Below are 57,671 nucleotides of genomic sequence, written 5' to 3'. Positions count from 1 at the left end.
AATTTCTAATTTTTTCACCCCTGAATCTACCAATAACTGATTCATGAGCGGAATTAATTTACGTACATGGTCACGCGATGCTAGCTCAGGAACTACCCCACCGTACTCGGCATGCAGTTTAATCTGGCTGTATAGCACCTGACCGCGTAATCCTTGCTCACTGTCATACAATGCCAGTCCAGTCTCATCACACGAAGTTTCTAAGCCTAAAACGATCATTAAACTGCCTATAACCTATATCAAATCAAATGCAAGCGTATTATAGACTTGTGGTATGAGATGTAAATGAGTAAAATATTGTCCTTCACTTGTGATCTTAGGCAATTTCGCCTCTGATCTTATCCATAACTTAATTGAGGATTCTTCATGCCACAAGTTAAATTGAAAGAAGGCGAACCAGTAGACGTAGCTATCCGTCGTTTTAAACGTTCTTGCGAAAAAGCGGGTGTTTTAGCTGACGTTCGTAAACGTGAATTCTACGAGAAACCAACTCAAGAACGTAAGCGCAAAAAAGCTGCTGCTGTTAAACGCTACCAAAAGAAATTGGCGCGTGAATCAGTACGTACAACTCGCCTTTACTAATTAATTTGTGATTACTGCCTGGATATAATAATGACTACTTTAAAAAGCCAAATCTCTGAAGTTTTAAAAGCAACAATGCGTGCTAAAGAAATGAATAAGTTGACGGTGATCCGTGGTCTGCAGGCAGCAATTAAGCAAATCGAAGTCGATGATCGCGTTGAACTTGACGACGCGCAAGTTCTTGCGGTCATTGAAAAGCAAATCAAACAACGTAAAGAGTCGGTGAAAGCCTTTTTAGGCGCGAACCGCGAAGATTTAGCTAGTAAAGAACAAGCCGAAATTGAAGTGTTATCGCAATTTCTACCAGAAGCTATGACTGAGGATGAGCTTGATTCCCTTATTGCGCAAACCATCGAAGCGCAGCAAGCGACTAGCATGAAAGATATGGGTAAGGTGATGAATTCTCTGCGTCCGCTCATAGCCGGACGCGCCGATCCTGCACAAGTATCTGCCAAAATTAAAGCAAAACTTGCTTAAAACTGATTTTTGAGATCGACGTTGCTTGAACTGCCTTATCACTTAAGACAGTTCACGCCAAATATTATTTTAATTGGCATTTCACGCCATATTGCGCCAGCGTCTGCATTTCTCGCTTTGACAGCACTTCATTAATCACATCTGCCTTAGTATAGGCCTTCTGACTTCTAAAAATATCTAAATTTTGCTCTACTGCTGTATATAAATCATCGACATAGTCCTGCACAAGCTGACAGTATTGCTGTTGTTGTTGAATACTAAATGCCTGCTGCTGTGGATCAAGCGCATTAAAGAAACTACGGCTATTTTTTTGAAATTGACTATTGGCCATACCCACCATTTTTACATATTGTTCTACACTGCCCGCCATACTGGCTGTACTAATCCCCAACAGCAATATGCTGCTCAACATGAATTTATTCATAAGTCTCTTAACGTTATACTGATTAAAATACTGCTCAAACATTGTAAATCTTCTGTGTTTACTGTCTAGCTTAGGGTGCTTAAGCTTTCAGCAGTTAAATTTTCATCCGATGTTCCTTTTGCATTTGCTCCAAACGCGTTTTAATCGTCAAAGATAAAACTTGATTATCCTTGGCTAAGCGTTGTGCTTGTAATAAAGATTTTATGCCATTTTCTTCTAAACCCGACCAATATTCTGCTTCAGCGCGATAACGCAATACATTGACACTGCGTATCGGCGAAGCTTTATCAGCATCTGCAATACGTTGTAACAATTGCCACGCATAAACATCACGCGCATTGCTTTTAACAAAATGCTTCAAAATCCGCTCAGCGTCATGAAGTTGTCCAGCACGAATTAAAACTTCAGCATGTTTATAATTTAAAGCTCGATTTTCCGGCATAATTGCAGCGGGTGATTGAATTGTTTTGAGGGCTAAAGTGATCTTGTTTTGCCCTAAGTAAACGTCTGTTTGTAAAAGCAGAGATAAATTATGCAGCCGCTGTTGTGGTTTTAATTGATTTAAGATGTTTTGCGCGTGATTGAACTCGCCTTTTTCTATATAAAAAGCTGCAAGTGCCAACTGCGGGGCTAATCTTTTCGCATCTGCTGCCATGGTTTTTAATTGCTGCTCATTGGCTTGTTTAGACATCACCATGCTATATAAACGCATGATCTCAAAGTCTTCATCATACAAACTGCTGTTCACTTTCGGCATCTGGTTGGCACGTAAGCGGGCTTCACTCATACGTTCTGTGGTTAAAGGATGAGTCAGCCAGAAATCAGGCATAAAGCTTAAACGACTAGTCGCACGGTGCATGGTCTCAAAAAAATCAGCCATACTTTGCGGGTTATAGCCTGCACTGTACATCAATTGCATACCAATACGGTCTGCTTCCCGCTCTTGATTACGGCTATAAGATAACTGACGATCGACCAAAGCTGCTTGGGTACCCATCATTACCGCATTACCCACATCGCCATCGGCTTGACTGGCCACCAATGCCCCGACCACAATCCCGGCTAAAGCCAATAACCCTTGCCCTTTAAAAGCTTCTTGAGAACGACTGTAATGACGCTGAGTCACATGGGCAATTTCATGGGCCATTACGCCTGCCACTTCATCCATATTTTTGGCAGAGTTAAGTAAACCTGTATTTAAGGCAAATAATCCCCCAGGTACTGCAAAGGCATTAATTTGTGGATCATTGACAATTACTAAAGCGATGGGTTTAGACAATTGGGTCTGGCTTAAAATATGGGAAAATGTGCTAAATAATTGATCTTCAAGCCATGGATTATTCAATATGGGCAATTGGCGTTGTACTTCACGATAGACTTTTTCACCAATCATATGCTCTTTATGCTGATCGATGAAGCCAACACCACTGCCAATTTCAGGCACATGAAATTGAACATGGGGCTCAAATGCAGTGGTATTGGCAGCGCTTAAACTGAGTAATGTGGCTAAACCTAAGGCTGTACAAGCTTTCAATGCAATCCCCCCAACTTGATGCAATTTGGCCTGACTATAGCATCTTAAGGTTACAGGGTTTGCAATAAAGTGTTACTTAAGGCTGGACCACATAGCGTGGTGTGCGCCCCTCTAAAGCATCGACGAGATTTTGATAGGCCAATTCAGCCATTTTTTTGCGTGTACTTAAAGTGGCTGAGCCAATATGTGGCAAGGTCACCACATTGGCTAAACTAAATAATTCAGAACTTTGTAACGGTTCTTGCTGATAAACATCTAAACCAGCAGCAAAAATTTGTCCAGCTTTCAAGGCCTGAATTAAAGCCTGTTCATCAATTACCGCACCACGCGCAATATTGACCAATACCGCATGTTTTTGCATTAACGCCAATTCATCAGCTCCAATTAAGGTCTTAGACGCTGCATTAAGATCAACTGCCAGCACCACAAAATCTGCACGCTGTAGCAAATCATTAAGTTCACAATAATCTGCATTTAGGCTTTCAGCAATTTCAGGTTTTGGACGACGGTTATGATATAAAATATTCATATTAAAGCCGTGAAAACCACGACGTGCAATGGCAGCACCAATATGCCCCAAACCAATAATGCCTAAAGTTTTTCCAAAGACATCTTGACCAAATTGTGCTGCAGAAACTGTACGTTGCCATTGTCCGCTTTTGGTCCAAGCATCTAAATGTGCTACTTGACGCGCAGCGCTCATTAATAAAGTAAAGGCTAAATCGGCGGTCGTTTCAGTCAATACCTGTGGGGTATGACACAAATAGATCCCCTGTTGGCTTAAATAATCTAAATCATAGTTGTCATAGCCGACACTGACACTCGAAATGACCTTTAAGCGTGTCGCACCCTGTAGATTTTTAGCATTTAAAACACGACCTGCGCCAATCATACCGTCAGCATCTTGTACATGTTGCAAAATTTGTGCATTTACATCCCCAAGCTTGGGGTTGATATGTACTACATGATAAGTTTTTTCTAGACGTGCCAAAATTTCAGCATCAAGCTGACTAAATACCACTACCTTTTGCATGTTTTACCCTTGTTTGTTGTTTTGTATCAACTGCCATAATTGTTTTTTTAACATTGGCTTGGCGAGCATGTTGTCTAAGCTCGGCAATCGCAGTGCTTTTGGATGTAAATATGGTAAGTCACCCAAGCTAATCAGTGGTCTATCTACACTATGTGCATCTAAAAAACCTTCCACATAGCTGTGTGCGCCATTGCTATCTTGTAGATTGAGTAAAGGAAATGGCCAATTGAGTTGTTGGTATTGTGCTTGTAGCGCTTGATTAATATTGGCCCATAGTTGTTGTGCCGCTGTAGAGAGTTGGCTGGCATCAATCACAATGGCACATTGGGCTAATTCTAAAAGTTGTAGTTCAAAACTGCCTAAATCGTGTGCTGTGTTGTTCTGTTCAGGAATGCTTTGAACGGCTTCGTGTGTGAGCTTTGTTGTGTGTGGTTCAAGCAGTTTGACATCAGCTTCAGGCTCAGGTTTGCTCTGAGGTACAGGTTTAGGCTGCTCAATGGGGCTAGAAGGAATTTCCACCTGCGGCTCGCTGTCAATTACAGCCCATTGGTGTAGGGGTTCTACTGCTTGATCTCGCCAAATTGAGGGCGCAGTCAAATTTTGGCATGCAACATCCCGAGGAATCCATAAATCAATTCCTAAATCGGTTAAAATTTGACGTTGCTGGCCAATCATGATTATTACTCTCACGCTAAGCGAGTATTCTAACGAGAATACGCAGCTTTTGCTGTAGTTTCTGCGGGCTTTCTGCTTATTCAGCGCACATCTATGTTATACAATCATTAAGCTATTTTTCTTTTGCATTTGCTCGGTAATTTCACGGGTATCAAAGCCCAAACGCCAATACAATAATTCCAAAACATCCAACTCATCTTGGGTGATAATTCGATCATGCCACAGACAAATTTCAGCAATACCTAAAATGCTTAAGCGCTCACGTAGCAGTAAGCCTGCAATATCATTTAATATTTCTGCTAAGTCCAACGGTTCATCGGAAACTTCTTCAAACTGACTCAGTTCTTGGGCAGTTAAAATACGCGCTAGAATTTGCTCACGCACATCCATCTGATTGTCGCTATTAATTTGTTGTACATGCAACAGCGCATCAATCAAACGTACAATTTGTGGTTTGACTTCGATTAAGGCTGTTGGCCGCTGTTCAGGTAATAAATCCAGTTGATGCTTAACCCGCTCTAACAATAAGGCATCTAATAAGCCAATTTCGCCATCTTCTTGAATAATTTTAGCCAGTTTAGTTAAAAATTGCCGTGCAATGGTTTTTGGCATGTGCCCCATATGCCTACAGGCTTGCAAGAAAATCGCAATATGTACCCGGCCATCTAAATGTAATAAAGATTCAACAATGGCTCGACTGACTTCAGCATCTGATGGAATAAACTCACGATACTGACGAATCATTAAAATAGCCACCATCACCTCACGCGAACCTGTTGCCGTTTGCATGGCACGTTGAATCAGCTCAGGACGCTCCATATTGGCACGCAATTCAGGATTCAGTGGTTTAATCGCATCTTTAATGGCAAAGCTAATCGGTGATAAACGCAGTAAAGGTAATGGCTCAGGTGAGGTCCACGGCGCATCAAACTGACCATCGGTTTCTTCCAAAGAACGAAATAGACTATATAAAGGTTGGCTACGTAGCTTCTTTAAATTATCCAATTGCAGCTCTTGAATCAGACTCGGATTGAGCTCAAAAATCCGCTGCTGAATGCTAGGATGAATATTTAGCCAGCTTTGTGGGCTTAAAGAATTAGCAAAGCATAAATGCGAAATACTTTCCGAGTATTCACTATGAATTTGTGACCCAGCGTGATGGACATAAATACGTGATAGGGTTTGGATATTGGCTGTACTCTGTACAAGACGCTGTGTTGCTACATCATTTTTAAAAGTATTGCTGCTTAAGGTGATGTATTTGAACAAACGGGTAATCAATACCCCTAAGCTGCCAATTAACCATATTAACCCACCAATCGCCACATATACCGTGGCAAAATGACGTAAGCGATTGGCACGATGACGTTGGAAGCCCTTTTTTGCCACCTTACTGCCAATTTGGCTAAAGGTAATTAAGCTACTATATAAAATCTTTAATTGGGTATTATAACGTGTCTCACCTAGCAAAATTTGATTAAAGGCATGCGCCAATAAACCATATAGTTCTTGTTCATCTAAGTTTTGTAAAGCACCCCAAGTTAAAATAATCACCGTATTTTGTGAGTTAAAGCCTGCAGTCAGCAAATTTACTCCCACTTCATCGGGTAAGACGTATAAGGTTGGTGCTGAATTTAAAAATTCCTCAGCCAATTGCTGATTCATCTTGAGTGCCAAATATTCCTCAGGTGTGCTATTGATCATACTCAGACGACGTGCGCCCAACTGCCCCGCTAAACTGTGTCCACCACGGCGCAAAATATAACATTCATACCACAAAGAGCCAGCCATAATCGCCAGTAATATACCAACACAATAAGGACTCAAACTGTGCCAATAGATCGATTCAAGCGGACTAAAATAATAGACAAATAAACCTAGCACGGTATTTAAAATAAATAGCGTCAGCGCCACAGCCAGTAGGCTCATTAACACTGACCAAAAGATATTTTTATTTTCGATTTTAAAGGCGCCAATATCTCGCAATTGCCGATCCCTAAGCTAATATGCTGAGCCACATCATAAAGCAAAAAAGCGGGAAATTCCCGCTTTTTGACTGAAATTTAACTGAATTTAAGCTTCTTTCACGCCAGTTAAATCCACTGATGCTGCATCAATATTGACATCAATGTAACCATCTTTTTTCTTCTTGGCACTGTCGTTACGGCTCTTTTGTAAGGTATCTAAATACGCCTCATCAATATCGCCAGTCACATACACGCCATCAAACACTGAGCAGTCAAATTCTTGTAACTCAGGTACTTTGGTGGTACGCACTGCACCTTTTAGATCGTCTAAGTCTTGGAAGATTAAACGGTCAGCACCAATAATCTCACGAATTTCTTCAACGCTACGATTAGACGCAATCAATTCAGATTTGGCTGGCATATCAATACCATACACGTTTGGATATTTTACCATCGGCGCTGCTGAAGCAAAGAAAACTTTTTTCGCGCCAGAATCACGTGCCATTTGAATGATTTCATTACACGTGGTGCCACGTACAATGGAGTCATCCACCAACAATACATTTTTACCACGGAATTCAAGTTCGACTGGGTTTAGCTTTTGACGTACTGATTTTTCACGCAATTGCTGACCCGGCATAATGAAGGTACGACCGATATAACGGTTTTTCATAAAGCCTTCACGGAACTTCACCCCTAAAGTATTGGCAAGTTCTAGCGCTGAAGTACGTGAGGTATCTGGAATTGGAATGACCACATCGATGTCATGCTCATCACCCCACTCGCGCAGGATTTTCTGTGCCAGTTTTTCACCCATTTTGAGGCGTGCTTTGTACACAGAAATACCATCAATAGTCGCATCTGGGCGGGCAAAATACACATATTCAAAGATACATGGACGATATCTCGGCGCTGTAGCACATTGATGTGTAGATAAATTACCTTGCATATCAATAAAGATGGCTTCGCCTGGTTCGATGTCACGCTCAACTTTAAAGCCAAGTGCGGTAATCGCCACCGATTCAGAAGCAATGATATATTCCATCCCTTGCTCTGTCTCACGTGAACCATAGATTAATGGACGGATGCCGTTTGGATCACGAAAGCCCACTAAACCTTGATCGGTGATCATACTTACCACCGCATAACCACCACGGCAACGCTCATGTACACGGCTAATGACTTGGAAGATGTCATCTGCAGTTGGCTCTAATTTGCCACGCTTTTGCAGCTCATGTGCCATGACATTAAGTAACACTTCAGAATCTGAATTAGTATTCATGTGACGTAGGTCAGTTTTGAACAGGTCATCATGAATTTCTTCAGCATTGGTCAGGTTACCATTGTGTGCAAGGGTAATCCCGTATGGAGAGTTTACATAAAATGGCTGTGCTTCAGCACTGCTTGATGAACCTGCAGTCGGGTAGCGCACATGACCAATCCCGTAGTTACCTTGTAAAGCACGCATATGACGCGTATGAAATACATCACGCACCATACCGGTATCTTTACGCAGGAACAAACGGCCTTCATGACAAGTGACGATTCCTGCGGCATCTTGTCCACGATGTTGTAACATCGTTAATGCATCAAACAACATTTGGTTAACCGCTGTTTTACCAGCAATACCAACAACTCCACACATAGCAACCTCGCAGACAAGCTAGGATTAATTAAAAGGATTTTTTGTTGCAGTCTCTGAATCTTCCCGTTCAGAGGATAAAGAAGAGCGATCTTCTTTAAAATGTTGTTTAGCCTCAGCGACGACTTTTTTCGACTGCTCAGTCGCCCATGGGGCATAAGGCAACAGGGCCTGTACCCAGCTTGACTGCTGCCATTTTGGCGAACTAGACACCCAAGGAGAGAGCGTTTGTAGCAGGATCAAAATCACCAGCAACGCCTTTAACGTGCCAAAGACAGCGCCTGCTAAACGATTGAGTGGACCTAGTTTTAAAAGATGCAGTACTCGCTGGAGAAAACCAGTAAATAACCAAGTAGCAATGACTATTAGCAACACAATCAGGGCAAAAGCTGCCACTTTTTGTACCACAGGATCGCTGGCCATCACCATAAAAGGGGCTAAGCTGGTGGCATATTTAGCAGCAATAAACAAAGCCAAAAACCAACCTACCAGATTGGCAAAGGCCTGAATAAAGCCCTGACGCAGGCCATTGAGTCCACCAATCACAACAATGATCAGCAGAAATAGGTCTAAACCATTCATATTAAATTACAGTGCATTCACACAGTCTTGAATTAGCGTCGGTCCAGTATAGATGAGGCCACTATAAACTTGTACAAGGCTAGCACCCGCATCTTTTTTAGCTTTGGCATGTTCACCTGCCAAAATACCACCCACACCAATTAAAGGAATTTGTCCCTGTAAGGCTTGAGCAAATGCCGCCAAACATGCAGTACTTTTTTCAAATACGGGCTGACCAGATAAACCACCTGCTTCATCACCGTGTGCCAAGCCTTCAACGCCGTCACGCGACAAAGTGGTATTGGTCACGATCAAACCATCAAATTTAAATTCAATTAACTGTTTGGCAATAAATTCGATGTCTTCTGGCTCTAAATCTGGTGCCACTTTTAATACAATCGGCACGTAATGTTGATGTTCTTCAGCCAGCTCCAATTGACGCTGTTTCAGTGTATCCAGTAGTTCACTTAAGGCATCACCACTTTGTAAGCTACGTAAATTTTTGGTGTTTGGCGAAGAAATATTGACTGTCACATAAGACGCGTAGTTATATACCTTTTCTAAACAAATCAGATAGTCATCTACCGCTTTTTCAACTGGTGTATCGGCATTTTTACCAATATTGATCCCCAGTACGCCTTTGAATTTAGCCGCTTTGACATTTTCAACTAATTTGTCTACCCCATCATTATTAAACCCCATACGGTTAATAATGGCTTTGGCTTCAGGTAAACGGAATAAACGTGGATGCGGATTGCCCGCTTGTGGACGTGGGGTGATGGTACCAATTTCAATAAAGCCAAAACCTAAACCGGCTAAAGCATCAATATAAGCACCATTTTTGTCTAAACCTGCGGCTAAACCGACTGGGTTTGGGAACTCAATTCCCATACACATCACTGGTTTTGCAGCAACGTTTTGGCGCATCATCCCTAGCTTATGAGCTGATTTTAATAAGGATAATGTGAGCTCATGTGCACGCTCCGGTGCGAAAGAAAACAACAGAGGGCGGGCAAGAGAATACAACATATCTACAAAAGTCTACAGCTTTTAAGTCGGCTTATTATAGGCATGGATTTTGGAAAAAACCATGCTTTGCAGATGTTTATTTTTACCAACTACTCGACTACTGCTGTTAATTTGAGCTGACCACCTTCTTCAAGCATTTGGATTTTTTTAAGATTTAACCCAATATTTGCCATCTGTGACAGCAGATTGGCCAGTACGGCATATTCGGCATGAACTGCAACAATTTGAATCTGCTCACCTTGTTGCATAGAACTTAAGGTTAAGCCTTGCTGCTGCGCCACCCGCTGAATTTTATCCTGTGTGGATAACTGTCCATCTGTATCGGCTTTCATGCTCACAGCGTTGCTTTGCATCCACACCATTAAATCTTTTAAATCGTTCACGCGTTGTTGTTCACGCGTGGCTGCTTGATGCACTGACCATAACAAGCTCCCCATAAGGGCTAAGCTCACAAAAATGGCCGTACCAATCACCAAACCTCGTTCACGTGCCGATAAACGCTCTAAGGCTGTATGAAGTTGCTGTTGAAATTGTGTCCATACTTGCATTATTGAATACTCAACTGGCCTATGGCCTCACTGCCTTGCGCACTAATATTTCCTAGCTGCACTTTGAAACCTTGCTTGGCAAGCTGAGCGTTTAAATCTTGTAATTTTTGACTCGATGCCGCGCTTAATTGCAGATTCAAACCTTGCTCGTCATAATTGACTTGTTGGGCTAAAACTTGGTGCTGCATTAAAATTGGTGCTACACGGGAAATTAAATTTAAGGCTTGGGTATCTACGCTTTGATTGAGACGTAACTGACTTTCAAACTGGCTTTTCAGATTTTGCTCACTGACACGACTATTGGCACCAAACCACGCTTTATATTGTTCTAACGCTTGTGCAGCTGTTTGCTCTGCTACATTTTTAGCCTGATACCAACGTAACGCATCTACGGCCACTTGTGCCACAATCACTGCCCCAAGCACAGCAGCACAAAGCCCCCAATATTTAGAACGTGTATGCTCAGGCACTTGACGCGCCATAAGATTCCAACTATGTCGCTCTGGACGTTTAGGCACTGCTAAGCAGTAATCGAATGCTTGATATTGATCTTGTGTTTTGACCGCCACCAAAGCGGACAGCTGAGCTTCAGTTAACCCATGATGAGCATAATGTCGCTCAGGATCTTGATAATCTAAATAGAGATTTAAGTCATCAATGGATGTGCCGCTATATACACTATCGCGTGCCAACAAACGTCCAGCCATATGCAACAAATACGTCTGATTTGGTGCAGGTTCAGGAAGCAACAAAAAGTCAGGCAATAATGCCATGACTTTAATCGGCAACAAGGTCAAAGCGCCTTGCAACATCTCTAAGGTGCTCTTGGCAATAGCCAACATATACAGCTGATCAGGCTGCACAAAGTGCTGTTTGATCAGCATAGCATCTAGTGGCAACACCACATACTCTTCTAGCATATAACTTGCCCCAAGCGCACCAAGCTGCTTGTACTGGCTTTTGCTTAAAGTGTGTTGCAATAATTGCACATGTCGACTCGGAAAATACACTGCAGTATCTTGACCTTGATAGACACTCAATTCGCGAATCAATTGCTCTAGCGTTAATGCTTGCGACCACGTTTGATCGATTGAGTAATGCCATAAACCATCTACTTCTGGCATCCATATTTGCAACATCAATCTTTCGCCTTATGCCTGTGGAATAAATTGCTGACGACGGGTAGATAAGCCTGCTGCAATCACGGCTTGCTCATAGATACGTGCCTCTGCCAGTTGAAATGGGTGAAATGGCGCTTGCAATAAAATTTGCTCAATATAACCCACCACATTCATATGACATACCACCGCAATAGATTCATAAGGCAATTGTGACAGCCACTCTACTGCTAGTTTGGCATCATCATCAGGTTTAATGGTATTACACACCACCACAGGCACTTCAGGAAAATGCGTTTGTAAATAGCTTAAGGTTTGCTGCGCGCGCAGCAATGGACTAACCACAAATACATCAGGCTGAATCCACTGTTGCAATGCAGTAGCAGTCTCTTTGGCTTGTGCTTGACCACGTGGCGTGAGTGGACGCTTATCATCATTACCATCAATTGCAGGGTGTGCTTCACCATGACGCACTAAAGTCAGCTGCATAAAAATTCCTTTTCGTTTTGATTATGTTGAGAATATCAAGTCAATATGACAATGTCATGGCTTAAACTGCATAATGTGGCAAGACAAACTCTACATCACTGCGCTGCCCTGTTTTCATCATTGACACTGCAACACTCAATGGCGGCGCACCTTCAAAAATTACCGCATACAGTGCTGTGGTAATCGGCATATATACCTCTAATTCTTGAGCACGTTTACGCACTTGAATAATGGTGTTGATCCCTTCTGCGGTTTGACCCAGTTCAGTGGTGGCTTGTTCTAAGCTTTTTCCTTTACCCAAAGCAAAGCCCACTTGGTAGTTTCGACTTAAAGGGCTATTACACGTCGCAAATAAATCGCCAACACCCGATAAACCTAAGAACGTGAGTGGGTTAGCACCGAGCTTCACGGCAAAACGGCTCATTTCTGCAAGAGCACGGGTCAGCAACATACTTTTGGTGTTTTCGCCCACGTTATACGCTGCTGCAATTCCCATCGCCACCGCATAAATATTTTTGAGTGCGCCGCCCAGTTCTACACCATGTACATCATCACTGGCAAAGACTCTAAATAGCGCACTATGCAAGGCCTGCTGTACTGCATAACGCACCAGTTCTGATTGACTGGCAATCACGGTACCAGCTGGCTGCCCTGCAACAATTTCTTTGGCTAAGTTTGGCCCTGATAACACCCCATAAGGCACTTCTGGTAATTCTGAGCGAATAATGTCACTCATAAAACTAAACGTTTCTGCTTCAATGCCTTTGGTTAAAGAAATCACGGCCTGAGAGCTAATAAATGGTTTAATTTGTTGTAAAACGCTACGGAAAGAATGACTTGGAATTGCGACCAAAATAATATCGCGATCACGCACTGCCGCCTCTAAATTCGATTCAGCACGTAAGTTCTGTTCGAGTAAAAAATCGGGTAAATAATGCTGATTAAGGTGGGTTTGGTTAATCGCCTCTGCTACTTCAGGATTACGAATCCAAATCATGGTATCGCAGCCATTACGCGCTGCAGTGTTGGCCATGGCCGTACCAAAACTACCACCACCGAGTACTGTCACACGTAGTGCAGTCTTTTGATTCATGACCACAGGCTCAAGCAAGTCGGTAAATTTTAATTCTGTCATCAGTCACTCCTATCGCGCCTGCCAGCTGCTCACATAATCAGCAACTTGTATTGGCTGACGTGCTGCAATCGTTTTAGCTGCGGTACCAATATAAATAATGCCTGAAATAAGGTCTGTGTCTTTTAACCCTAAAGCCTGTTTAAAATGCTTGGACTCAATGACTGCACCACTACGCCACATACTGGCAAAACCTTGTGCCTGTAAGGACAATAAAAAGTTTTGAATAGCAGCCCCTGAACTTAAAGTTTGTTCAAAATACGGCACTTTAGGATGGTCTTTAAATTCAGTGAGTGCCAACACCAACAGTGGCGCCCGAAAAGGATGATTTTTTACCCGTTCAATTTGAGCTGCTTCAGTTTCACCTAAATCGCTTAATGCTTGTGACAATAATTCACCAAAGGCGGCGCGCTGCTCAGGCTCAATTACCACAAAACGCGTCGGTTTTAAACGATGATGATCAGGTGCAGTTAAAGCTGCTTCAAAAGCATATTGTAATTGTTGTGCATTGGGCGCAGGTTCAATCAACTGACCAATCGACTGACGTTGGTGCATATTTTGATGAATCAAATCTTGGGTTAAGTCCGTCATTGCAGCTTAAATTCTATGTTCCTAACTAATCATTCAAGATTAGCATAAACTAAGAAAGTTACTCTATCTTTCACTGTACTGTTTTTGCTTGATCTTTATATACAACATCACCGCATGATCCATCTGATGCTTTAAGCGGCCTTAACATTGCAATTTTTATACAAGCCCTTGCACTTTTATCTATTGGAATATGCTGCAATAGCCAAAAATTGCATTGTAAAGGAAAATCCACCATGAAAATGCTTCATCTTGCTGCTATTGCATGTAGTGCAGCTCTCTTGACGGCTTGTGCTTCACAGCCCACCACCTCTTTAGCAATTCAAAATGCCAATAATCAGTATGAAGTCACTGGGTTAGGTAAAAGCCAAATCATTGCTAAAAATAATGCCATTACTGCAGCGAGCAAAACTTGCGGCTCTAAAGCCAGTCCAATTTTGGTCAATGAGCAAAGTAGCTATAACGGTGCCTTAAAAGGTGTCGTCAATGAAAAAACCGGACAAGTGATTCAGGCAGCAGCTGATGTGATTGGCGGGCTAGCCGGTAAAGCCACAGGTTTATCACGAGACGATGATTACCAAACAGTGCTAACCTTTACCTGTCGTAGCCAATAAGTAAAAGCAAAAAAAACCGCTCAATCGAGCGGTTTTTTAAAAGCTTTAGCAATAACCCTCTAAACGGGTTAACGGTAATTTTTGCCCAATGGCTTTTTCAATTTCCGGTAAATAAAATGCATCATCTTCAGATAAGAAGCTAATACTTACACCGCGCGTTCCCGCACGCCCTGTACGACCAATACGGTGTACATAATCATCAGATTGCTCAGGCAAAGTAAAATTCACCACATGTGATACACCATCAACATGAATCCCACGACCCGCCACATCCGTGGCAATCATGATGTTATGTTGACCATTTTTAAATTGATCCAACATTTTTAAGCGTTTGTCTTGGGCAATTTCACCCGACAACATTACCACTTTATAACCATCTCGCTTTAAATGATCATAGAGCTTACGGACTTGATCACGACGATTGGCAAAGATCATGACTTTTTCAATCGGCTCATCACGTAAAATTTCTTGCAACAGTTTATATTTGTCTGACTTAGCCACCATATACACCCGTTGTTCAACATCGGCATTGGTTTTCTTCTCAGGTTCAATTTCAACCGTTATGGGTTCAAACAACCATTGCTGCGCCAGATTGAGTACATCATAACTAAAGGTTGCTGAGAACATTAAGGTTTGACGCTGCTCTTTACGTGGTGAATAACGCACGATTCGTTTTACCGATGGAATAAAGCCCATATCAAGTAAACGGTCAGCTTCATCAATCACTAAAAATTCAATTTGATCCAGCCAAACTTCTTTTTGTTCTACTAAATCAATTAAACGACCCGGTGTTGCCACCATAATGTCAACAAAATTGGCGTCCAACTGGGCTTTTTGTTTATCAAAGTCCACTCCGCCCAATAAAGTCACCAAATTTAAATTGGTAAATTGAGTTAACTCTTTGGCATCGCTTTCAATTTGCAGAGCGAGCTCACGCGTAGGTGCCAAGATTAAGGCACGCGGTTCACCGCGATAACGTTGTGTCGTAATGGGGTTATTTAATAAGTCGTTGAGGACACTGACTAAAAACGCGGCAGTTTTGCCTGTGCCGGTTTGTGCACGACCAATGGCGTCATGACCTGCCAAAGTAAATTTTAAAACCTTTTCTTGAATTGGGGTCATAGATTGGAAGCCAAGGGCATCAATCGCCTGTTTCAATTGTGGATGGAGATTTAAGGTTTCAAAACCAGCTGACATAGAGTTGCTCTAATTGAAAATGGACACACGAGGGCATTATAAACAAAAAACGCCCCAATAGATATTGGAGCGTTTCGGCGTCAAGCGAAATCGCTTAGTCTAAAGGTTGTACTTCTTCCGCTTGGAAGCCTTTTTGACCTTTTACTACGCTGAATTCTACGCGTTGACCGTCACGAAGTGAACGGTGGCCATCGCCTTGAATTGCACGGAAATGAACGAATACATCGTCACCGCCATTGCGTTGAATAAAGCCAAAGCCTTTAGTATCGTTAAACCACTTCACAACGCCTTGTTCACGAGCTGTCATAAGTTAATCCTCAATTTAGTTCTTTCAAAAGAAGGACCACCCGGTGTTGCAAACAGCAGAGCAAACAAGTTAAAAACATTTTTTATTTCTAAGCTTGTAATCATTCTGTAAAACTATCAACAAAATCCCGGTACATCCACTTGTAGAGCGGTGTTTAAAACAATTTTTATTTGTTGTAATACATCCTCAACGCCATCGAGCTTACCATGGCTTGTTACTGATTGGTAGATTTTTTTTGATTTATATGATTTTAATCAGGCGCTTTTAACGCCCAAATCTTACAAAGCATGCGCCATAAAAGTTCTGCTTTTTAGGTTGGGCTTTGGCATTAAATTTGCTAATATTTAGCCCTTGTTTTTATAGATTTGAAGATGTGTATGTCTGACACCGTTAACGTGATCGATGCCATGGGTCAACCCTGCCCTATGCCACTTTTGATGTTAAAACGTGCCTTAAAAAAACAAGCGCATGGCCAATGGTTATTAAAGTCTTCAGACCCACACTCCAACACCGATGTCAGTCGCTATTGTCATGTGCATCAGTTGCAGTGTGAAATGATCAAAATTTCTGAACAAGAATTCCATTACCACATTGAATCTTAATTGTTTTCAATTAAAATTAAGCGCTTAAATGTGCAGACGAGGTTACATATCTCTACCCAATTGTCCTTAATGATGAAGACAATTGGCTTTAAGATAAAACCATTGCAAAGACTGATTGTCTTATAAGGAGTACCCATGAGTGACAGCCGCAATCAATTGATGCCCCTGTCATTATCAGCGCCCGGCGTTAATCTTGGTGCTTATATTAGTACTGTTAATCAAATTCCAATTCTGAGCGCCGAACAAGAAAAAGAGTTAGCAGAACGCTACTATTACGACCAAGATTTAGACGCAGCAAAAATGCTGGTCATGTCGCATCTACGCTTTGTCGTACATATTGCCCGCAGTTATGCTGGCTATGGTTTACCACAAGGTGACTTAATCCAAGAAGGCAACTTAGGCCTCATGAAAGCAGTCAAACGTTTTGACCCCAATATGGGCGTACGTTTGGTGTCATTTGCCGTGCATTGGATTAAAGCCGAAATTCATGAATACGTGATTCGTAACTGGCGAATTGTAAAAATTGCCACCACTAAAGCTCAGCGTAAACTGTTCTTTAACTTACGCAGTTTAAAAAAATCCAGTAAAAAACTGACTTTAGATGAAGCGCGGTCAATTGCCAATGACTTAAATGTCACACCTGAACAAGTCTTGGAAATGGAAGGACGCTTAACGGCTTATGACGCCGCTTTTGAAGCACAAGGCGATGACGATGATGAGGGCTCAACCCATGTCGCACCAGCATTGTATTTAGAAGATAATCGTTATGACCCAGCACGTTTAGCTGAAGATGAAGATTATGAAGAGCAAAGTACTTCAGCTTTGCATGAAGCAATGGAACAGCTCGATGATCGTTCACGCAACATCTTACAACGTCGTTGGTTAGATGATGATAAGTCTACCTTACATGAGCTGGCAGCCGAATATAACGTTTCAGCAGAACGTATTCGTCAGCTTGAAAAAAATGCCATGGAAAAAATTAAAGTGGCCATGTCATCGAATTAAAAGAAGGGCGAAATCGCCCTTTTTTTAATGTCCTAATGGTATGCTAGCGTCAGGCTTTTGGTAACGTGATAAACAATATGTGGATGACAATTTCTGCGCTGAATTTAGCGCTGGCCGTCATGTTAGGTGCTTTTGGGGCGCATGGCTTAAAAACGCGTGCTAGTGAAGCACAGTTAACATGGTGGCACACTGCAACTGATTACTTTTTTTATCATGCTTTAGCTTTATTGCTCATTGCTGTGATCATGCGTGTTTTACCCCAGCTCAATATCAAACGTAGTTTTGTGCTGATTCAAATGGGGATTATACTGTTTTGTGGGTCACTGTATTTAATGGCATTGGGATTACCTCGTGGTTTTGGTGCCATTACACCCATCGGTGGTGCTTTAATAATTGCGGGATGGCTAAATTTGGCTTGGAAAGCACGTAAATTTTAAAATCAAAAGGACGCTTAAAGCGTCCTTTTCAAAGCAAAACTGAATTATTTAATTAAGCCTTCGTCACGTAAGGCGATTTCCACTGATTGACGTTGACGGACTTTTTTTCGTAACGCCAATACATTTGGATATGGACTCAAGTCATGCCCAATGGTTTTTGACCAATTGGTCAGTACAAAGAAATAGGCATCCGCTGGACCAAAATTATCATCTACTAAATATTCATGTTCTTCTTTCGCAATTTGTTTTTCCACATAGGTCAACAAACGATCAATTTCTGCATAGCCCTTTTTCTTGGCAGCGTCATCAATTTCACCTTGGAAAAATACCGCATAGGCATCATGCAGTTCTGAGTTTAAATACCCCAGCCATTCTAGCACTTTGGCGCGCCCAAAGCCTGAAGGTGGAATTAAATCTTGTTTTGGATCATGTTGGGCTAAAAACGGTAAAATTGCCACAATTTCCGTTAAAATCAGACCGGGGTTAATTTCTAAAGCGGGTACATAACCCTTTGGATTAATTTGATAATAATCCACACCTTTTTCGGTCTGATGGGTCTTTAAATCCACACGTACTAAATCAAAGTCAACATTAATTTCATTTAAAATAATATGTGCTGCTAAAGAACATGCACCAGGTGCATAATAAAGTTTCATCTTTGATCTAATCCTTGTACTTTTTTTTAATTTAAGCATTTATCAGGCCCAATCGTGCAGCTTGATACATGACACTCCCTGACTATCAGGGAAATTGACAGATTTTTCAAGTCATTCATGGGTGCTTTTTGCAATAAAGCTGTTTTACCATAGCATCTTTAAAGTTTGATGAAAGATGCTGTGATTAGCCTAAAAAGAGAGCAATGGTTTTCAAATATTCGTCGTGATGTTTTGGCAGGCGTGGTGGTGGGTTTAGCTCTAATTCCTGAATCCATAGCCTTCTCCGCAATTGCTGGCGTAGACCCACAAGTGGGTTTATATGCTTCATTTTGTATTGCAGTCAGTATTGCTTTTTTAGGTGGCCGTCCTGCTATGGTCTCTGCTGCCACGGGCGCAATGGCCTTACTGATGATTACCTTAGTTAAAGAACATGGTTTGCAGTATTTATTGGCAGCCACCATCTTAACTGGTGTGATCCAAGTGATTGCAGGCTATTTTAAAGTAGCAAAACTCATGCGTTTTGTTTCACAAGCTGTGGTGTATGGCTTTTTAAATGCCTTAGCAATTTTAATCTTTGTGGCACAAGTGCCAGAAATACAACACATGGATAGCTTAGCCTTGAGCCTAATGGGTTTGGGCTTAGTACTGATTTATCTGTTTCCTCGTATTCCTAAAATTGGTCAACTGATTCCTTCACCACTGATTTGTATTATCGTGCTCAGTGTGCTTGCACTACTCTTGGGCGGAAATATCCGTATGGTGAGTGATTTAGGCCAATTTCCCGATACGCTACCGATTTTTTTAGTGCCTGATCTTCCGCTTAATTTAGACACCCTTCAAATTATTTTCCCATATGCCCTGACACTGGCCACGGTGGGTTTATTAGAAACCATGATGACCACCACTGTGGTTGACGAAATGACCCAGACCGAAAGTGATCGTCATCAGGAGTGCCGTGGACAAGGCTATGCCAATATTGTAAGTGGCTTTATGGGTGGTATGGCTGGCTGCGCGATGATTGGTCAATCGATTATTAATGTCTCCTCAGGCGCACGCACGCGCTTATCAACGCTGGTGGCTGGGATCTTTTTACTGTGTCTGGTGGTGTTTTTTAAAGACTGGCTCTCTTATATTCCAATGGCTGCATTGGTGGCCATCATGGTGATGGTGGCTCTGACCACCTTCCAATGGGGTGCAGTAAAGCAATTTTCTAAGCATCCTCGCCAGTTTAATATCATCATGCTGGCTGTGGTGTTGGTCGTGCTCTTGACCCATAATTTAGCCCTTGGGGTATTTGTGGGGGTATTAATTTCTGCACTGTTTTTTATTCAGCAATTGGAGAATAGCCTGCAAGTGACTCAAACCTTAACTCATGGCGTACGCCGCTATACGATTCAAGGTCAAGTGTTCTTTAGCAGTGCTGAACGTTTCTTTCACATTTTTGATTTTCATGACAGCGTTAAACAGGTTGAAATTGACTTAACTCAAGCACATATTTGGGATGTGACTTCGGTGGGGATGCTCAATAAAGTCTTAGCCAAATTTGAGCAACGCAATATTGAGGTGAAAGTGATTGGCTTAAATGAAGCCTCTAGTCGTTTGATCGATCGTTTTAATGCAATTTAAAAAGCCATAAAAGCAAACGCCCAATCATGGGCGTTTTTTTTGGGGTATGAAAATATTTGACTTGTAGACACGAGGACTTAAAATACCGCATTCGATTTATTTTAGATTTGCCAAAATTATGTCAAACGATCAATTAGAGCAGCCAGTCGTTGAGCTCGAAAACTTAAATGAGCACCGTGAAATTGTGACATTTATGCGTCGTTCAACGCCGCTGAATACTTCGCAACGTACTGCGCTTGAACAATATGGTCATTTAATTTTGGAATATCCTGCAGGTGATTTGCGTCAGCACTTTGAACATCCAGACCGTCCTTTAACGGTAGAAATTGGTTTTGGTATGGGTCGTTCATTGGTATTAATGGCCAAAGCCAATCCAGAACGTAACTACGTGGGGATTGAAGTGCACGTACCAGGTATTGCACAGTGCGTCTATGAAGCAGGTATGGCAGGTTTAACCAATTTACGTTTGCTTGATGCCGATGCGATTCAGGTGTTACGTGAAATGCCAGACAATAGCATTAACGCGGTACAATTGTACTTCCCAGATCCATGGCAGAAAAAGCGTCACTTTAAACGTCGTTTTGTTTCACATGACCGTATGCCATTGGTTGAGCAAAAATTGGAATTGGGCGGCACCTTCCACTCAGCCACTGACTGGGAACCGTATGCAGAATGGATGTTGGATGTCCTAGACAACCGTCCACGTTTAGAAAATATGGCGGGTAAAGGCAACAGCTACCCACGTCCAGATTGGCGTCCACAAACCAAATTTGAACGTCGTGGCTTAGAAGAAGGTCATAAAATTAACGATTTCTTATTTAAGAAAATTAACTAATTTTACTGCAATAAAAAAGCCTCCCAAGGGAGGCTTTTTTATTTAAACATTAAGCAGTTGCAGCTTCTTTTTGTAGCATATGTCCGTTTTGAACCAAACGTGCATGCCAGCTTAACGCTTCAGTTAAAATATGTGGTGTATGACCACCTTGTTGTGCCGCACGATCATAATAATCGTTTAATGCATCGCGATAATCTGGATGCGCACAGTGATCAATAATGGCGCGCGCACGTTCACGAGGTGATAAACCACGTAAATCTGCTAAACCTTGCTCAGTGACTAAAATATCTACATCATGTTCGGTGTGATCATGATGGCTGACCATTGGCACCACCGATGAAATTGCACCCGCTTTAGCAATCGATTTGGTCACAAAAATAGACAAGAGCGCATTACGGGCAAAGTCGCCTGAACCGCCAATACCGTTCATCATTTTTGTGCCCGTGACATGGGTTGAATTGACGTTACCGTAAATATCAAACTCAAGTGCGGTGTTAATCGCAATAATCCCTAAACGACGGATAATTTCTGGGTTGTTTGAAATATCCTGCGGACGCATTACAATCTTGTCTTTGTATTTTCCAAAGTTTGCCATCACATAATCATTGGTACTTTGTGACAAGGTCATAGAACAACCTGAAGCAAAGATCATTTTGCCTGAATCAATCAATTTAAAAGTACAGTCTTGTAGCACTTCTGAGTACATGACTAAATCTTTAAAGTTAGAATGTTCAAAGCCGGCAAACACGGCGTTGGCAATTGAACCCACACCTGATTGTAGTGGACCTAAATTCTCAGGCAAACGACCTTCGGCCACTTCGTTTTCAAAGAAGTTTACCAAATGCTTGGCAATGGCTAATGTTTCTTCATCCGCATCCGCCATATCAAATGTGGTATCAGGCACATCATTCATCACAATGGCAGAAATTTTAGCAGGATCTACTTGAATACCAATGGTACCAATACGATCTTGTGCATTGATTAAAGGCACAGGACCACGTGCTGGACGGCTTGGCGGCACGTAAATATCGTGTGAACCTTCTAAAATTGGATTTGAGGTCAAATCAATTTCCACAATGACATGATCAGCCAGCTCAACAAATTGTGCTGAGTTACCGCAGGAATTGGTCGGAATAATCAGGCCATCTTCGGTAATAGCAATAGCAGAGACCACAGCCACTTGTGGCGCTGGCAGCATTTTATGACGCATTTTATCGGCAAGACCCGATAAATGCATGTCTGTATATGCAACTTCGCCATTGTTAATTTGTTTACGTAAGCTTGGATCGGCTTGATACGGTAAACGACGTGAAATGACTTTCGCGGCCCCTAATTTGCCGTCAATTTGGTTACCTAAACTGGCACCTGTGGCAAAAGTAATATTTTTAACTTTGGCTTGCTGCGCTAATGCTAAAGGAATCGCTTTGGCATCGCCGGCACCACCAAAACCACTTGCACCCACTACGGCGCCATCTTGAATCAAATCTAAAGCTTGCTCTACTGAAACAATTTTGTCATGTAACGCGGTGCAACGAACGCGATCTAAACCTTGGGTCATGTTAGCTCTTCTCAAAATCAAACTTGTTGTTATCCATCGTTGCGGCATCGCGCAACGATTATGTCCATGGGTTTTACAGTAATTCCACCGCAATAGCTGTTGCTTCACCACCACCAATACATAAGGCAGCAACACCTTTTTTGCCGCCCGTGCGTTTTAAGGCATGGATCAGCGTCACAATAATACGTGAACCTGAAGAACCCAGTGGATGACCGAGCGCACATGCACCGCCACTAATATTTACTTTTGCTGGGTCTAAGTTAAATCCATCAATCGCAGCCATCGCCACCATCGCAAAAGCTTCATTCACTTCCCACAGATCAACCTCTTCTGCACTCCAACCCGCTTGTTTAAGTACTTTTTCAATGGCACCGACTGGGGCAATGGTAAATTCTGTTGGATGCTGCGAATTGGTTGCGTAGGCCACCACTTGCGCTAGTGGTGTTAAACCTTTTTCTTTAGCCACTACATCAGAAGTTACCACAAGTGCAGATGCACCGTCTGAAATTGAGCTTGAGTTGGCTGCGGTAATTGTGCCATCTTTTTTAAATGCCGGACGTAGCGTCGGGATTTTATCAATTTTGGCATTAAATGGTTGTTCGTCTTGCTCAACCACCACATCGCCTTTACGGCTAGATACCGTCACGGCAGCAATTTCATTTTTAAAGTAGCCGTTATTAACTGCATCAACTGCTTTGTTTAATGAACCAATCGCATAAGCGTCTTGCTGTTCACGGGTATAACCTTTTTTGTCCGCCATTTCTTGCGCTAGTACACCCATCGACAGACCTGTTTCAGCATCCTCTAGGCCATCTTGGAACATATGGTCAATCACTTTACCGTGACCCATACGTAATCCGCCACGTGCTTTATCAAGTAAATACGGCGCGTTACTCATCGATTCCATACCACCTGCAATGATGATATTGGCACTGCCCGCTTTAATCGCATCTGCGGCTTGCATGACAGCCTTCATGCCTGAACCACAGACTTTATTAATCGTGGTGGCACCCACTTTGTCAGGTACACCCGCTAAACGCATGGCTTGACGTGCAGGTGCTTGTTTTAAGCCTGCAGGTAACACACAACCAAAAATCACTTCATCAACGTCTGTGGCAGCAATACCGGCACGTTGAATAGTTTCTTTAATCACTACACTCCCTAATTCTGGTGCGCTTAGCGATGAAAGTGAACCTTGGAAGCCACCCATAGCAGTACGAACTGCATCTACAATTACGATCATTGTTTTTATATCCTATCTGATTTCAGAAGGTATGCCGTCCTTCCTGACATACCTTCATATGGCGCTAAAATTAAGACTGAGCAGTAAAGTATTCTGCTGAGAAGTCCATCATGACATCTGTCCCACTCTTGACACGTTGTACACGCGCAGCAAAGTCAGCTAAGACTTTATTGCTGTAGTACTGTGCCAATGCCAATTTGTTTTGGTAAAAGCTGTCTGTTTGACCTTGTGCTGCTGCACCAATACGTGCATACATGTACACAAAGCTCATCATGCCCACTGCATGTAAGTAATCAACCGCAACTGCACTTGATAAATCTGGATTTTGTTTCGATTGCTCAACAATAAATTGGGTTAATTCTTCAGTTTGTGCAGCAATATCTAAGGTTACCGCTTTAATGCTCAAGCTGTCGTCTAGACCATTGGCGAATGCGCGGATTTCCTCTAGGTATTCAGCCAAGAAAGCGCCACTGGTTTTAATGGTTTTACGACCAATTAAATCTAGTGCTTGAATACCGTTGGTGCCTTCGTAAATTTGTGAAATACGTAAGTCACGAATACACTGTTCCATACCCCATTCACGGATATAACCATGACCACCAAAGCACATTTGCGCCTCTAAAGTTGACTCTAAGGCTTTATCCGTTAAGAACGCTTTTGCAATTGGCGTTAATAGCGCAACACGGTTATTGGCTTTTTTCACTGCTTCTGCATCAGTTGAGAATTTAGTGATATCCAGTTGCTGACCTACATAGGCGGCAAATGCACGAGATGCTTCGTTATTCGAGCGTACGTTTAATAACATACGGCGTACATCCGCATGCACTAAAATAGAATCAGCTGGTTTTTCAGGAGATTGCGCACCCGTTGCAGCACGACCTTGTAGACGATCCGTTGCGTATTGCGCGGCATTTTGATAAGCATATTCAGCCGCACCAATACCTTGGATCCCCATAGATAAACGTTCATAGTTCATCATAATGAACATCGCTGCTAGGCCTTCGTTTTCTTTACCAATCATGTAGCCTTTAGCAGCATCAAAGTTCATCACACAAGTCGCAGAGCCTTTAATCCCCATTTTGTGCTCGATTGAACCTGCCGCAACCGTGTTACGCTCGCCTAAAGAACCATCTTCATTGACTAAGAATTTAGGCACGATAAACATCGAAATACCACGTGAACCCGCAGGTGCACCCGGTGTTTTGGCCAAGACTAAGTGAATGATGTTTTCACATAGGTCATGCTCACCGCTGGTAATAAAGATTTTAGTACCCGTTACATTGTATGAACCATCTTCATTGGGTTCAGCTTTGGTTTTAATAATGCCTAAATCTGTACCTGAGTGTGGCTCAGTTAAGCACATGGTGCCTGACCATTCGCCGGTATAGAATTTTGGTAAATACGCTTCTTTTTGCGCTTGTGTGCCTGCTTGGTCAATTGCCATACCCGCGCCCACAGTAAGCAGTGGATAGAGCATAAATGACGGGTTGGTGGCCCAAATCATTTCATCGGCAAGTACGGTCAGCATTTTTGGCATGCCCTGACCGCCCCACTCCTCAGATGCACCTAGACCAATCCAGCCACCTTGTGCATATTGTTCAAATGCTTCTTTAAAGCCCTTAGGAGTTGTGACTACACCATTGTTAAATTGTGCACCGCCTTCTTCATCGCTTGAGCGGTTTAAATCTAAAATGACATTTTTGGAAAACTTTGCCATTTCTTCTAAAATTGCATTGGCTGTTGCCTGATCTAAATGCGCGAGCTGTTCAGTACTTTGCCAGAACTGTTCTGCCTGAAATACGTCATTTAAGATAAAATCCATGTCTTTTAGTGGTGCATTATAAATCGGCATCGTTACTTTCCTTAACTAAAATTAAACTGCTTTGCAAGCAAAGCAGGTCTTGCATGATTCGCATTCCCTAAGAGCTTAAGTATCAAATTCATTTTTGACACTCTCATGACATCCCTTTACTAGGTGGCATTCAGCTGGCACATCGTACGCAGGCTGCAACACCGTAACTTTTGCATGGCTTGAATCGGCTTTTTGATCAAGTCCATACTTGAAAGATTTGAATATTCACAAGATTCATCTTGCATTCTTTATCTATTCAATTCTTTTAGTTTCAGATTGTTATACAAATTACAGTATTTTTTTAAAGCCAATTTACTGGTTATTTTTGTATAAACTAATCTTAGAAAACGCAATGACAATAAAATAAAAATGCGGCAATTGGAAACGATTGACCTCATGAGTCTTCCTTGCTTGACATTTAAATAAGGCTATGTCTAAAAATATGATTTATAACAGTTTTCAATTGTTCATTTACTAGGCAAATTCAAGACTTTGGTGTAATGTGCATTGAGGCAGAGGTAGTTTAAGTTGCCTTTGTTGTTTTGATTGTATAGATGGAACGAAGAAGATGAATTCAGAGCGCCAGCAAAACTTTTTGCTTCGAAAAGAAAAAATTCTAAGCATGGCAGAAAAGTTGTTATTAGATAACAATCAAGATATTACCCTCGGGGAATTGGCTTCTGAACTGGATATCGCCAAAGGCACCATTTACAAACACTTTAAAAGTAAAAATCAGCTGTATTTAGAATTGATTATTTTAAATGAGCGCCGTTTACTCGACATTTCTAAAACCCATCAAGCCAACATCAAGACTTATGTGTCGCAGTATATGTTATACAACATGCTCAACTCGAACCGTACGATCTTGCTGCACTCAATTGAAGAACGCTTAACCAATAACGAGCGTCGCTTAAAAAGTCTATTTGAAGAGCTGTATGAGATACGTGAGCAGCGAATTTTATCGATTAAAGATATGACTGGTGAATATTTAAAATCCTTAAATAGCGCCATGTCGATTCGTGATTATTTGTCTTATATTTGGACCGTGACCTATGGGGCATCGCTGCTCTTGAATTCCACTCATTATCAAAAAGCCATTGGCTCGCGGGAACGTCTAATTAAGTTGTATATTAATCAAGCACTGATGATTCCAGATAAAGTGTCTTAAAGCATGCTGCCACGGGGCAGCATTTTTTTGGCTTTTATTTATAGCGCGCACATTTTCTCCATAATTTTATTTTAGACTCTGCGCAATTAAAATATGGGGCACGGACAATGACAAAATCTCTAGGCTTATCTTATAGCGCACTTTGCTTGGCTTTATTTACATGCAGTAGCTTTGTTATGGCAGACACAATAAATACCGCAAGTCTGCCAGTGCAAACCTTGGAGACCTTAACTTTTGGCGCCCAAGCTGAAGCCAAGGCCGACCTAGACATTAGTGCTGTGGCCAAAACTATAATTAGCCGTGAAGAAATGCTGCAATATGGTGATCAATCCGTCAATGATGCGCTGCGCCGTGCGGCAGGTTTTCAAATGCCATCAGGACCAGGGCCGCGTGGTGCAGGTGGCGCAGGCGGCATGCGTTTTCGGGGTGGCGGTGCACCGGTGTTTTTAATCAATGGTGAACCTGTGCAAGGTGGCCCGCGTGGTGGCATGTCAATTGTTGACACTTTAACCCCTGACATGATCGAACGCATTGAAATTGTCAAACAACCGAGTGTGGCGCAAGCTTCCGTCGCAAGTTCTGCGGTGATTAATATTATTCTAAAACAACCTTTAGATACCACCCGTCTTAATGGCAGTGTACGCCTAGGTTATGGTTTTGCCGAATCAGATTCGCGTGAAGAAGAACGTAAAAACTTAAGCCTGCAGGCCGATGGCCGCACCAATCAATGGATTTATAGCGTATCTGCCAACCACAGCATTGATGAGACGCAAACCACCAGCAATACTCAAAATGCCGGTGAAAGCGTGGTACAACAAAAACGTGTTAATGAACGTAAATCTTTGATGCTCACCCCGCGTGCTGAATATGAAATTGATGATCAACAAAAAATTGTGGCGGAAATTTTTTATCGTCAACATCAAAATGACGGCTATAACGGGCGGACTGTGCAATCCGATGACAACGAAAGTATTCGCTTAAACACCCGTTATGAACGTAAAGATGGCGGCAACTCAGATAAAATCCGTCTCAGCCTTGAACAACAAGACGAAACCGAAATTACCCGCTCAAGTCGTGGCACCGAAAATATTCAGGAACAGGTCAATGAATATGGTATTGCCTATGATGGGGTACGCAAATTTAATCCCAAACAACAAATCAAATTTGGTTTTGATGTAAAAAGCAATGAACTGGACAGCAATCAAAACCAAACTTTAGATGAACAGCGTTATGCTGCCTATTTAGAAGGTTCATGGCGCTTTACCGAGCGTCAAACCGTGACCTTAGGTGCGCGCCAGCAATGGTTAGAGCGTTCAGGTTTAGTGGATTATAGCGACTCTCATCTCAGCCCGGTTCTGGCACATCGTTTTGATTTTACTCCAGCATGGTCATTACAAACCAATTTAAGTCAGGCCTTCCGTAGCCCCAATAGCAATAGCCTATTACCAACCATTTCCTATTCAACCGATGCCGATGCTGGTAGCTTAAATAACCCCGACCGTGGTGGTAATCCCTTCTTAAAACCTGAACAGATCAATGCTTTTGAATCGACATTAGGTTTTAACACGGCTGCAGGTGGCATCAACTTAACCGGTTATTACCGTAAAGTGGATGATTACATCGAACGTGTAGTGAATTTAGAAGATGGTCGCTACGTGCAGCGTCCAACCAACCAAAATAGTGCCACCACCTACGGCATGGAGCTGTCTGGTCGTTATGCCATTAAGCAAACTGAAGCCGGCCATTCCTTTATGGTCAATGGTCAAGTCTCAACAGTACGCGCTAAAATTGATTTAGATAATGGTGGTGAGCGTTTAGCCAGTGGCGTGGCACCGTATACTGCCAGTGCCGGTGTCTCATATAATTATCAGCCGTGGCAGTTGGCGACCAGTATGAATGTCAACTACACCCCTGCATTTAGCCGTCCTGTAGATAATCAGCCCTATGTACAAAACACCAATGAGCGCGTCAATGTGGATATTAGTGCCACCAAACGCTTCCAAGATGGTTGGGCAACCACTTTAAGTGCACGTAATATTTTAAGTACCGACTATAAAACCCGTCTTTATAAAGACAATGGTGAATTTTATCAAGCGCGTAGCAATGAAGCCATTCCAAGTGTATTGCTGAGTGTTGAAAAAAAATTCTAAGCCTTTAGCCTTTAAAAAACCGAAGCAAGCGCTTCGGTTTTTTTTACATGGCACGTAAGGTTAAGATTTGCTCACTGCGACCAAAAGGCCCCAGTTCATCATGTAAGACACTACTGGTTAAACCAATCCCATCGCTGCCATATTGCTGCGTGGCTTGCAAACCGAGCCATTGCCCTTGTGGCTGACGATATAAATGCACTTGCAAATCTAGATTCGGAAAAGCCCAACCTTGTCCGGGTTCGACGCGCGGTACCACGCCATTGGCGGTATCTATTAATCCCATGAGTTTAACAAAATCTAAGGTTTTTTCGCCCTCAACCATATCCACTTGGGTATTGAGCCACACAATGCCTTGACCGGCACGGCGGTCTGCAGCGGCACGTGCTTGAATACTTTGAATATAACCCCCTGGCCAACATTTCATGCCATCCCATACTGGTAATTGTTCAGGTGGCGTGACAAAACCATCTTCAAGTCCTGCAATAGACTGGGTATTTTGAGTTTGCATACGCCAAGCCCGTGCCACAATACAGGCACGTCCATTGGCCAGCATGGTGGCTTCAAGCAATTCAATGGTTTTACCACCACGAATTACTTGAGTCTGAATCGAAAATTCACCAAAGGGAATCAGACCTAAAATATCATAACTCATACGCCCAATTCGAAGCTCAGGACGTGGATTAAAATGCGCCAATTCATGCGCTAGAATCCCACCAGCAGGCGCCATATGTTGTTCATGCGGATTCCACGCCCCTTGGCAATGAATTTGACATTGATAATGGGAAATGAGTGTCCCATTTTGTAAATGTTCACGTTGTTTTAATTGATAATACGCTGACATAACTACCCTATACTGTTATTTTTTTTGCTAGAAATCCAAAATAATTAATCACTTGCATATAAGTTTTAATCTGTTGAAAACCCGCCTGTTGTAAGGCATCACGATAACCTTGCGGTGTGATTAAACCAAAGTCATCCTCTAAACGGGCCAACATCTGCTGGCTTTGACTGAGACTTAAACCTTGTTCTTGACAGATACACTGTAGAATATTGAGTTCGTAATCTTCAGCATGTAACAGTAAATCATAGGTCATCAACAATGCATTGGGTGTTAAGTGCTGATAAATCTCGCGGAAAAATTGTGCCTTATTTTCATTGCTAATAAAATGTGCGACTAAAAGACTTAAGGCGGCATCAAATTGTATTGTTGTGTCTAAATCTTGAGCCGTACCATGAATAAAGTTAATTTGTTTAGATGCATTCAGATGCTCGGTATAAACTTTGGCGTGTTCAAGCATGGTCAAAGATGGATCAACTGCGGTGATTTGCAGTTTGGGAAAATGTTGCAACAGATAGCCAATTTCATAGCCCGTGCCACAACCCACAATTAAAATGTGTGCATCTGCAGCTAAATGAACCCGAAATACGGCACGTACCTGTGCATGCATCAGCTCATAGCCGGGAATCAGTTTGCGGATATGTTCATCATAACCGGCAACTACTTTAGGATGGTGAAAGTCCTTAGCCACCTTTACTCCTTAATACAGGTCTACTTACATTGGCAATTCGACAATAGCCCACAATCCGAAGATCGTGGGCACACTTAGTTAAGCAATATCTTCCAGCAAATTAAGTTCTTGGCGCATCAACTCTTGGAGTTTAAATTTTTGTGCCTTACCAGATGCAGTCATCGGGAACTCATCAAAGAAGCGTACATAACGCGGGACTTTGTTATGCGAAATATTCTCTTTGCAATATTGACGAATCGCTTCTTCACTGCAACTTTCGCCTTCATGCAAAATAATACAAGCACACAATTCCTCGCCATAGCGTGGATCAGGCAAACCAATCACTTGCACGTCCATTACCGCAGGATGGGTATATAAGAAGTCCTCGATTTCTTTGGGGAATAAGTTTTCGCCACCCCGAATCACCACATCTTTAATACGGCCTTTGATTTTAATAAAGCCCTCATCATCCATAGAAGCAATATCACCGGTATGCATCCAACGGGCTTTATCAATCACATCAAAGGTTTTGTCTTGATCTTCCCAATAGCCGAGCATCACTGAATAACCTCGGACACACAGCTCGCCCAAGCCACCACGCGGTACAATTTTGCCTTGCTCATCCACAATCTTAATTTCAATATGCGGATGCACGCGTCCCACGGTACCCACACGTTGTTCAATGCTGTCGGTGACAGCACTTTGTGCACTCACCGGTGCAGTTTCAGTCATACCATAGCAAATGGTCACTTCATGCATATGCATGCGTTCAATCACACGTTGCATAATTTCACGCGGACATGGGCTACCCGCCATAATGCCAGTACGTAAACTGCTTAAATCAAATTCTTCAAATTGCTCATGCTCGAGCATGGCAATAAACATGGTCGGCACACCATAGGCTGCAGTACATTTTTCTTGCTCAATGGCTTGTAAGCTGGCCAAAGGGTTAAACACACCCGATGGATAAACCATGGTTGAACCATGCGTAATACAGGCGAGATTGCCCATCACCATACCAAAGCAATGGAACAGCGGTACCGAAATGCAAACACGGTCTTGTGGGGTTAAACGAATCGCTTCTCCAACAAAATAACCATTATTTAAAATGTTATTGTGGGTCAGCATAGTGCCCTTAGGATTACCAGTAGTCCCTGAGGTAAACTGAATATTGATGGTTTCATCAAATTGTAATTCACTGGAAATTTGCTCAAGTTCTGCAAGCTGCTGATCAGTTGGCGCAGCCAATAAGTCACTAAAACGATGAATCGCGCCTTGCTGTTCATCTGAGATTTTAATGACATGCTTTAAGTACGGCAGACGACTACTTGAAAGAATTTTTTCATTAGAATTGCAGAGTTCTGGGGCAATCTTACACAGAATTTCTTGATAATCTGAAGTTTTAAACGCAGGTGCAATGACTAAGCCTACACAAGAGACTTTATTTAACACATATTCAAGTTCGCTGCTTTTATAAGCAGGATTGAGATTCACTAAAATAATACCGGCTTTAAATGCCGCAAATTGAGTAATGGTCCACTCTACACAATTGGGTGACCAAATCGCCAAGCGATCGCCTTTTTTTAGGCCCAATTTGAGTAAGCTACAAGCAAAGGCATTCACCTGCTGTTGCAACTGCTTGTAGCTTAAGCGAATATTTTGCTGCACGCTCACCACAGCATCCTGCTCGGCATATTCGGCACAGGCTTGGTCAAACTTTTCACCAATGGTTGTGCCTAATAGCGGCTGACCACTTGCACCATAGGCATAACTTAAACGGACTTGTGTCATTGAATCATTCTCCTTGATTCTTTTTAATTTTGTTTTTTATGCTTTGCCCACAAACCGTTGTGTGGAATTTAAACGCGGCTTTCTTCCTCTAACATCACCGCATTTAAACAAAAATCAGCGATTTGTTTGACAAAGTAATCCTTATAATTTTGATCAAACAACATATTACGTGACGGATTTAAAGGTTCGATCACTACAAAGGTCATTGTTCCAACAACGCATAATGCAGCGGTATTTAAATCTTCAAATCCAAATTCACCGTTGACTTTCCCTTCGGCTAAAATCTCCTTAATACTCTGTTTGAGCAACTGCTTACTGCGAAAACGCTCATGCTCCACCGATGGATCAATCGGCTCAAACATCAGCGAATAAGCCAGTTGTGGACTATTGAGGGCACGTTTTACAAAAGTTGTGACTGCTTTATGTAATTTCTGTGTTGCAGATAAATCTTGACGTTTGGCAATTGAATCTAAAATCTCAATCTCATACAAAATTGCCGCCGACAACACTTCAATTAAGACCTGACTTTTATTTTCAAAATAGCGATATACCAAGCCACTTGAAACGCCCGCTCGCTCTGCAATCGGTTGAATTTGTGCGTCTTTTAGTCCACCTTGTGCAATCAATTCCCGCGCGGACTGTAAAATCGCAGCACGATTTTGCTCCATGCGTTCTTGCATCAATGATGATCTTTTATAACTCATAATTTAATTCTCAACAAGACAAAAGTGAATTTTAAATCAATTTGTGAATTTATATTCACTTTTTCAAAAAAACATTGTATGTTAGTTTTAAAAGCACAAAAACAACGGCTTTCACCAAGTGATTTGGGAAAAATAAATACAAATTCAGGATGAACAACATGAACGCACATATTCCGTTACAACTTAGTCTACAGACACTTGATTTCGGTTTGGATGATACTTTACTGGCTTTACGCGATTCTGTGGCAACATTTTGTGCCAAAGAAATTGCCCCACTTGCTGCAAGCGTAGATCACGACAATGAATTCCCGGCGCACTTATGGAAAAAAATGGGTGACATGGGCTTACACGGCTTAACGGTGAGTGAAGAATACGGTGGTTCAAACTTAGGATATTTGGCGCATATTGTGGTGATGCAAGAAGTATCCCGTGCCTCTGCTGCCATTGGTTTGTCTTATGGTGCGCATTCCAATTTATGTATTAACCAAATCAAACGTAATGGTTCAGAAGCACAAAAACAAAAGTACCTACCAAAATTAATCTCTGGCGACTATGTGGGCGCTTTAGCGATGTCAGAACCAAATGCTGGTTCAGATGTGGTAAGCATGAAATTACGTGCCGATGATCAAGGCGATCATTATGTATTAAACGGCTCAAAAATGTGGATCACCAACGGTGGTGACGCTGATGTCTTGGTGGTATATGCCAAAACGGACATCAATGCTGGGCCTAAAGGCATGACCGCTTTTATTATTGAAAAAGGCATGCAAGGTTTTAGTCACGGCACGCATTTAGACAAATTGGGTATGCGTGGTTCAAATACCTATCCATTATTTTTTGATAACGTCAAAGTACCTAAAGAAAATGTCATGGGCGGTGTGGGCAATGGCGTTAAAGTGCTGATGAGCGGTTTAGATTATGAACGTGCGGTGTTAAGCGCAGGCCCGCTTGGCATTATGGATGCCTGCATGGACAGCGTGATTCCGTATTTACATGAGCGTAAACAATTTGGTCAAGCCTTAGGTGAATTCCAACTGATGCAAGGCAAAGTCGCGGATATGTATTCAACATGGTTGGCCTGTAAAGCACTGGTATATGCTGTAGGTGCTGAATGTGACAAAGCCGATCATAGCCGCAGCCTACGTAAAGATGCTGCCAGTGCCATTTTATATGCCGCAGAAAAAGCCACATGGATGGCAGGTGAAGCGATCCAAACCTTAGGTGGTAATGGTTACATCAACGAATATTCAGTCGGTCGTCTATGGCGTGATGCCAAACTGTATGAAATTGGTGCTGGCACTTCAGAAATTCGCCGTATGCTGATTGGTCGCGAACTGTTTAACGAAACCAAATAATGCTTTTGGGCACAGCCGTGCCCACATCCTCCCCAATACAACAACAAGATTACATACAAGGATGTTTATGATGAATGTATTACGTCAATTCAATCGCAGCGAAAATGCTCACGATCAACTCAATGTATTAAGCAGCAAACTTAACGTACGTAGCGAAGACTTTAAAAACAATCAAGCCGCAATGCAAAACTTGGTGGCTGACCTAAAAAATATGGCACAAAAAATTGCCTTAGGTGGCGGTGAAAAAGCCCGCGAAAAACATATCGCCCGTGGCAAATTACTGCCACGCGAACGTATTGACCAACTGATTGACGCTGGTAGTGCCTTTTTAGAAATTGGTCAATTGGCCGCTTACCAAGTCTATGCCGATGATGTGCCTGCTGCAGGCGTGGTGGCAGGTATCGGTCAAGTCAATGGCGTGACCTGTATGATTGTCGCTAACGATGCCACCGTCAAAGGCGGCACTTACTACCCGCTCACCGTGAAAAAGCATTTACGCGCGCAAGAAATTGCCGAGCAAAATCATCTGCCATGTATTTATTTGGTTGATTCAGGCGGTGCTTACTTGCCAATGCAAGATGAAGTATTCCCTGACCGTGATCATTTTGGGCGCATTTTCTATAACCAAGCGCGTATGTCAAGCATGGGTATTGCTCAAATTGCGGTGGTGATGGGCAGCTGTACCGCAGGCGGTGCTTATGTGCCAGCCATGTCTGATGAAACCATTATTGTACGTAACCAAGGTACGATTTTCTTAGGGGGCCCACCACTGGTTAAAGCTGCAACAGGTGAAATCGTTTCTGCTGAAGATTTAGGTGGTGGGGATGTGCATACGCGTTTATCTGGCGTTGCCGATCATTTGGCTGAAAACGATGAACACGCCATTGCCATTGCGCGTAACATTGTTAAAAACCTGAATAAAAAACCAAATCTATCTTTTGATCAAATTGAACCACCGCGCTTTGCTGCAGAAGAACTCTATGGCGTAGTACCAAGTGACACACGCAAACCGTTTGATGTGCGTGAAGTGATTGCGCGTATTGTCGATGGTTCACGTTTTGATGAATTTAAAGCGCGTTTTGGTACCACCTTAGTGACGGGTTTTGCTGAGCTTTATGGTATGCCTGTGGGTATTATTGCCAACAACGGTATTTTATTCTCAGAATGTGCACAAAAAGGCGCGCACTTTATTGAACTGTGCACTCAGCGCAATATTCCCCTGCTGTTTATTCAAAACATCACTGGCTTTATGGTCGGTCGCCAGTATGAAAACGAAGGTATTGCCAAACACGGTGCCAAGTTAGTAATGGCGGTGGCGACTGCCAATGTCCCTAAAATTACTTTAATTATTGGCGGTTCATTTGGTGCAGGCAACTACGGTATGTGTGGCCGTGCTTATTCGCCACGTTTCTTATGGACATGGCCAAACTCACGTATTTCGGTGATGGGTGGCGAACAAGCGGCCAGCGTACTGTCCACTTTAAAACGTGACCAAATTGAAGCACGCGGTGAAGAGTGGTCAGCCGATGAAGAAGACCAATTTAAACAACCATTCCGTGATCAGTTTGAACAACAAGGTCATCCGTATTATGCCTCGGCACGTCTTTGGGATGACGGTGTGATTGATCCTGCGCAAAGCCGCCAAGTCTTAGGCCTAAGCTTAGCTGCAGCACTCAATGCACCGATTCAAGAAACCAAATTTGGCGTGTTCCGTATGTAAGGGGGAATGACATGAGCTATGAATTTTTACAACTCGAACAACACGGCGCTGTGGCAACGGTTTGGATGAATCGCGCTGAATTACACAATGCTTTTAATACCCAAGTGATTGAAGAGCTACATACCTGCTTTGCGGCCATTGATCAACGTGATGATATTCGTGTGGTGATTTTAGCCGGACGTGGCAAAAGCTTTTCTGCCGGTGCGGATTTAAACTGGATGAAACAAGCAGGTAGTGCCTCGCGTGAAGAAAATGAAGCCGATGCTTTAAAACTAGCGCAAATGTTACATCAACTGGCGACCTTAAAGCAGCCGACCATTGCCCGTGTACATGGTATTGCCTTTGGCGGTGGCATGGGTTTAGCGTCTGCCTGTGATATTTGTGTGGCGAGTACGGAAGCCAAGTTTGCCACTTCAGAAGTGCGCTTAGGTTTAGCACCATCCACTATTAGCCCCTATGTAATTCGTGCCATTGGCGCGCGCCAAGCCTCACGTTATTTCTTAACTGCTGAGCGTATTTCTGCTGAACAAGCCTTAAAGATTGGCCTAGCACATGAAGTGGCAACGCCTGAAAGTTTAGATCAAAGCATTGATTCTATTGTAGAAGCCTTATTATTGGGTGGCCCTGAAGCGCAAACAGCTTCTAAACAATTGATTCAGATGGTCAATCAACAAGAACTCAGTCAAGATTTACTCAAACAAACCGCACAACATATTGCACATGTACGCCAAGGAACTGAGGCGAAAAATGGTTTGAGTGCGTTTTTAAACAAACAAAGTCCAAGTTGGATTCAAACCACTGCATAACAACAAAAATAGAAGGATACTGCTATGTTTAACAAAATTTTAATTGCCAACCGTGGTGAAATTGCCTGCCGTGTCATTCGTAGTGCGAAAAAATTGGGCATTGCTACCGTTGCGGTGTATTCCGATGCCGACGCGCAAGCTCAGCACGTCAAACAAGCCGATGAAGCGGTGTATATTGGTGAATCGCCTGCGGCACAAAGTTATTTACAAGTTGAACGCATTATTCAAGCGGCACTGGATACAGGTGCACAAGCCATTCACCCAGGTTATGGTTTTTTATCAGAAAACGACCAATTTGCTGAAGCATGTAAAAAAAATAATATCGTGTTTATTGGCCCGCCTGTAGAAGCCATTTTAGCCATGGGTTTAAAAGCCACCTCGAAAGCCTTAATGGAAAAAGCTGGTGTACCTTTAACCCCGGGTTATCATGGCAGCAATCAAGATGCCGAGTTTTTAAAACAACAAGCTGATGCCATTGGCTACCCTGTACTCATTAAAGCCAGCGCGGGTGGTGGCGGTAAAGGCATGCGTTTAGTAGAACGTAGTGAAGACTTTTCAGCTGCCCTTGCCTCATGTAAAAGTGAAGCCAAAGCCAGCTTTGCCAATGATGATGTCTTAATTGAGCGTTATGTAGTACAACCACGTCATATCGAAGTACAAGTCTTTGGTGATACACATGGCAACTATGTACATTTGTTTGAACGTGATTGCTCGGTGCAACGTCGTCATCAAAAAGTCTTAGAAGAAGCACCAGCACCTAACATGGCTGAGCCAAAACTTGAAGCCATGCGCCAAGCTGCGATTGATGCTGCCCGTGCCGTGAATTACGTGGGTGCGGGTACAGTTGAGTTTATCGTCGAACAAGACGGTACGGCCTATTTCATGGAAATGAACACCCGCTTACAAGTTGAACATCCTGTAACGGAAATGATTACAGGTCAAGATTTAGTCGAGTGGCAACTGCGTGTGGCTTATGGCGAAGCACTACCTAAAGAGCAACATGAACTGAGCATCCATGGTCATGCACTAGAGGCGCGTGTCTATGCCGAAGAGCCAGAAAAAGGCTTTTTACCAGCCATTGGTCAAATTCATTACTTAAGCTATCCAACCCAAAATGCACATGTGCGTGTGGATAGCGGTATTGTCGAAGGCGATGAAATTACCACCTACTACGACCCGATGATTGCCAAACTGATTGTGTGGGGTGAAAACCGTGAAGCGGCGCTCACGCAAATGCATCATGCACTAAGCCAATTCCATGTGGATGGTTTAGGCAACAACATTGCCTTTTTAGACCGCTTGGTACGCTGTGAATCCTTTGCCAATGCGCATCTAGATACGGGTCTAATTCAACGTGAAGAAGCATTTTTACTTGGCCCACAGCCACAAATCTCGCCAGAATTAGTGGTGTCTGCTGCACTCACTGAATTACTGTCGCGTTTTGCCAGCAATAAAACTGCCAATAATCCAGTTTGGCAAGCTGCATCGTTATTGCGCGTCAATATCAATGCCCGTTATGCGGTAAAATTTGCCATCAATGGTATTGAAAATGTGGTGCACTTTACTGCACAAAACGCAGGCTATATCGCAGAATACGACGGCCAAAGCTATGTGATAAATGGTCAGTTGTTAGATGCACATCATGTCAAAATTGAGTTAGCGGGTCGTAAAACCGATTACGCCTTTAGCTTAAGTGACAGTGGTTTAACTGTTTATCACAACGGTCAAAGCCATCATTTTGCTCATATTCAACCAAGCTTTAACAGCCAAGATGACAGCGCCGATGCGGGCAATTTAAAAGCACCAATGCCGGGGGTGATTACTCAAGTTTTAGTGCAACCCAACAGCCAAGTCAAAAAAGACGATGTGTTACTGACTTTAGAAGCCATGAAAATCGAATATTCGATTCGTGCACCGCAAGATGGCGTGGTGGCAGCAGCTTATTTCCAAGCCGGTGATCAAGTCAAAGCTGGTGATGAATTGGTGGAATTTGTGGCCTTGGAGGATGTGGCATGAGTGAATTTGTCAAAATCGTCGAGGTTGGGCCGCGCGATGGCCTACAAAACGAAAAAACACCATTGACTTTAACGGATCGTAAAAATCTAATTTTAGATTTAATGCAAACTGGCGTAAGTGCGATTGAGGTTGGTTCGTGTGTATCAGCCAAATGGGTACCGCAAATGGCGATGAGCGATCAGCTCTTTGCCGAGTTGCCAAAAGACCCAGACATCAGCTTAAGCTTACTGACGCCCAATATCAAAGGGTTTGAATCGGCTTTAGCGGTGGGCTGCCAAGAAGTTGCGGTATTTACCGCAGCTTCTGAAAGCTTTACTCAAAAAAACATCAATTGCTCAATTGACGAAAGCTTTGCCAAATTCGCCGATATTTTTGCCGCTGCTAAACAGCACAATATTAAAGTGCGTGGTTATGTCTCATGTATCGTGGATTGCCCTTATGAAGGTGCCATTGAGCCGAAAGTCGTGGCACAGGTCACTGAGCGCTTACTGGAAATGGGCTGCTATGAAGTATCTTTAGGCGAAACCATTGGTACAGCCACGCCTAACCGCGTTAAACAGGTCTGGGATGCCTGTTTAGCTACAACCGATGCCAAACTTTTGGCAGGTCATTTCCATAATACCTATGGCATGGCGATTGCCAACATTTATCAATCACTTGAACAAGGCATTCGCGTGTTTGATTCATCGATTGCTGGCCTTGGTGGCTGTCCATATGCCAAAGGCGCATCAGGTAATGTCTCCACCGAAGATCTGTACTATTTACTCTCCAATATGGGCTTTAGCACGGATATTAACGTGGATGCATTAATGCGTGCGAGTCAAAATATCAGCCAAGTATTACAGCGCAATAATCCATCCAATTATGCCAATGCCTACTGGCAACAGCGCTGCGCTTAAAGATCAAAAGAGAATAACAATGAATAAAGTATATGCAAGTGCAGCCGAGGCGCTGCAAGACGTGGTCAAAGACGGACAAAGCTTAGCGGTAGGTGGTTTTGGCTTATGCGGTATTCCTGAAGCCTTAATTGCCGCCTTAAAAGACACTGGGGTTAAAAACTTAACCTGTATTTCGAATAATGCTGGTGTCGATGGTTTTGGTTTAGGTTTATTGTTAGAAACCAAACAAATTAAAAAAATGATTGCCTCTTATGTGGGTGAAAATAAGGAATTTGAACGCCAATTTTTAAATGGTGAGTTAGAAGTAGAACTCACCCCACAAGGGACGCTAGCAGAAAAACTACGTGCTGGTGGTGCAGGTATTCCGGCCTTTTTTACCGCAACGGGCGTGGGAACTTTAATTGCCGAAGGCAAAGAACTGCGTGAATTTAACGGCAAAGAATATATCTTAGAGCATGCCTTAACTGCTGATGTGGCTTTAGTCAAAGCCTATAAAGCGGATAAAGCCGGTAATTTAATTTTCCGTAAAACTGCACAAAATTTTAACCCTGTGTGTGCTACAGCCGCCAAAATCTGTATTGCTGAAGTGGAAGAAATTGTTGAGATTGGCGATTTAGATCCCGATGAAATCCATCTACCGGGTATTTATGTACAGCGCATTATTTTAAATGCCACACCTGAAAAACGCATTGAACAACTGACTTTAAAAGTGGAGGCTTAAGCCATGGCTTGGACACGTAACGAAATGGCGCAGCGCGCCGCTTTAGAGTTAGAAGATGGCTTTTATGTCAATTTAGGTATTGGCTTACCTACGCTAGTGGCTAACTATATTCCTGCAAATATGAATGTCTGGCTGCAATCAGAAAACGGCTTATTGGGCATTGGTGAATTTCCAACAGAAGCAACAGTAGATGCCGATTTAATTAATGCCGGTAAGCAAACCGTGACTGCACGCAAAGGCGCAGCCTTTTTTTCCAGTGCCGACTCTTTTGCCATGATTCGTGGTGGTCATGTCAATATTGCCATTTTAGGTGCCATGGAAGTCTCTCAAAGCGGTGATCTTGCCAACTGGATGATTCCCGGTAAAAAAGTCAAAGGCATGGGCGGCGCGATGGACTTAGTCGCAGGCGTGCAAAAAGTCGTGGTGCTGATGGAACATAGTGCCAAAGATGGTACACCCAAAATTGTCGAGCAATGTGCCCTACCTTTAACTGGCAAAGGCGTAGTACAGCGTATTATCACCGACTTAGGCGTGATGGATATCACCCCTGAAGGGATTAAGTTGGTAGAACTCGCCAAAGACGTGACTTTAGATGAGATTCAAAAGGTCACGGGCGTAAAACTCATCGCCTAAATTACGCATCACATTTTCAGCCCTTTAAAGCACTAGGTTTTAAAGGGCTTTTTTAATTAAAAAAACAGCATGGAATATAAAGATGGAACAACAAAATTTTATGCAGCGCTTTGCGCTTCGCGTCAGTGATTGGTCAGAAAAATGGTTTCCTGACTCCTATATTTTTGCCCTCCTTGGCGTGGTGATTGTCGCCCTTGCCGCAATTTTCATAGGTGCTCCGGCACAGTCCGTGGCGCTCTCTTTTGGCGATGGCTTTTGGAGCCTGATTCCGTTTACCTTACAAATGTGTATGCTGATTGTAGTGGGCTATGTAGTATCGGTGTCTAAACCCGTACAAGCGCTAATTCGCATACTGGCTCGTCTTCCTCATTCAGGTCGCGGGGCAATTGTCTTGGTGGCCACGGTCAGTTTGCTTATTTCTTTAGTCAATTGGGCGATGAGTACTGTTCTGACTGCTCTATTGGTGATTGCCTTAGCGCAACGTAAAGAGCTGAATATGGACTACCGTGCTGCGGCAGCCGCCGCGATTATTGGTATGGGCGCCACATGGGCACTGGGCATTAGTTCATCAGCTGCACAAATTCAAGCCAATAAAGCCAGTCTACCCGAACCGATTTATAACTTAACTGGCGTGATTCCCTTTACCGAAACCATCTTTTTACCGCAATCGATGATTATGACCGCAGTGCTGATTGTTGCCTCTATCGCCATCGCTTTTTGGTCTGCACCTAAAGGCCAACACATTAAAACCATAGAGCATTTTGATATTCAACTTGATGAAGAAAAGCCTGTTGATCCGCAAGCTCCTAAACGCCCCGGTGATTGGTTAGAAAACTCACCTTTATTAAGTATTTTAATTGTAATTTTGGGTGTGGTATGGATGGTCAATGAATTTAGCAAAAGTAACCCGATTTTGGCGATCTCCAGCCTTAATACTTATAATTTTATTTTCTTAATGCTGGGCATTGCCCTGCATGGCACACCACGTAATTTTTTAAATGCGGTGACAAAAGCCGTTCCTGCTGTATCTGGGGTTTTAATCCAATTTCCTTTGTATGGCAGCATCGCCTTTATGATGACCAATGCCCATAACGCGCAAGATTTATCACTTTCGCATTATATTGCTGAGTTTTTTGTTTCCATTGCCTCGCAAGAAACCTTTGCCATTGTCATGGGGGTTTACTCAGCTATTTTAGGTTTCTTTATTCCTTCAGGCGGTGGCAAATGGATTATTGAAGCACCCTATGTCATGCAAGCTGCCAATGACTTAAAAGTGCATTTGGGCTGGTCGGTACAAATTTATAATGCGGCAGAAGCCCTGCCCAACTTAATTAACCCATTTTTTATGTTACCCATGCTGGGTATTTTAAAAATTAAAGCCAAAGATGTGATTGGTTTTACCGTGACCCAACTGATTTTCCATATTCCATTGGTGCTGTTTTTACTGTGGTTCTTAGGTCGTACTTTAACTTATACACCACCAGTATTTTCATAAATAAAAAAGGCGCATTCAGCGCCTTTTTTATGTGCAATTTAAAACTTAAACCACAACTTTTTTCACTAAGATTGAGCCTACTGAGTAGCCCGCACCAAATGAACACAATACGCCGTATTCACCGTCGTTGACTTCATGACCAGTTTTATGCAACGCAATCATTACGCCGGCAGATGACGTATTGGCAAATTCATCGAGGATAATTGGCGCACGTTCAATTGGCGCTTCTTTACCTGCAACATATTTTAAAATCAATTCGTTCATGTTGACATTGGCTTGGTGCAACCAGAAACGTTTGATGTGTTCAGGGGTTAAGTTGTTTTTCTCCACTTGGTTTTTAATGGTTTTTGCAACTAACGGACAAACTTCTTTAAATACTTTACGTCCGTCTTGACGGAACAATAAGCCTTTACCTGTCGCTTGTTCAGCTGGGTTTAAATAACCAAAGTTATTGCGAATGTTGTTTGAGAACTGGGTGTAGAGATAGGTATCTAAAATTTCAAAACCAGTTTTGCTGTCTGTCTCTTCAATGATAGACGCCATGGCCACATCACCAAAAATAAAGTGTGAATCACGTGAAGTATAATCCAACTGACCTGATGTAATTTCAACGTTCACCAACAACACACGGCGCGCGCCACATTTGATCGCGTCATAGGCTTGCTTTAAACCAAAGGTTGCTGCTGAACATGCCACGTTCATATCGTAGCCATAGCCTTGAATCCCCAATTCAGATTGGATTTCAATCGCAAGTGCTGGATAACCACGTTGTAATTGTGAACATGCCATAATTACTACATCGATGTCTTCAGCAGTGACACCTGCATTGTCCATCGCTTGTTTGGCTGCTGCCACGCCCCATTCCGCTTGTAATGAAATTTCTTCATTTGGACGTTCAGTTAAACGTGGACGCATAGTGTCGATATCTAAAATACCTGACTTTTCTGCCACATAACGGCTTTTAATGCCTGATGCTTTTTCAATAAATTCTGCACTCGAAGTACGCAGCTCTTCAAGTTCACCCGCGGCAATTTGAGCTGCGTTTTCAGTGTTATAACGTTCTACATAAGCATTTAAACTTTGAACTAACTCTTCGTTCGTGATGGTTTCAGCAGGTGTATATAAACCTGTACCTGTAATACGGATGCCCATGTAAAACTCCTATGGAAAAATGGTGAGTATATTAACGGATTCCTAAACGTTCCCAAACTTTTTGTAGACGATTGGCTGAAATTGGCATCTTGGTTTTCATCGGTTGAGAAAACAATGAGATGCGCAGCTCCTCGACCATAAAGTAGAGCTCTTTTAGGCGCGGGTCATTTTTAAAAGTGAACAATTTTTCCATCCAAGGGTCAACTTGATCAATGGCAGAATCATCCCTTTGTAAATTATTTGGCAAACGTTCAAGGCGCATGATCAGCGCTTTTAAGTAACGTGGAAACTCAAGCCATACATCGGATGGCTTAATATAGACAAAGTTAGCCAATGACATAAGATCAAGTTGATCTTCAATGTCATCCATACTTTTGCCAAATACGGCGTCATTTAAGCCACTTAAACGACGACGAATCTCTTGCCACTGAATATAAATTTCCGACATGACCTGTAGTGCAGTTTGTCCATGCGTTAAAAAGGTCTTTTTCACCTGTTGCAGCAAAGTTTCAAACTCAGCGGCATTGACAGGTAAATCGGTAATCGCCATTTCTAAAGTGGCATAGACCAACATTTGCTCAAGTTTAGCTTTATCGCCAAGTGGTGAATAAGCCAATGCCAAAGGTTTAGAAATTTGTTTTTTTAGCTGACGAATAAGATCACCGAGTTGCATATGCACCAGACGAATCACCCCTTGGCGATGCTGCTTAATGGCCTCCAACTGATCATTGAAGGTTTGAATCACCACACCCGATTCATCTTTTTGCTCTAATGCCGCAAAATCTTTCGTAGCGACCAAAGCTTGGTATTGTTTGACAATAACACCCGTAACTTTTTGAGAAGCCTCAAACACAAATTGCTCAGGGAAAGTTTTAAACTCACCTTTGAGCTGTTTCACTGGGCTATGCGTCTCTGCTCGGCAACGAGCTTTAAGTTCGTTTAAGTCACGCCCTTGCTCAATCACACGACCTTTTTCATCAATCACTTGAATAAAAGGCAATAGATATTGATCTATACGCTCAAGATTAAAGTCATGCGCTGTGACCTGCTCGCCGCGCAATTGGAAACTTAAGAAAGTTAAAATATGTTCGCGTAAATGTAGCGCATCCACACGTTGCATAAGCTTACGTGCGGTATCAGGGATTGGCACTAAATTACGACGTTTATCTTTAGGTAGTGTCTTGAGTAGCGCTTCAATTAAATCTTGACGCCAACCTGGAATCCCCCATGACCAAATATTTTCATCCACTTGGGCTAAGGCTTGTAGAGGAATTTTGACCGTAGCGCCATCTTGATTATGACTTGGATCAAAACGATAACTGGCGGCTAAACGCAAGCTGCCATTATGTAAATAATCTGGGAATTGCTGCGTGGTTGGACGGTCATTGAGCCACAGTGCATCATCCTCAACAAATAAGTAACGCGGCTGTTTAGGCTCAACTGTGGCACGCCAATCTTCAAAGCTACGACGACTAGCAACGTCTGTAGGTACTTTTTCGGCATAAAATTGATAAATGGTTTCTTCATCCACCACCAAATCACGACGACGTAATTTGTCTTCAACACGCTCAACTTCTTCAAGTTTGAGTAGGTTATGCTTTAAAAATGGCGGGGTAATGCCTAAGTTACCTGTGGTTAAGGCATCACGTAAGAAAATCTCATGCGCTGCGGCCTGATCGACTTTTTCATAGTTCATCAAGCGACGTGGTTCAATAATTAAACCAAACAGCGAGATTTGATCATAGGCATTCACGATACCGGCTTTTTTCGACCAATGCGGTTCAAAATAATGATGTTTAAGCAAGTCACCTGCAGCCAGTAAAATCCATTCAGGTTCAATCTTCGCTAAGGTACGTAAATACACTTGCGAAGTTTCCACCATCTCAAAGGCCATGACCCAAGGCGTATTGGTTTTATGCAGGGTTGAAGCAGGGAAAATACGTGCTTTTTGCTGACGCACCGCCATAAATACATTGCGCTCATCGGTTTTATTGGCAATAAATGACAATAAACCGGTCAGTAAAGCACGATGTAGATTTTCGTAATTGGCTTTTTTCGGGTTAAACGACAGTTTTAAACCTTGGGCTAAATCCACCAATTGTTCGTGGGTTTTTTTCCATTCACGTAAGCGTAACCAACTTAAGAAATGCTGACGCGCAAAGTTACGCCGCTTATTTTCGCTCATACTTTCACGATTGGCGTGCAGCGTTTCCCACAGTTTTAAATAGAATAAAAAGTCAGAATCGGCTTCACGGAATAAAGCATGCTTTTGATCGGCTTGCATTTGTTTATCGGCAGGACGTTCACGTGGGTCTTGTACCGCAAGCGCAGCCACAATTACCAAGACTTCATTAAGCACACCAAAATGCGCGCCACCTAAAATCATACGGGCAAGGCGTGGGTCAATCGGCATTTTTGCCATTTGTTGACCGATTTTGGTTAATCCCCCTAAAGTGGCTGACTGCTTTTTGTCAGCCACTTTAGGGGGATTAACTTTCTCCGTCATCGCGCCCAGTTCAATCAGCAACTTACGACCGTCATTGACTAAACGTAAATCTGGTGGCTCGATAAAATCAAAGTCTTCCAAGTCACCAAAACCTAAACTTTGCATCTGTAAAATCACCGATGCCAAGTTGGTACGTTTAATTTCCGGTTCGGTAAATTCAGGACGACTTAAAAAATCTTCCTCAGAATACAAGCGAATACACACACCCGGCGCAATACGACCACAGCGCCCTTTACGCTGATTGGCTGCGGCTTGCGAAATGGCTTCAATCGGTAATCGTTGCACGCGAGAGCGGTAGTTATAACGTGAAATACGCGCAAAACCACTGTCAATGACATAACGAATATTCGGTACAGTTAACGCAGTTTCTGCCACGTTGGTGGCAATAATAATACGACGCCCACCACCCGATGGATTAAAGATTTTTTGTTGTTCCGCTAAGGCCAAACGGGCATACAGCGGTAAAATTTCGGTATGCCGTGGGCCATATTTTTGTAAGGTTTCTTGCAACTCACGAATTTCTTGTTCGGTTGAGGCAAAGACCAAAATATCGGCATGTTCAGGATGCCCTTTGGCTTGTGCATCCGCAAAACATTCTTCTACAGCCGCAACCACCGCACGCGGTAGATTTTCTTCAAAATCATCAAATTCGTCATCATCACTGCCGCCAACAGGCAGCTCAGACACTGGGCGATAACGCACCTCAACAGGGAAACTACGTCCTTCAACTTCAAAAATTGGTGCGCCATTAAAGTAATTGCTAAAGCGATTAACATCTAAAGTTGCCGAAGTAATGATGACTTTTAAATCTTTACGACGTGGCAACAACTGCTTTAAGTAGCCCATAATAAAGTCGATATTCAGCGAACGTTCATGCGCTTCATCGATAATAATGGTGTCATATTTGGTGAGAAAACGGTCATTTGCTAATTCTGCGAGCAAAATACCATCGGTCATTAAACGCACAATAGAATCTTGCGAACCTTGTTCATTAAAACGCACTTTAAATGAAATCGATTCACCGAGTTTTTCACCGACTTCTTCAGCAATACGCTGCGAGACACTGCGCGCCGCCAAACGTCGCGGCTGAGTATGACCAATGAGACCAGTTAAACCGCGCCCTGCCAGCATCGCAATTTGCGGTAATTGTGTTGTTTTACCAGAACCCGTTTCACCTGCGACAATAATCACTTGATGCTGATTAATCGCATCGATTAATTTATCGACATATTGGGTAACAGGTAAATCTTGATTGAGGCGAATATGAGGCAAACGCTCAACGCGCTGTAACACTTTGGCATGTGACTGATCCCAAAGTGCCTGATATTGTTCTTGATTGGCATCCTTTCCTTTACGTAGTCGATTTAAACGATGAAGGTCACGCGCCATCACCAACTGTTCTACATTTAAATCTCGCTGCACTGAAAAGTATTCCTAAAGCTCACAATAGCGCGCTATTTTACGCTGTTATCGCATTTGGGGAAAGCATAAGACTTTTGAATATTTTGGACTTTTTTGTGTAGTTGCCCTTGAATTTTTTAATCGCATCCCCACGTTTTTAACAGCTTTGCAAACTATATCTGTTGTACTAATTTATATAGCAGGTTTACTGGTTTGAAACAGACTTTTGTGGCTTCAATTCGGATTTTCCGATTTTATTCATGCAAAAATTCTGTTTTAGCAAGCCGCTTAATTTCTATATGCTTATGGAAATCAAATTACAAACCTCAATCATGGAGACAATGATGAGCTTAATTAATACTGAAGTTAAACCATTTAACGCAACTGCGTACCACAACGGTCAATTCGTTGAATTATCAGAAGCTGATCTTAAAGGCAAATGGTCTGTAGTATTCTTCTACCCAGCTGACTTTACTTTTGTTTGCCCAACTGAGCTTGGTGACCTTGCGGACAACTACGCTGAATTCCAAAAATTAGGCGTGGAAATCTACGGTGTATCTACTGACACTCACTTCACTCACAAAGCTTGGCACGACACTTCTGACGTAATTGGTAAAATCCAATACCCATTAATCGGCGATCCAACTTGGACTTTATCTAAAAACTTCGAAGTATTAATTGAAGCTGCTGGTCTTGCTGACCGTGGTACTTTCGTTATCGATCCAGAAGGTAAAATCCAAATCGTTGAAATCAACGCGGGTGGTATCGGCCGTGACGCGCAAGAACTTCTTCGTAAAGTGAAAGCGGCTCAATACGTACACGCTCACCCAGGCGAAGTTTGCCCTGCTAAATGGAAAGAAGGCGACGCAACTCTTGCGCCTTCAATCGACTTAGTTGGTAAAATCTAATCTTGATTAGATCAAACTGATTCAAAAAAACCACGCTGTTAGCGTGGTTTTTTTATGTCTTTTCATCTATCAAAACTTATCTTTATAGTATTAATAGGGCAAAATATAGCCAAATATCGTTTAGGGCTTTATCATGCATAAATTTACCGCTATTTTCTTGTGCTTCATTGCCTTACCAAGCTTTGCTGACACGCTGATTTGCCAAGGTCAATTGCGCAATAAAAATATCAATGCTGATCTGGTGGTCGAAAAAAAATGTATCTTAGACAATGCTAAAATTAACGGCAATATTGAGATCAAGCAACATGGCAGTTTGGTATTAAAACGCAGCCAAGTCAGTGGCAATATTCAAGCTGATGCCTATTTTAGTGGTATACAAATTGAAGAAACCCATGTTGCAGGCAACATTCAGTTGGCCGCAGGACGTGAGATCATGTTAAAACGCAATCAAGTTGCAGGAGAGATTGATTTACAAAATAATCTCGGCGTCATTCAACTCGAGCATAATCGCAGCCAAGCATTATTGTGCGTGCATAACCGTATTGCCCCGCTAGGTGCTCATAATCAAGCGTCTTCTAAAGTGGCACAATGCCAAACGCTCTAAAAAAACCACGCACTTAGCGTGGTGGTTATGTTTAGTTTAAGCTGCTTGGTGTGCTTTTTGTGCTGTGGCTTGAATCACTTCATGAATAAATCTTAATTTATTTTGTACTTCAAGGTTAATGACAAAGGGATAAAAATCCTCTTGTCCCATACTGCGATTTAAGCTATTCATGGCAAAGGAAATTGGCAGCCAAGCTTGATAAATCTCATCAAAACTTTGATTATAATAAGGATTTTTCTTTACAGCCAAATGCATTAAATGGTCTTGTTGCTGCTGTACCACTTGAGGGCGAATTTGCATCCCAAAAGAATCTGCTGTTTCAAGCACATCGACAATATGTAAATAATGCGCCCATGTTTCCGCCCAATCTTCCCAAGGATGCATGGTGGCATAAGGGCTAATATAATGTTGCATCCAATCACTTGGCGGCCCTTGATGATAATGACGATCTAGCGCTTGCTGATAATCCATGCGTTCATCGCCAAATAATGCCCGACACGGCTCCAAAAATGCTGTGCCATCGACCAATACATCCCAATAATAATGCCCGATTTCATGGCGAAAATGCCCAAGTAAGGTACGATACACTTCATCCATATTGTGACGCGCCATGGCACGTTCCACATCATCAGCCTCAGCAATATTTAAGGTAATCAAGCCATTATCATGTCCTGTCATGACTTTAGGTTCATGAGGACAATTTGGGTCGGCTTTAAAGTCAAAGGCCAAACCCTGCTGTGGATTTTGGATTTTATTTTCCAGTGGTAATTGCCAACGCAATAAAGCATACACTAAGCGATGTTTAGCCAGTTCAATTTTATGCCAACGCTGACGATATTCAGGCTCGCTCAAATCAGGAATTACTCGATTAAGTGCACAAGCAAGACAAAATTGCGCTGGGTCTGTCTCTGCCAATAACCAATTACACACCTGATACTGTTTATTTTGACAAAATTTATAACGAGTTTGACTGTTGGGTTCACTCAGGCTGTGATCTTGTTCTGAGTAGTGTAAGGCGACCATCTGCATTTGCTTGGCATCAAAGCCTAAAACATGCTGACAAGCCGTACAATAATTATTATCAAAATACACTGGTTGATGGCAGTTAGAACATTCAAATAATTGCATTTTCATTCTCAATCATTGTTATTTTGCTGAATTTTAATTGAGTTTTTAACGCGACTACACCACACAATTGTTACTTTTTTCATCTGCCCCACAGCCTCGAATTGTTGATGAAGCTACAGCACTTTTGTGCTGCTGTTTGGCATAAATTTGGCATAGCAACTTGAATGTAGCAGTTTACAATACTGCTATATAGAAAAGCGGCTAATTCAAGTAATTTCAAATAAGCCGCAACATAATAATGATAGAAAAAACCTTTGTGAATAAGGAGTTGCCTATGGGAGTAGCACTTAGAGTCACGTCATGGAGATATAATTCGACGTCTCGGCATTTACATATTTTTTATGACAATGGCTCAGCAGAGCTGTATTACTCTGTACCTAAATTTGTCTATGCCAATTTATTACGTCGTAGTGATAAAGCCGCTTTCGTACACAAATATTTAGAATATGATGTGCATTTTACTAAAGTCAGTTTGCTCTAAGCCAAATCGCCAGTATCCCCTTATAAAACAGCGTGAATGTCAGCTTTCGCCCTATATTCACGCTTATGGCAGCAATCTCGTACATGTTGCCCCATCGTTGGTTTAAAGCCTGTGGTGACCGTTGGACTGTGGCAATCGCTCTACATATCACTATAGGTACTGGTTTTGACTGCTCTATCCTATATATGGACTTATAATGCTTGAATCAATTTAAAACGTGGCATAACGTGCCCCTCTATCTCGACATCTTCTAAAAACATCTCCAGTGGGCGCACCCACATCGAATAATCCCCATATAAACATTGGTACACCACCAATTGTTCTTGTGTTTCACTATGGCTCGCCACATGAAAAACTTGGTAGTGCTTGCCTTTATAATGCTGGTAAATACCACGCTGTAATTGCATAAAATCACTGCTCTTTTGAAATAAAGCGATTAAATTAACATAAATGAGTCGCTGCTGCTTTACTTGAAACTTAACATAAATCCCCCATATAGACTTATGAAATTGTTGATGAAACGATTTTTAAATCTATTTTTCCGATCATATTTATAAAAACTAACCGTTTTATCTATTTATAGATCTATTTTATGATTGTTTCATCAAATAAATATTTACTCCTTTGGAGACGTTAGCAATGTTAGATCAAAATACTCAAGCGCAATTAAAAGCTTTATTAGAACGCCTTGAAGGCCCAATCGAATTGGTTGCAGCCCTAGATGATTCAGATAAATCAGCCAAAATCAAAGAATTGGTTGAAGAAGTTGCGGCATTATCCAACTTGGTGACTGCACGTTTTGATGGTCAAAACAAACGTGTCCCAAGCTTTGGTATTGCCAAAGCAGGTGAAGCGCCGCGGGTATTCTTTGCCGGCCTTCCAATGGGCCATGAGTTCACCTCGTTGATTCTAGCGTTGCTACAAACCTCTGGTTATGCACCTAAAGTGTCTGATGAAGTTTTAGCTTCAATTAAGGACTTAGGCGTACAATCTGACTTTGATGTGTTTGTATCTTTAAGCTGCCATAACTGCCCTGACGTGGTTCAAGCATTAAACCTGATTGCTATTTATAACCCAGGCACAACAGCCACCATGATTGATGGTGCATTCTTCCAAGACGAAGTAGAAGAACGCAAAATCATGGCGGTACCGATGGTATTCCAAGACAACCAACACATTGGTCAAGGTCGTATGACTTTGGAAGAGATTGTTGCAAAATTAGATACCAACTCTGCGGCTAAAGATGCTGAAAAGTTAAATGCTAAAGATGCTTTTGATGTCTTGGTGATTGGTGGCGGCCCTGCGGGCAATACCTCTGCGATCTATGCTGCACGTAAAGGGATTAAAACCGGTATCGTGGCGGAGCGCATGGGTGGTCAGGTCATGGATACCATGGACATCGAAAACTACACTTCGATTCAAAAAACCCAAGGTCCAAAGTTTGCAGCAGAAATGGAAGCACACGTTCGTGAATACGGCGTGGACATCATGAACTTGCAACGTGTAGCTAACATTAAAGGTGCTGACGAGACTGCCAACGGTTTAGTTGAAGTAACACTTGAAAACGGTGCCAAACTTGAATCGAAAACTGTCATCTTATCTACAGGTGCACGTTGGAGAGAAATGAATGTACCGGGTGAGCAAGAATACAAAACCCGTGGTGTGGCCTACTGCCCACACTGTGACGGCCCGCTCTTTAAAGGCAAACGTGTTGCGGTGATTGGTGGTGGTAACTCAGGTGTAGAAGCCGCGATTGACTTAGCAGGTATTGTTGAGCATGTAACGCTTGTTGAGTTTGATACCAAACTGCGTGCTGACCAAGTGCTTCAAGATAAATTGAACAGTTTGCCAAACACAACTGTGATCAAAAATGCCTTGTCTACCGAAGTGGTGGGTGATGGTTCACAAGTAACTGCACTAAAATACAAAGACCGTGCCACTGATGTTGAACACACTGTTGAGCTTGCAGGGATCTTTGTACAAATTGGTTTGTTACCAAACACGGATTTCTTAAAAGAAACGGCTGTAGAACTTTCAAACCGTGGTGAAATTGTGATTAACGAACGCAATGAAACCAATGTCAAAGGTGTATTTGCAGCAGGTGACTGTACCACAGTGCCTTACAAGCAAATCATCATTGCCACAGGTGAAGGCGCTAAAGCATCGCTGTCTGCGTTTGATTATATTATCCGTTCTGGACAATAATTCACCTTAAACTGTATAAGGTCGAGTGTGCAAACACTCGGCCTTTTTTACATTTGTTCAACAATTCATCATCTTTATTTTTATAGTTTTTCAGCATATATTGCCTGTGGGCCGTTGTCGGACAGATAATTAAAAGGAATATAGAATGAATAAATTACTCGTTGCATTAGGTTTAGCTGCTACTGTTGCTTTAGTCGGTTGTAGCAAAGAAAAAGCGCCAGAAACAGGTGCAACTACAGGTCAACATCTAGAAAATGCAGCTGATCAAGCCGCACATGATGTAAAAGATGCGAGCCAAAATGCAGCGAATGCCACTGCAACTGCGGTTGATAATGCCGCTGAGTCAACTGAACGTGCTGCACAAAATGCAGCGGCCAATGCAGAAGCTGCGGCACATAATGCTAAAGAAGCAGCGAAGGATGCCACTGCTGCCACTGCCGCAGCCGTTGAGCAAGGTGCTGCCAATGTAAAAGAAAAAGCACAGTAATAACCACTTATGCTTCAAAAACGCCTCTGTTGAGGCGTTTTTTGATGCTGAATAAGAGTTATATATAAATTTAACTTATATATTAAATTAGTTATTCTCAACAACATTAAAGACACTATCACTCTATATATAATATTTAATTATAAGATTGCATTACAATGCAGCGCTATTGTTCGCTGTTGTTTGTATATTTCATGTCTATTGTTGCAGCTCCAGCCAATCGTTCGAATATTTCGATTTGGGTGGCGAGTATTTTCTTAGTGCTAGGGACCTTAGGTGCCTATCAATTTGTAGGCTTAAACCAAGCCCTACTATTTTTAATTGGCGGCGCCTTAGGGATGACGCTTTATCATGCTTCATTTGGTTTTACCTCAAGCTGGCGTGTCTTTATTAAACAAGGCCGTGGCCGTGGTTTGCGTGCGCAAATGATTATGCTGACCGTAGCGGTATTATTGTTCTTCCCAGCCTTAGGTGCAGGCGAGCTATTTGGTAATCCCGTTAAAGGCAACGTCAACCCTGTGTCTATGTCGGTGATGATTGGTGCCTTTATCTTTGGTATTGGTATGCAATTGGGCGGCGGCTGTGCCTCGGGGACCTTGTATACCGTTGGCGGTGGTAGCTCACGTATGCTAGTGACCTTGGTATTTTTCTGTTTTGGTTCGTTAATTGCGACCAGCCATCTCGAGTGGTGGTTTGCTCTACCAAGTTTAGGACCAATGTCTATGGTCACCAGTCTTGGGGTGATGCCTGCATTATTGCTGAACTTTGTGCTGTTTGCCTTAATTGCTTTGGCGACCGTATGGGTAGAGAAAAAACGCCATGGCAGTTTAGAAATTGAACCACAAAGCCAACATCAAGGATTTAAACGCTTCTTACAAGGGCCTTGGCCTTTGATTTGGGGCGGTTTAATTTTAACTGTGCTTAACTTTGCCACATTAGCCTTAGCAGGTCGTCCATGGGGCGTGACCTCTGCCTTGGCGGTTTGGGGTGCTAAAGCTGCCATGCTGGTAGGTGTGGATGTAAGCGTATGGGATTACTGGCAACAACCAAGCAATGCCAAAGCCTTAGCCAATTCATTATGGTTTGACATCACCTCCATGATGAACTTTGGCATTATGCTGGGTGCTTTGTTGGCAGCAAGTCTTGCGGGTAAATTTGCACCTAATTTTAATATTCCAGCACGTTCCTTAATTGCCGCAATTGTGGGCGGTATTTTATTGGGCTATGGTGCACGTTTGGCATACGGCTGTAATATTGGTGCTTATTTTAGTGGTATTGCTTCAGGCAGTTTACACGGTTGGTTATGGCTGATCTTTGCCTTTATTGGTAATGGTGTAGGTGTCAAACTACGCCCAATCTTCTTTCCAGATGAAAAACCACAACCTGAAAAATTAACAGGTTGCTAAGTAAAAAGCCCATTTCGATGGGCTTTTTTTATGGTGCTGACTTTAGTATTTAAAGCGGTGATGTTGGTTATTTTGTCTGTCATATGCGTTGCTTAATGCAGGCAAACTTGGCAAAGTAAGCCTGAAGACAGGAGCTTTGATATGCCTTTACAACAATTATTACAGTTACAACATCCCATATTTCTGGCCCCCATGGCAGGCGTGACTACCCCACAATTGGCAGCGGAAGTTTCCAATGCGGGTGGTTTAGGTGCCTTAGGTTTAGGTGCAAATACCCCAGCACAAGCATTACAGCAAATTTTAGCTACCCAAGCACTCACCGACCGTCCCTTTCAAGTCAATTTCTTTTGTCATCAAACTCAAGCACTCGACGCTGCACAGGCACAAGCATGGCGTGACTATATGGCGCCTTTTTTTCAAAAATATCAGGTACACCCCCCGCAACAACTCAGTTGTATTTATCCAAGCTTTTTAGACAATGATGATTATTTAAAAGTGGTCTTAGAAACGCACCCTCAAGCAGTGAGTTTTCATTTTGGTATTCCACATGCACACCAAATTCAGGCCTTAAAAGCCGCTGGCATTGTGACGATGGTATCTGCCACCAATTTAATCGAAGCCCAAGCTATTGAAGCGGCAGGGATTGATGTGATTATTGCCCAAGGCATTGAAGCTGGTGGACATCGTGGTATTTTCAACCAACATCTCGACAGCGCCATTACCACCAAAGATTTGGTGCAACTATTAACCGCACATTGCAGCCTACCCATTGTCGCGGCGGGTGGCATTATGAATGGGCAACATGCAGCAAAAATGTTAAATCTAGGTGCCAGTGCAGTGCAAATGGGCACGGCTTTTATTCAATGTAAAAGCTCAAATGCTAATGCAGCCTATCGGGCAGCTTTATTTAAACAACCTGTTACACAAATCACCAGCAGCATTTCAGGACGTCCTGCTCGCGGTTTAATTAATCATTGGCATACTCAAATCGATCATCCACAACGACCAAACGTCGCCCCTTACCCCTATGCCTATGATTTAGCAAAACAATTAAATAGTATTGCGGCTGAGCATGATCAGCATGATTTTGCTGCCTTTTGGGCAGGCACACGTGTGGCACAAATTCGAGCTTTAGAACCCGCCGATTTAATTAATCTTGTTGTACTCGAAATGAAGCTACCTCACACATTTTAGTTTAATATCAGCTCGCTTATTTTTTGGGGAAAAATTGTGGGCTATGTATTAGTTTTTTTAGTAGTGGTTGGATTTGGTGCGGATGTCTTGCAAAATAAGTCGCAAAAACAACCTGTAGCGCCAGTAGAGACTGTAGCAACACCTTAACGCAGTACATTAAAAAACCGCCTTTCAAGGGCGGTTTTTTTGCTTTTAAATCGTTAAGGTTGCAGTAAATCTACAGCTTCCACTTGTACATCACTCATGATTTCACCATGGGCAAGCAACTGATTAAAGTAGTCTTCGACCACTTTAAATTGATCGGTTGTACTTTCAACCTTATACATATTTTGCCGAAATTCATTACCTGAACGTAAACCTTTGGTATACCAAGCAATATGTTTACGGGAAATACGACAACCTGAATATTCACCATAAAATTCGTACAATTCGCTTAAATGACCTAGCAAGACCTGTTGCACTTCTGCAATAGAAGGTGCAGCCAAGTGCTCACCTGTTGCTAAATAATGAGCAATTTCACGAAAAATCCACGGTCGGCCTTGTGCAGCACGTCCAATCATCACCGCATCAGCACCAGTATAATCCAACACATATTTGGCTTTTTCTGGGCTATCGATGTCGCCATTGGCAATGACTGGAATACTCAGCATGCTTTTAACATCTTTAATCAGACTATAACGTGCTGTATTTAAATACATATCTTCACGAGTACGCCCATGTAAAGCCAAAGCCGCAATGCCTGCTTCTTCAGCACGTTTGGCTACACGCATAATATTTTCTTGACCATTTAAATAGCCAAGGCGGGTTTTTAAGGTTACAGGAACATCCACTGCCGCCACCACCGCATCTAAAATACGCGCGACTAAATCTTCATCTTGCAATAAAGCCGAACCTGCCAGCTTATTACAGACTTTTTTAGCTGGGCAGCCCATATTAATGTCAACAATTTGCGCGCCATTGGCCACTTGATAACGTGCAGCTTCTGCTAAATCCTGCGGGTCAGAACCGGCAATTTGCGCAGAGATCGGTGCTAATTCACCATCAAAATTGGCACGATATAAGCTTTTCTTGCTCATACGCAAGGTCTTGTCTGAGGTCATCATTTCACTGACCGCATGCCCTGCGCCAAAATATTTACATAAGGTACGGAAAGGTCGATCCGTCACCCCTGCCATCGGTGCAACGATCAAATTATTTGACAGTTGATAAGGACCAATATACATATATATTCTTAACTTTTACGATATTGTGAGTATACTGCATCTACCTTTTGAGCTCACCTGTTTACTGCGTGTTTATGGTTATGAAAAACGCTTATCTCCCTCTTGTTATAACAACCCTTAGTTTGAGTTTAACTGCCTGCGGTGATAGCGCTTGGTGGAATAATCAAGATGAGCCAACTTTAAATACTGAACAAATTCAAAAGCTCATCCCAAACCGAGTCAATCAACGCGACACTTGGGCAAAAGACATTTATGATATTACTGAGCAATTTGGCATTC

General features: G+C 42.5%; 56 protein-coding genes (2 of these 56 running past the window's edge). 27 read left to right on the top strand and 29 right to left on the bottom strand.

Annotated elements, in window-relative coordinates; translation table 11 throughout:
• Nucleotides 1-219 carry the beginning of a tRNA (adenosine(37)-N6)-threonylcarbamoyltransferase complex transferase subunit TsaD gene (gene tsaD / locus AC5YCD_RS02140; protein WP_496128472.1) on the bottom strand. The gene continues 798 nt to the left of window position 1, outside the view, so only the first 219 of its 1,017 coding nucleotides appear in the window; it begins with the start codon at nucleotides 217-219; its stop codon lies beyond the left edge, outside the window.
• A gap of 147 nt (nucleotides 220-366) precedes the next feature.
• Here tsaD and rpsU point away from each other — a divergent pair, with 147 nt between their 5' ends.
• Together rpsU and AC5YCD_RS02130 are read left to right on the top strand one after the other, a co-directional pair.
• Nucleotides 367-582, top strand: a complete 216-nt coding sequence (gene rpsU / locus AC5YCD_RS02135) for a 30S ribosomal protein S21 (protein WP_001136722.1) — start codon at nucleotides 367-369, stop codon at nucleotides 580-582.
• A gap of 30 nt (nucleotides 583-612) precedes the next feature.
• Entirely contained in the window at nucleotides 613-1,059 is a 447-nt protein-coding gene (locus AC5YCD_RS02130; protein ID WP_496128471.1) for a GatB/YqeY domain-containing protein, read from the top strand.
• Between the two features lie 64 nt (nucleotides 1,060-1,123).
• On the opposite strand, the gene AC5YCD_RS02125 is transcribed toward AC5YCD_RS02130, so the two are convergent.
• The 13 genes from AC5YCD_RS02125 to AC5YCD_RS02065 all read right to left on the bottom strand — a co-directional run bounded on the left by AC5YCD_RS02125 (nucleotide 1,124) and on the right by AC5YCD_RS02065 (nucleotide 13,802).
• On the bottom strand, nucleotides 1,124-1,483 hold the full coding sequence (locus AC5YCD_RS02125) for a hypothetical protein (protein WP_496128470.1): 360 nt from the start codon (nucleotides 1,481-1,483) through the stop codon (nucleotides 1,124-1,126).
• A 94-nt stretch (nucleotides 1,484-1,577) separates the two neighbouring features.
• Complete coding sequence (locus AC5YCD_RS02120) at nucleotides 1,578-3,017, bottom strand: M48 family metalloprotease (RefSeq protein ID WP_496128469.1); 1,440 nt, start codon at nucleotides 3,015-3,017, stop codon at nucleotides 1,578-1,580.
• Nucleotides 3,018-3,093: 76 nt separating this feature from the next.
• Nucleotides 3,094-4,050: a 2-hydroxyacid dehydrogenase gene (locus tag AC5YCD_RS02115; protein ID WP_496128468.1), complete on the bottom strand. Its 957-nt coding sequence runs from the start codon at nucleotides 4,048-4,050 to the stop codon at nucleotides 3,094-3,096.
• A 3-nt stretch (nucleotides 4,051-4,053) separates the two neighbouring features.
• Entirely contained in the window at nucleotides 4,054-4,725 is a 672-nt protein-coding gene (locus AC5YCD_RS02110) for a hypothetical protein (protein ID WP_496128467.1), read from the bottom strand.
• A gap of 96 nt (nucleotides 4,726-4,821) precedes the next feature.
• Nucleotides 4,822-6,711 carry a M48 family metalloprotease gene (locus tag AC5YCD_RS02105; RefSeq protein WP_496128466.1) on the bottom strand — a complete coding sequence of 630 codons (1,890 nt, stop codon included), beginning with the start codon at nucleotides 6,709-6,711 and terminating at the stop codon, nucleotides 4,822-4,824.
• An 87-nt stretch (nucleotides 6,712-6,798) separates the two neighbouring features.
• Nucleotides 6,799-8,337 (bottom strand): amidophosphoribosyltransferase, encoded by a 1,539-nt coding sequence (gene purF, locus AC5YCD_RS02100; protein ID WP_496128465.1) that lies wholly within the window; start codon nucleotides 8,335-8,337, stop codon nucleotides 6,799-6,801.
• A 24-nt stretch (nucleotides 8,338-8,361) separates the two neighbouring features.
• Nucleotides 8,362-8,916, bottom strand: coding sequence for a CvpA family protein (locus AC5YCD_RS02095; protein WP_496128464.1), 555 nt, complete (start codon nucleotides 8,914-8,916; stop codon nucleotides 8,362-8,364).
• Between the two features lie 6 nt (nucleotides 8,917-8,922).
• A complete protein-coding gene (locus AC5YCD_RS02090; RefSeq protein ID WP_496128463.1) occupies nucleotides 8,923-9,924 on the bottom strand; it encodes a quinone-dependent dihydroorotate dehydrogenase in 1,002 nt (333 codons plus the stop codon).
• Between the two features lie 89 nt (nucleotides 9,925-10,013).
• A complete protein-coding gene (locus AC5YCD_RS02085; RefSeq protein ID WP_496128462.1) occupies nucleotides 10,014-10,472 on the bottom strand; it encodes a type II secretion system protein M in 459 nt (152 codons plus the stop codon).
• On the bottom strand, nucleotides 10,472-11,611 hold the full coding sequence (gene gspL / locus AC5YCD_RS02080; protein ID WP_496128461.1) for a type II secretion system protein GspL: 1,140 nt from the start codon (nucleotides 11,609-11,611) through the stop codon (nucleotides 10,472-10,474). Before gspL ends, AC5YCD_RS02085 begins: the two co-directional genes overlap by 1 nt.
• A 12-nt stretch (nucleotides 11,612-11,623) precedes the next feature.
• Nucleotides 11,624-12,079 carry a SixA phosphatase family protein gene (locus tag AC5YCD_RS02075; protein ID WP_496128460.1) on the bottom strand — a complete coding sequence of 152 codons (456 nt, stop codon included), beginning with the start codon at nucleotides 12,077-12,079 and terminating at the stop codon, nucleotides 11,624-11,626.
• A gap of 61 nt (nucleotides 12,080-12,140) precedes the next feature.
• Nucleotides 12,141-13,214, bottom strand: coding sequence for an NAD(P)H-dependent glycerol-3-phosphate dehydrogenase (locus AC5YCD_RS02070; protein ID WP_496128459.1), 1,074 nt, complete (start codon nucleotides 13,212-13,214; stop codon nucleotides 12,141-12,143).
• A gap of 9 nt (nucleotides 13,215-13,223) precedes the next feature.
• Nucleotides 13,224-13,802 (bottom strand): nitroreductase family protein, encoded by a 579-nt coding sequence (locus tag AC5YCD_RS02065; RefSeq protein ID WP_496128458.1) that lies wholly within the window; start codon nucleotides 13,800-13,802, stop codon nucleotides 13,224-13,226.
• A 233-nt stretch (nucleotides 13,803-14,035) separates the two neighbouring features.
• On the opposite strand from AC5YCD_RS02065, the gene AC5YCD_RS02060 reads away from it, so the two are divergent.
• Complete coding sequence (locus tag AC5YCD_RS02060) at nucleotides 14,036-14,413, top strand: hypothetical protein (protein ID WP_496128457.1); 378 nt, start codon at nucleotides 14,036-14,038, stop codon at nucleotides 14,411-14,413.
• Nucleotides 14,414-14,458: 45 nt separating this feature from the next.
• Here AC5YCD_RS02060 and rhlB read toward each other — a convergent pair whose 3' ends face one another.
• Both rhlB and AC5YCD_RS02050 read right to left on the bottom strand, forming a co-directional pair.
• Complete coding sequence (gene rhlB, locus AC5YCD_RS02055; protein WP_496128456.1) at nucleotides 14,459-15,610, bottom strand: ATP-dependent RNA helicase RhlB; 1,152 nt, start codon at nucleotides 15,608-15,610, stop codon at nucleotides 14,459-14,461.
• A gap of 94 nt (nucleotides 15,611-15,704) precedes the next feature.
• The gene (locus tag AC5YCD_RS02050; protein WP_004648643.1) at nucleotides 15,705-15,917 is read right to left on the bottom strand and encodes a cold-shock protein; all 213 of its coding nucleotides are present in this window, start codon (nucleotides 15,915-15,917) and stop codon (nucleotides 15,705-15,707) included.
• Between the two features lie 377 nt (nucleotides 15,918-16,294).
• On the opposite strand from AC5YCD_RS02050, the gene AC5YCD_RS02045 reads away from it, so the two are divergent.
• From AC5YCD_RS02045 to AC5YCD_RS02035, 3 genes are all read left to right on the top strand, one after another.
• The gene (locus AC5YCD_RS02045; protein WP_496128455.1) at nucleotides 16,295-16,519 is read left to right on the top strand and encodes a sulfurtransferase TusA family protein; all 225 of its coding nucleotides are present in this window, start codon (nucleotides 16,295-16,297) and stop codon (nucleotides 16,517-16,519) included.
• A gap of 135 nt (nucleotides 16,520-16,654) precedes the next feature.
• Nucleotides 16,655-17,524 carry an RNA polymerase sigma factor RpoH gene (gene rpoH / locus AC5YCD_RS02040; RefSeq protein ID WP_496128454.1) on the top strand — a complete coding sequence of 290 codons (870 nt, stop codon included), beginning with the start codon at nucleotides 16,655-16,657 and terminating at the stop codon, nucleotides 17,522-17,524.
• A 77-nt stretch (nucleotides 17,525-17,601) separates the two neighbouring features.
• Nucleotides 17,602-17,961, top strand: coding sequence for a DUF423 domain-containing protein (locus tag AC5YCD_RS02035; RefSeq protein ID WP_496128453.1), 360 nt, complete (start codon nucleotides 17,602-17,604; stop codon nucleotides 17,959-17,961).
• A gap of 44 nt (nucleotides 17,962-18,005) precedes the next feature.
• Here the strand turns inward: AC5YCD_RS02035 and AC5YCD_RS02030 are convergent, their stop codons facing one another.
• Entirely contained in the window at nucleotides 18,006-18,617 is a 612-nt protein-coding gene (locus AC5YCD_RS02030; protein WP_496128452.1) for a glutathione binding-like protein, read from the bottom strand.
• Between the two features lie 180 nt (nucleotides 18,618-18,797).
• Here AC5YCD_RS02030 and AC5YCD_RS02025 point away from each other — a divergent pair, with 180 nt between their 5' ends.
• Both AC5YCD_RS02025 and trmB read left to right on the top strand, forming a co-directional pair.
• Nucleotides 18,798-20,243 carry a SulP family inorganic anion transporter gene (locus tag AC5YCD_RS02025; protein WP_496128534.1) on the top strand — a complete coding sequence of 482 codons (1,446 nt, stop codon included), beginning with the start codon at nucleotides 18,798-18,800 and terminating at the stop codon, nucleotides 20,241-20,243.
• Between the two features lie 118 nt (nucleotides 20,244-20,361).
• The gene (trmB, locus tag AC5YCD_RS02020; protein ID WP_496128451.1) at nucleotides 20,362-21,078 is read left to right on the top strand and encodes a tRNA (guanosine(46)-N7)-methyltransferase TrmB; all 717 of its coding nucleotides are present in this window, start codon (nucleotides 20,362-20,364) and stop codon (nucleotides 21,076-21,078) included.
• Nucleotides 21,079-21,127: 49 nt separating this feature from the next.
• Here trmB and scpC read toward each other — a convergent pair whose 3' ends face one another.
• The 3 genes from scpC to AC5YCD_RS02005 form a co-directional block, all read right to left on the bottom strand.
• Nucleotides 21,128-22,636: a succinyl-CoA:acetate CoA-transferase ScpC gene (gene scpC, locus AC5YCD_RS02015; protein ID WP_496128450.1), complete on the bottom strand. Its 1,509-nt coding sequence runs from the start codon at nucleotides 22,634-22,636 to the stop codon at nucleotides 21,128-21,130.
• 73 nt (nucleotides 22,637-22,709) lie between these two features.
• A complete protein-coding gene (locus AC5YCD_RS02010; RefSeq protein ID WP_496128449.1) occupies nucleotides 22,710-23,879 on the bottom strand; it encodes a thiolase family protein in 1,170 nt (389 codons plus the stop codon).
• Between the two features lie 70 nt (nucleotides 23,880-23,949).
• A complete protein-coding gene (locus tag AC5YCD_RS02005; RefSeq protein ID WP_496128448.1) occupies nucleotides 23,950-25,731 on the bottom strand; it encodes an acyl-CoA dehydrogenase C-terminal domain-containing protein in 1,782 nt (593 codons plus the stop codon).
• A gap of 568 nt (nucleotides 25,732-26,299) precedes the next feature.
• On the opposite strand from AC5YCD_RS02005, the gene AC5YCD_RS02000 reads away from it, so the two are divergent.
• Both AC5YCD_RS02000 and AC5YCD_RS01995 read left to right on the top strand, forming a co-directional pair.
• Nucleotides 26,300-26,899: a TetR/AcrR family transcriptional regulator gene (locus tag AC5YCD_RS02000; protein ID WP_496128447.1), complete on the top strand. Its 600-nt coding sequence runs from the start codon at nucleotides 26,300-26,302 to the stop codon at nucleotides 26,897-26,899.
• 107 nt (nucleotides 26,900-27,006) lie between these two features.
• Nucleotides 27,007-29,049 carry a TonB-dependent receptor plug domain-containing protein gene (locus tag AC5YCD_RS01995; protein ID WP_496128446.1) on the top strand — a complete coding sequence of 681 codons (2,043 nt, stop codon included), beginning with the start codon at nucleotides 27,007-27,009 and terminating at the stop codon, nucleotides 29,047-29,049.
• Between the two features lie 43 nt (nucleotides 29,050-29,092).
• On the opposite strand, the gene AC5YCD_RS01990 is transcribed toward AC5YCD_RS01995, so the two are convergent.
• The 4 genes from AC5YCD_RS01990 to AC5YCD_RS01975 all read right to left on the bottom strand — a co-directional run bounded on the left by AC5YCD_RS01990 (nucleotide 29,093) and on the right by AC5YCD_RS01975 (nucleotide 33,052).
• On the bottom strand, nucleotides 29,093-29,890 hold the full coding sequence (locus AC5YCD_RS01990) for a thioesterase family protein (RefSeq protein WP_496128445.1): 798 nt from the start codon (nucleotides 29,888-29,890) through the stop codon (nucleotides 29,093-29,095).
• A 7-nt stretch (nucleotides 29,891-29,897) separates the two neighbouring features.
• On the bottom strand, nucleotides 29,898-30,578 hold the full coding sequence (locus AC5YCD_RS01985; RefSeq protein WP_496128444.1) for a class I SAM-dependent methyltransferase: 681 nt from the start codon (nucleotides 30,576-30,578) through the stop codon (nucleotides 29,898-29,900).
• A 78-nt stretch (nucleotides 30,579-30,656) separates the two neighbouring features.
• Nucleotides 30,657-32,348: an AMP-binding protein gene (locus AC5YCD_RS01980; RefSeq protein WP_496128442.1), complete on the bottom strand. Its 1,692-nt coding sequence runs from the start codon at nucleotides 32,346-32,348 to the stop codon at nucleotides 30,657-30,659.
• A gap of 68 nt (nucleotides 32,349-32,416) precedes the next feature.
• Nucleotides 32,417-33,052: a TetR/AcrR family transcriptional regulator gene (locus tag AC5YCD_RS01975; RefSeq protein ID WP_496128441.1), complete on the bottom strand. Its 636-nt coding sequence runs from the start codon at nucleotides 33,050-33,052 to the stop codon at nucleotides 32,417-32,419.
• Between the two features lie 158 nt (nucleotides 33,053-33,210).
• Here AC5YCD_RS01975 and AC5YCD_RS01970 point away from each other — a divergent pair, with 158 nt between their 5' ends.
• The 8 genes from AC5YCD_RS01970 to AC5YCD_RS01935 all read left to right on the top strand — a co-directional run bounded on the left by AC5YCD_RS01970 (nucleotide 33,211) and on the right by AC5YCD_RS01935 (nucleotide 42,697).
• On the top strand, nucleotides 33,211-34,407 hold the full coding sequence (locus AC5YCD_RS01970; RefSeq protein ID WP_496128440.1) for an isovaleryl-CoA dehydrogenase: 1,197 nt from the start codon (nucleotides 33,211-33,213) through the stop codon (nucleotides 34,405-34,407).
• 70 nt (nucleotides 34,408-34,477) lie between these two features.
• Entirely contained in the window at nucleotides 34,478-36,127 is a 1,650-nt protein-coding gene (locus AC5YCD_RS01965; protein ID WP_496128533.1) for a carboxyl transferase domain-containing protein, read from the top strand.
• A gap of 11 nt (nucleotides 36,128-36,138) precedes the next feature.
• Complete coding sequence (locus AC5YCD_RS01960; RefSeq protein ID WP_496128439.1) at nucleotides 36,139-36,933, top strand: enoyl-CoA hydratase/isomerase family protein; 795 nt, start codon at nucleotides 36,139-36,141, stop codon at nucleotides 36,931-36,933.
• A gap of 24 nt (nucleotides 36,934-36,957) precedes the next feature.
• Nucleotides 36,958-38,949: an acetyl/propionyl/methylcrotonyl-CoA carboxylase subunit alpha gene (locus AC5YCD_RS01955; protein WP_496128438.1), complete on the top strand. Its 1,992-nt coding sequence runs from the start codon at nucleotides 36,958-36,960 to the stop codon at nucleotides 38,947-38,949.
• Entirely contained in the window at nucleotides 38,946-39,848 is a 903-nt protein-coding gene (locus AC5YCD_RS01950; protein WP_496128437.1) for a hydroxymethylglutaryl-CoA lyase, read from the top strand. The genes AC5YCD_RS01955 and AC5YCD_RS01950 overlap by 4 nt, the downstream gene beginning before the upstream one ends.
• A 19-nt stretch (nucleotides 39,849-39,867) precedes the next feature.
• Entirely contained in the window at nucleotides 39,868-40,569 is a 702-nt protein-coding gene (locus tag AC5YCD_RS01945; protein ID WP_496128436.1) for a CoA transferase subunit A, read from the top strand.
• Nucleotides 40,570-40,572: 3 nt separating this feature from the next.
• On the top strand, nucleotides 40,573-41,202 hold the full coding sequence (locus AC5YCD_RS01940; RefSeq protein WP_496128435.1) for a CoA transferase subunit B: 630 nt from the start codon (nucleotides 40,573-40,575) through the stop codon (nucleotides 41,200-41,202).
• An 82-nt stretch (nucleotides 41,203-41,284) separates the two neighbouring features.
• The gene (locus AC5YCD_RS01935) at nucleotides 41,285-42,697 is read left to right on the top strand and encodes a short-chain fatty acid transporter (protein WP_496128434.1); all 1,413 of its coding nucleotides are present in this window, start codon (nucleotides 41,285-41,287) and stop codon (nucleotides 42,695-42,697) included.
• Between the two features lie 45 nt (nucleotides 42,698-42,742).
• Here AC5YCD_RS01935 and AC5YCD_RS01930 read toward each other — a convergent pair whose 3' ends face one another.
• Nucleotides 42,743-43,849 (bottom strand): beta-ketoacyl-ACP synthase III, encoded by a 1,107-nt coding sequence (locus AC5YCD_RS01930; protein WP_496128433.1) that lies wholly within the window; start codon nucleotides 43,847-43,849, stop codon nucleotides 42,743-42,745.
• Nucleotides 43,850-43,880: 31 nt separating this feature from the next.
• On the bottom strand, nucleotides 43,881-47,777 hold the full coding sequence (gene hrpA, locus AC5YCD_RS01925; RefSeq protein ID WP_496128432.1) for an ATP-dependent RNA helicase HrpA: 3,897 nt from the start codon (nucleotides 47,775-47,777) through the stop codon (nucleotides 43,881-43,883).
• Nucleotides 47,778-48,100: 323 nt separating this feature from the next.
• On the opposite strand from hrpA, the gene ahpC reads away from it, so the two are divergent.
• Together ahpC and AC5YCD_RS01915 are read left to right on the top strand one after the other, a co-directional pair.
• Nucleotides 48,101-48,664 carry an alkyl hydroperoxide reductase subunit C gene (gene ahpC, locus AC5YCD_RS01920; protein WP_122898761.1) on the top strand — a complete coding sequence of 188 codons (564 nt, stop codon included), beginning with the start codon at nucleotides 48,101-48,103 and terminating at the stop codon, nucleotides 48,662-48,664.
• A 133-nt stretch (nucleotides 48,665-48,797) separates the two neighbouring features.
• Nucleotides 48,798-49,268 carry a hypothetical protein gene (locus AC5YCD_RS01915; protein ID WP_496128431.1) on the top strand — a complete coding sequence of 157 codons (471 nt, stop codon included), beginning with the start codon at nucleotides 48,798-48,800 and terminating at the stop codon, nucleotides 49,266-49,268.
• Between the two features lie 36 nt (nucleotides 49,269-49,304).
• Here AC5YCD_RS01915 and AC5YCD_RS01910 read toward each other — a convergent pair whose 3' ends face one another.
• Nucleotides 49,305-50,402 (bottom strand): zinc-binding metallopeptidase family protein, encoded by a 1,098-nt coding sequence (locus AC5YCD_RS01910; RefSeq protein ID WP_496128430.1) that lies wholly within the window; start codon nucleotides 50,400-50,402, stop codon nucleotides 49,305-49,307.
• A gap of 268 nt (nucleotides 50,403-50,670) precedes the next feature.
• On the opposite strand from AC5YCD_RS01910, the gene AC5YCD_RS01905 reads away from it, so the two are divergent.
• Complete coding sequence (locus AC5YCD_RS01905) at nucleotides 50,671-50,877, top strand: KTSC domain-containing protein (protein ID WP_496128429.1); 207 nt, start codon at nucleotides 50,671-50,673, stop codon at nucleotides 50,875-50,877.
• Nucleotides 50,878-50,942: 65 nt separating this feature from the next.
• On the top strand, nucleotides 50,943-51,074 hold the full coding sequence (locus tag AC5YCD_RS01900) for a hypothetical protein (protein WP_496128428.1): 132 nt from the start codon (nucleotides 50,943-50,945) through the stop codon (nucleotides 51,072-51,074).
• Here the strand turns inward: AC5YCD_RS01900 and AC5YCD_RS01895 are convergent.
• Entirely contained in the window at nucleotides 51,069-51,284 is a 216-nt protein-coding gene (locus AC5YCD_RS01895; protein WP_496128427.1) for a DUF1653 domain-containing protein, read from the bottom strand. The two genes, AC5YCD_RS01900 and AC5YCD_RS01895, sit on opposite strands and share 6 nt — an antisense overlap.
• Nucleotides 51,285-51,516: 232 nt before the next feature.
• Here AC5YCD_RS01895 and ahpF point away from each other — a divergent pair, with 232 nt between their 5' ends.
• The 4 genes from ahpF to AC5YCD_RS01875 all read left to right on the top strand — a co-directional run bounded on the left by ahpF (nucleotide 51,517) and on the right by AC5YCD_RS01875 (nucleotide 56,169).
• Nucleotides 51,517-53,082 (top strand): alkyl hydroperoxide reductase subunit F, encoded by a 1,566-nt coding sequence (gene ahpF, locus AC5YCD_RS01890; RefSeq protein ID WP_496128426.1) that lies wholly within the window; start codon nucleotides 51,517-51,519, stop codon nucleotides 53,080-53,082.
• Nucleotides 53,083-53,227: 145 nt separating this feature from the next.
• Nucleotides 53,228-53,569 (top strand): hypothetical protein, encoded by a 342-nt coding sequence (locus AC5YCD_RS01885; protein WP_496128425.1) that lies wholly within the window; start codon nucleotides 53,228-53,230, stop codon nucleotides 53,567-53,569.
• Nucleotides 53,570-53,763: 194 nt separating this feature from the next.
• On the top strand, nucleotides 53,764-54,975 hold the full coding sequence (locus AC5YCD_RS01880; RefSeq protein WP_496128424.1) for a YeeE/YedE family protein: 1,212 nt from the start codon (nucleotides 53,764-53,766) through the stop codon (nucleotides 54,973-54,975).
• 141 nt (nucleotides 54,976-55,116) lie between these two features.
• Nucleotides 55,117-56,169 carry an NAD(P)H-dependent flavin oxidoreductase gene (locus AC5YCD_RS01875; RefSeq protein ID WP_496128423.1) on the top strand — a complete coding sequence of 351 codons (1,053 nt, stop codon included), beginning with the start codon at nucleotides 55,117-55,119 and terminating at the stop codon, nucleotides 56,167-56,169.
• Nucleotides 56,170-56,369: 200 nt separating this feature from the next.
• On the opposite strand, the gene dusB is transcribed toward AC5YCD_RS01875, so the two are convergent.
• Nucleotides 56,370-57,392, bottom strand: coding sequence for a tRNA dihydrouridine synthase DusB (gene dusB, locus AC5YCD_RS01870; RefSeq protein ID WP_496128422.1), 1,023 nt, complete (start codon nucleotides 57,390-57,392; stop codon nucleotides 56,370-56,372).
• A 74-nt stretch (nucleotides 57,393-57,466) separates the two neighbouring features.
• On the opposite strand from dusB, the gene AC5YCD_RS01865 reads away from it, so the two are divergent.
• Nucleotides 57,467-57,671, top strand: partial view of a DUF1615 family protein gene (locus AC5YCD_RS01865; protein WP_496128421.1) — the beginning only. Its footprint extends 992 nt past the window's final position; the window shows 205 of its 1,197 coding nt (coding positions 1-205); it begins with the start codon at nucleotides 57,467-57,469; its stop codon lies off the right edge, out of view.

Source organism: Acinetobacter sp. CY05, assembly GCF_059515805.1.
Note: the sequence above shows the minus strand (reverse complement) of the source record. Positions and strands in the feature narration are given on the sequence as shown.

Excerpts from the sequence above, each read along its gene's own strand:
- rpsU (WP_001136722.1), top strand. The coding sequence starts at position 367 with ATGCCACAAGTTAAATTGAAAGAAGGCGAACCAGTAGACGTAGCTATC.
- AC5YCD_RS02130 (WP_496128471.1), top strand. The coding sequence starts at position 613 with ATGACTACTTTAAAAAGCCAAATCTCTGAAGTTTTAAAAGCAACAATG.
- AC5YCD_RS02125 (WP_496128470.1), bottom strand. The coding sequence starts at position 1,483 with ATGAATAAATTCATGTTGAGCAGCATATTGCTGTTGGGGATTAGTACA.
- AC5YCD_RS02115 (WP_496128468.1), bottom strand. The coding sequence starts at position 4,050 with ATGCAAAAGGTAGTGGTATTTAGTCAGCTTGATGCTGAAATTTTGGCA.
- AC5YCD_RS02110 (WP_496128467.1), bottom strand. The coding sequence starts at position 4,725 with ATGATTGGCCAGCAACGTCAAATTTTAACCGATTTAGGAATTGATTTA.
- purF (WP_496128465.1), bottom strand. The coding sequence starts at position 8,337 with ATGTGTGGAGTTGTTGGTATTGCTGGTAAAACAGCGGTTAACCAAATG.
- AC5YCD_RS02095 (WP_496128464.1), bottom strand. The coding sequence starts at position 8,916 with ATGAATGGTTTAGACCTATTTCTGCTGATCATTGTTGTGATTGGTGGA.
- AC5YCD_RS02090 (WP_496128463.1), bottom strand. The coding sequence starts at position 9,924 with ATGTTGTATTCTCTTGCCCGCCCTCTGTTGTTTTCTTTCGCACCGGAG.
- AC5YCD_RS02085 (WP_496128462.1), bottom strand. The coding sequence starts at position 10,472 with ATGCAAGTATGGACACAATTTCAACAGCAACTTCATACAGCCTTAGAG.
- gspL (WP_496128461.1), bottom strand. The coding sequence starts at position 11,611 with ATGTTGCAAATATGGATGCCAGAAGTAGATGGTTTATGGCATTACTCA.
- AC5YCD_RS02075 (WP_496128460.1), bottom strand. The coding sequence starts at position 12,079 with ATGCAGCTGACTTTAGTGCGTCATGGTGAAGCACACCCTGCAATTGAT.
- AC5YCD_RS02070 (WP_496128459.1), bottom strand. The coding sequence starts at position 13,214 with ATGACAGAATTAAAATTTACCGACTTGCTTGAGCCTGTGGTCATGAAT.
- AC5YCD_RS02065 (WP_496128458.1), bottom strand. The coding sequence starts at position 13,802 with ATGACGGACTTAACCCAAGATTTGATTCATCAAAATATGCACCAACGT.
- AC5YCD_RS02060 (WP_496128457.1), top strand. The coding sequence starts at position 14,036 with ATGAAAATGCTTCATCTTGCTGCTATTGCATGTAGTGCAGCTCTCTTG.
- rhlB (WP_496128456.1), bottom strand. The coding sequence starts at position 15,610 with ATGTCAGCTGGTTTTGAAACCTTAAATCTCCATCCACAATTGAAACAG.
- AC5YCD_RS02050 (WP_004648643.1), bottom strand. The coding sequence starts at position 15,917 with ATGACAGCTCGTGAACAAGGCGTTGTGAAGTGGTTTAACGATACTAAA.
- AC5YCD_RS02045 (WP_496128455.1), top strand. The coding sequence starts at position 16,295 with ATGTCTGACACCGTTAACGTGATCGATGCCATGGGTCAACCCTGCCCT.
- rpoH (WP_496128454.1), top strand. The coding sequence starts at position 16,655 with ATGAGTGACAGCCGCAATCAATTGATGCCCCTGTCATTATCAGCGCCC.
- AC5YCD_RS02035 (WP_496128453.1), top strand. The coding sequence starts at position 17,602 with ATGTGGATGACAATTTCTGCGCTGAATTTAGCGCTGGCCGTCATGTTA.
- AC5YCD_RS02030 (WP_496128452.1), bottom strand. The coding sequence starts at position 18,617 with ATGAAACTTTATTATGCACCTGGTGCATGTTCTTTAGCAGCACATATT.
- trmB (WP_496128451.1), top strand. The coding sequence starts at position 20,362 with ATGTCAAACGATCAATTAGAGCAGCCAGTCGTTGAGCTCGAAAACTTA.
- scpC (WP_496128450.1), bottom strand. The coding sequence starts at position 22,636 with ATGACCCAAGGTTTAGATCGCGTTCGTTGCACCGCGTTACATGACAAA.
- AC5YCD_RS02010 (WP_496128449.1), bottom strand. The coding sequence starts at position 23,879 with ATGATCGTAATTGTAGATGCAGTTCGTACTGCTATGGGTGGCTTCCAA.
- AC5YCD_RS02005 (WP_496128448.1), bottom strand. The coding sequence starts at position 25,731 with ATGCCGATTTATAATGCACCACTAAAAGACATGGATTTTATCTTAAAT.
- AC5YCD_RS02000 (WP_496128447.1), top strand. The coding sequence starts at position 26,300 with ATGAATTCAGAGCGCCAGCAAAACTTTTTGCTTCGAAAAGAAAAAATT.
- AC5YCD_RS01995 (WP_496128446.1), top strand. The coding sequence starts at position 27,007 with ATGACAAAATCTCTAGGCTTATCTTATAGCGCACTTTGCTTGGCTTTA.
- AC5YCD_RS01990 (WP_496128445.1), bottom strand. The coding sequence starts at position 29,890 with ATGTCAGCGTATTATCAATTAAAACAACGTGAACATTTACAAAATGGG.
- AC5YCD_RS01980 (WP_496128442.1), bottom strand. The coding sequence starts at position 32,348 with ATGACACAAGTCCGTTTAAGTTATGCCTATGGTGCAAGTGGTCAGCCG.
- AC5YCD_RS01975 (WP_496128441.1), bottom strand. The coding sequence starts at position 33,052 with ATGAGTTATAAAAGATCATCATTGATGCAAGAACGCATGGAGCAAAAT.
- AC5YCD_RS01970 (WP_496128440.1), top strand. The coding sequence starts at position 33,211 with ATGAACGCACATATTCCGTTACAACTTAGTCTACAGACACTTGATTTC.
- AC5YCD_RS01965 (WP_496128533.1), top strand. The coding sequence starts at position 34,478 with ATGAATGTATTACGTCAATTCAATCGCAGCGAAAATGCTCACGATCAA.
- AC5YCD_RS01960 (WP_496128439.1), top strand. The coding sequence starts at position 36,139 with ATGAGCTATGAATTTTTACAACTCGAACAACACGGCGCTGTGGCAACG.
- AC5YCD_RS01955 (WP_496128438.1), top strand. The coding sequence starts at position 36,958 with ATGTTTAACAAAATTTTAATTGCCAACCGTGGTGAAATTGCCTGCCGT.
- AC5YCD_RS01950 (WP_496128437.1), top strand. The coding sequence starts at position 38,946 with ATGAGTGAATTTGTCAAAATCGTCGAGGTTGGGCCGCGCGATGGCCTA.
- AC5YCD_RS01945 (WP_496128436.1), top strand. The coding sequence starts at position 39,868 with ATGAATAAAGTATATGCAAGTGCAGCCGAGGCGCTGCAAGACGTGGTC.
- AC5YCD_RS01940 (WP_496128435.1), top strand. The coding sequence starts at position 40,573 with ATGGCTTGGACACGTAACGAAATGGCGCAGCGCGCCGCTTTAGAGTTA.
- AC5YCD_RS01935 (WP_496128434.1), top strand. The coding sequence starts at position 41,285 with ATGGAACAACAAAATTTTATGCAGCGCTTTGCGCTTCGCGTCAGTGAT.
- AC5YCD_RS01930 (WP_496128433.1), bottom strand. The coding sequence starts at position 43,849 with ATGGGCATCCGTATTACAGGTACAGGTTTATATACACCTGCTGAAACC.
- ahpC (WP_122898761.1), top strand. The coding sequence starts at position 48,101 with ATGAGCTTAATTAATACTGAAGTTAAACCATTTAACGCAACTGCGTAC.
- AC5YCD_RS01915 (WP_496128431.1), top strand. The coding sequence starts at position 48,798 with ATGCATAAATTTACCGCTATTTTCTTGTGCTTCATTGCCTTACCAAGC.
- AC5YCD_RS01910 (WP_496128430.1), bottom strand. The coding sequence starts at position 50,402 with ATGAAAATGCAATTATTTGAATGTTCTAACTGCCATCAACCAGTGTAT.
- AC5YCD_RS01905 (WP_496128429.1), top strand. The coding sequence starts at position 50,671 with ATGGGAGTAGCACTTAGAGTCACGTCATGGAGATATAATTCGACGTCT.
- AC5YCD_RS01900 (WP_496128428.1), top strand. The coding sequence starts at position 50,943 with ATGGCAGCAATCTCGTACATGTTGCCCCATCGTTGGTTTAAAGCCTGT.
- AC5YCD_RS01895 (WP_496128427.1), bottom strand. The coding sequence starts at position 51,284 with ATGCAATTACAGCGTGGTATTTACCAGCATTATAAAGGCAAGCACTAC.
- ahpF (WP_496128426.1), top strand. The coding sequence starts at position 51,517 with ATGTTAGATCAAAATACTCAAGCGCAATTAAAAGCTTTATTAGAACGC.
- AC5YCD_RS01885 (WP_496128425.1), top strand. The coding sequence starts at position 53,228 with ATGAATAAATTACTCGTTGCATTAGGTTTAGCTGCTACTGTTGCTTTA.
- AC5YCD_RS01880 (WP_496128424.1), top strand. The coding sequence starts at position 53,764 with ATGTCTATTGTTGCAGCTCCAGCCAATCGTTCGAATATTTCGATTTGG.
- AC5YCD_RS01875 (WP_496128423.1), top strand. The coding sequence starts at position 55,117 with ATGCCTTTACAACAATTATTACAGTTACAACATCCCATATTTCTGGCC.
- dusB (WP_496128422.1), bottom strand. The coding sequence starts at position 57,392 with ATGTATATTGGTCCTTATCAACTGTCAAATAATTTGATCGTTGCACCG.